Annotated in this window: 50 protein-coding genes and 1 pseudogene (1 of these 51 only partly in view); 24 read left to right on the forward strand and 27 right to left on the reverse strand. The window is 70.5% G+C overall.

Going from position 1 to position 57671, the window contains the following annotated elements:
• The first annotated feature begins 49 nt into the window (after positions 1-49).
• The 6 genes from IG98_RS0127550 (at position 50) to IG98_RS0127575 (ending at position 5255) form a co-directional block, all read left to right on the forward strand.
• Positions 50-928: a hypothetical protein gene (locus IG98_RS0127550; RefSeq protein WP_030918250.1), complete on the forward strand. Its 879-nt coding sequence runs from the start codon at positions 50-52 to the stop codon at positions 926-928.
• Between the two features lie 236 nt (positions 929-1164).
• Positions 1165-1305 (forward strand): hypothetical protein, encoded by a 141-nt coding sequence (locus IG98_RS50885; RefSeq protein WP_157594549.1) that lies wholly within the window; start codon positions 1165-1167, stop codon positions 1303-1305.
• Positions 1306-1342: 37 nt separating this feature from the next.
• Positions 1343-2527, forward strand: coding sequence for an MFS transporter (locus tag IG98_RS0127560; protein WP_030918253.1), 1185 nt, complete (start codon positions 1343-1345; stop codon positions 2525-2527).
• On the forward strand, positions 2508-3725 hold the full coding sequence (locus IG98_RS0127565) for an aminopeptidase (RefSeq protein WP_030918256.1): 1218 nt from the start codon (positions 2508-2510) through the stop codon (positions 3723-3725). The genes IG98_RS0127560 and IG98_RS0127565 overlap by 20 nt, the downstream gene beginning before the upstream one ends.
• A 91-nt stretch (positions 3726-3816) precedes the next feature.
• Positions 3817-4818, forward strand: a complete 1002-nt coding sequence (locus IG98_RS0127570; protein WP_037971442.1) for a sigma-70 family RNA polymerase sigma factor — start codon at positions 3817-3819, stop codon at positions 4816-4818.
• A gap of 62 nt (positions 4819-4880) precedes the next feature.
• Positions 4881-5255, forward strand: coding sequence for a VOC family protein (locus IG98_RS0127575; RefSeq protein WP_030918262.1), 375 nt, complete (start codon positions 4881-4883; stop codon positions 5253-5255).
• 87 nt (positions 5256-5342) lie between these two features.
• Here IG98_RS0127575 and IG98_RS0127580 read toward each other — a convergent pair whose 3' ends face one another.
• Positions 5343-5936, reverse strand: coding sequence for an NADPH-dependent FMN reductase (locus tag IG98_RS0127580; protein WP_030918265.1), 594 nt, complete (start codon positions 5934-5936; stop codon positions 5343-5345).
• A 389-nt stretch (positions 5937-6325) separates the two neighbouring features.
• Positions 6326-6832 carry a MarR family winged helix-turn-helix transcriptional regulator gene (locus tag IG98_RS0127590; protein WP_030918280.1) on the reverse strand — a complete coding sequence of 169 codons (507 nt, stop codon included), beginning with the start codon at positions 6830-6832 and terminating at the stop codon, positions 6326-6328.
• Between the two features lie 42 nt (positions 6833-6874).
• On the opposite strand from IG98_RS0127590, the gene IG98_RS0127595 reads away from it, so the two are divergent.
• Entirely contained in the window at positions 6875-7228 is a 354-nt protein-coding gene (locus tag IG98_RS0127595) for a hypothetical protein (RefSeq protein ID WP_030918283.1), read from the forward strand.
• Between the two features lie 36 nt (positions 7229-7264).
• Positions 7265-7768: pseudogene (locus tag IG98_RS49120) on the forward strand (hypothetical protein); the annotation flags it as partial.
• Here the strand turns inward: IG98_RS49120 and IG98_RS50890 are convergent.
• Both IG98_RS50890 and IG98_RS0127605 read right to left on the reverse strand, forming a co-directional pair.
• Positions 7719-8072 (reverse strand): hypothetical protein, encoded by a 354-nt coding sequence (locus tag IG98_RS50890; RefSeq protein WP_030918286.1) that lies wholly within the window; start codon positions 8070-8072, stop codon positions 7719-7721. The pseudogene IG98_RS49120 and the gene IG98_RS50890 sit on opposite strands and share 50 nt — an antisense overlap.
• 6 nt (positions 8073-8078) lie before the next feature.
• A complete protein-coding gene (locus IG98_RS0127605; RefSeq protein ID WP_030918289.1) occupies positions 8079-9083 on the reverse strand; it encodes a metallophosphoesterase family protein in 1005 nt (334 codons plus the stop codon).
• 233 nt (positions 9084-9316) lie between these two features.
• Here IG98_RS0127605 and IG98_RS0127610 point away from each other — a divergent pair, with 233 nt between their 5' ends.
• A complete protein-coding gene (locus IG98_RS0127610) occupies positions 9317-10327 on the forward strand; it encodes a lytic transglycosylase domain-containing protein (protein ID WP_051753025.1) in 1011 nt (336 codons plus the stop codon).
• Positions 10328-10458: 131 nt separating this feature from the next.
• Here the strand turns inward: IG98_RS0127610 and IG98_RS0127615 are convergent, their stop codons facing one another.
• The 4 genes from IG98_RS0127615 to IG98_RS0127630 all read right to left on the reverse strand — a co-directional run bounded on the left by IG98_RS0127615 (position 10459) and on the right by IG98_RS0127630 (position 14833).
• Entirely contained in the window at positions 10459-11268 is an 810-nt protein-coding gene (locus tag IG98_RS0127615) for a hypothetical protein (RefSeq protein ID WP_030918294.1), read from the reverse strand.
• Between the two features lie 264 nt (positions 11269-11532).
• Positions 11533-13098 (reverse strand): GMC oxidoreductase, encoded by a 1566-nt coding sequence (locus tag IG98_RS0127620; protein WP_245651742.1) that lies wholly within the window; start codon positions 13096-13098, stop codon positions 11533-11535.
• A gap of 164 nt (positions 13099-13262) precedes the next feature.
• Positions 13263-13757 (reverse strand): carboxymuconolactone decarboxylase family protein, encoded by a 495-nt coding sequence (locus IG98_RS0127625; RefSeq protein ID WP_030918301.1) that lies wholly within the window; start codon positions 13755-13757, stop codon positions 13263-13265.
• A complete protein-coding gene (locus tag IG98_RS0127630) occupies positions 13754-14833 on the reverse strand; it encodes an NAD(P)H-dependent amine dehydrogenase family protein (RefSeq protein WP_030918304.1) in 1080 nt (359 codons plus the stop codon). Before IG98_RS0127630 ends, IG98_RS0127625 begins: the two co-directional genes overlap by 4 nt.
• 487 nt (positions 14834-15320) lie before the next feature.
• Between IG98_RS0127630 and IG98_RS0127635 the strand changes: the two genes are divergently transcribed.
• Complete coding sequence (locus IG98_RS0127635) at positions 15321-18968, forward strand: CARDB domain-containing protein (RefSeq protein ID WP_030918307.1); 3648 nt, start codon at positions 15321-15323, stop codon at positions 18966-18968.
• 171 nt (positions 18969-19139) lie between these two features.
• On the opposite strand, the gene IG98_RS0127640 is transcribed toward IG98_RS0127635, so the two are convergent.
• The 6 genes from IG98_RS0127640 to IG98_RS0127665 all read right to left on the reverse strand — a co-directional run bounded on the left by IG98_RS0127640 (position 19140) and on the right by IG98_RS0127665 (position 26374).
• Positions 19140-19829, reverse strand: coding sequence for a response regulator (locus IG98_RS0127640; protein WP_030918310.1), 690 nt, complete (start codon positions 19827-19829; stop codon positions 19140-19142).
• Between the two features lie 2 nt (positions 19830-19831).
• Positions 19832-21037: a sensor histidine kinase gene (locus tag IG98_RS0127645; RefSeq protein ID WP_169750193.1), complete on the reverse strand. Its 1206-nt coding sequence runs from the start codon at positions 21035-21037 to the stop codon at positions 19832-19834.
• Between the two features lie 359 nt (positions 21038-21396).
• On the reverse strand, positions 21397-21963 hold the full coding sequence (locus tag IG98_RS0127650) for a sarcosine oxidase subunit gamma (RefSeq protein WP_030918315.1): 567 nt from the start codon (positions 21961-21963) through the stop codon (positions 21397-21399).
• Positions 21953-24847 carry a sarcosine oxidase subunit alpha family protein gene (locus IG98_RS0127655; RefSeq protein ID WP_030918319.1) on the reverse strand — a complete coding sequence of 965 codons (2895 nt, stop codon included), beginning with the start codon at positions 24845-24847 and terminating at the stop codon, positions 21953-21955. The genes IG98_RS0127650 and IG98_RS0127655 overlap by 11 nt, the downstream gene beginning before the upstream one ends.
• Positions 24844-25125 (reverse strand): sarcosine oxidase subunit delta, encoded by a 282-nt coding sequence (locus IG98_RS0127660; protein WP_030918322.1) that lies wholly within the window; start codon positions 25123-25125, stop codon positions 24844-24846. Before IG98_RS0127660 ends, IG98_RS0127655 begins: the two co-directional genes overlap by 4 nt.
• A 28-nt stretch (positions 25126-25153) precedes the next feature.
• A complete protein-coding gene (locus tag IG98_RS0127665; protein ID WP_030918325.1) occupies positions 25154-26374 on the reverse strand; it encodes a sarcosine oxidase subunit beta family protein in 1221 nt (406 codons plus the stop codon).
• A 73-nt stretch (positions 26375-26447) separates the two neighbouring features.
• On the opposite strand from IG98_RS0127665, the gene IG98_RS0127670 reads away from it, so the two are divergent.
• Positions 26448-27116: a GntR family transcriptional regulator gene (locus tag IG98_RS0127670; RefSeq protein ID WP_030918328.1), complete on the forward strand. Its 669-nt coding sequence runs from the start codon at positions 26448-26450 to the stop codon at positions 27114-27116.
• 66 nt (positions 27117-27182) lie between these two features.
• Here the strand turns inward: IG98_RS0127670 and IG98_RS0127675 are convergent, their stop codons facing one another.
• From IG98_RS0127675 to IG98_RS0127700, 6 genes are all read right to left on the reverse strand, one after another.
• The gene (locus tag IG98_RS0127675) at positions 27183-28238 is read right to left on the reverse strand and encodes a TRM11 family SAM-dependent methyltransferase (protein WP_211264114.1); all 1056 of its coding nucleotides are present in this window, start codon (positions 28236-28238) and stop codon (positions 27183-27185) included.
• A 361-nt stretch (positions 28239-28599) separates the two neighbouring features.
• On the reverse strand, positions 28600-29193 hold the full coding sequence (locus IG98_RS0127680; RefSeq protein ID WP_030918334.1) for a GNAT family N-acetyltransferase: 594 nt from the start codon (positions 29191-29193) through the stop codon (positions 28600-28602).
• Positions 29190-30662, reverse strand: a complete 1473-nt coding sequence (locus IG98_RS0127685; RefSeq protein ID WP_030918335.1) for an APC family permease — start codon at positions 30660-30662, stop codon at positions 29190-29192. Before IG98_RS0127685 ends, IG98_RS0127680 begins: the two co-directional genes overlap by 4 nt.
• Before the next feature lie 28 nt (positions 30663-30690).
• Positions 30691-31437 carry a GOLPH3/VPS74 family protein gene (locus IG98_RS0127690; protein WP_342666850.1) on the reverse strand — a complete coding sequence of 249 codons (747 nt, stop codon included), beginning with the start codon at positions 31435-31437 and terminating at the stop codon, positions 30691-30693.
• Positions 31438-31893: 456 nt separating this feature from the next.
• Entirely contained in the window at positions 31894-32667 is a 774-nt protein-coding gene (locus IG98_RS0127695) for a MerR family transcriptional regulator (protein ID WP_030918341.1), read from the reverse strand.
• Positions 32668-32948: 281 nt separating this feature from the next.
• Positions 32949-34142: an esterase-like activity of phytase family protein gene (locus tag IG98_RS0127700; RefSeq protein ID WP_037971446.1), complete on the reverse strand. Its 1194-nt coding sequence runs from the start codon at positions 34140-34142 to the stop codon at positions 32949-32951.
• A 329-nt stretch (positions 34143-34471) separates the two neighbouring features.
• Between IG98_RS0127700 and IG98_RS0127705 the strand changes: the two genes are divergently transcribed.
• The 3 genes from IG98_RS0127705 to IG98_RS0127715 all read left to right on the forward strand — a co-directional run bounded on the left by IG98_RS0127705 (position 34472) and on the right by IG98_RS0127715 (position 37126).
• Positions 34472-34723: a hypothetical protein gene (locus IG98_RS0127705; RefSeq protein WP_030918346.1), complete on the forward strand. Its 252-nt coding sequence runs from the start codon at positions 34472-34474 to the stop codon at positions 34721-34723.
• A gap of 100 nt (positions 34724-34823) precedes the next feature.
• The gene (locus IG98_RS0127710) at positions 34824-35129 is read left to right on the forward strand and encodes an SRPBCC family protein (protein WP_030918349.1); all 306 of its coding nucleotides are present in this window, start codon (positions 34824-34826) and stop codon (positions 35127-35129) included.
• A 98-nt stretch (positions 35130-35227) separates the two neighbouring features.
• On the forward strand, positions 35228-37126 hold the full coding sequence (locus IG98_RS0127715; protein WP_084195694.1) for a helix-turn-helix domain-containing protein: 1899 nt from the start codon (positions 35228-35230) through the stop codon (positions 37124-37126).
• Between the two features lie 19 nt (positions 37127-37145).
• On the opposite strand, the gene IG98_RS0127720 is transcribed toward IG98_RS0127715, so the two are convergent.
• Complete coding sequence (locus tag IG98_RS0127720) at positions 37146-39773, reverse strand: CHAT domain-containing protein (RefSeq protein WP_211264115.1); 2628 nt, start codon at positions 39771-39773, stop codon at positions 37146-37148.
• Positions 39774-39904: 131 nt separating this feature from the next.
• On the opposite strand from IG98_RS0127720, the gene IG98_RS0127725 reads away from it, so the two are divergent.
• The 4 genes from IG98_RS0127725 to IG98_RS0127740 all read left to right on the forward strand — a co-directional run bounded on the left by IG98_RS0127725 (position 39905) and on the right by IG98_RS0127740 (position 43134).
• Positions 39905-41353, forward strand: a complete 1449-nt coding sequence (locus IG98_RS0127725) for a S8/S53 family peptidase (RefSeq protein ID WP_030918354.1) — start codon at positions 39905-39907, stop codon at positions 41351-41353.
• 66 nt (positions 41354-41419) lie between these two features.
• A complete protein-coding gene (locus IG98_RS0127730) occupies positions 41420-41995 on the forward strand; it encodes an RNA polymerase sigma factor (RefSeq protein ID WP_030918357.1) in 576 nt (191 codons plus the stop codon).
• The gene (locus IG98_RS0127735; RefSeq protein ID WP_051753034.1) at positions 41992-42426 is read left to right on the forward strand and encodes a hypothetical protein; all 435 of its coding nucleotides are present in this window, start codon (positions 41992-41994) and stop codon (positions 42424-42426) included. The genes IG98_RS0127730 and IG98_RS0127735 overlap by 4 nt, the downstream gene beginning before the upstream one ends.
• A gap of 117 nt (positions 42427-42543) precedes the next feature.
• Entirely contained in the window at positions 42544-43134 is a 591-nt protein-coding gene (locus IG98_RS0127740) for a hemerythrin domain-containing protein (protein WP_030918362.1), read from the forward strand.
• A gap of 40 nt (positions 43135-43174) precedes the next feature.
• On the opposite strand, the gene IG98_RS0127745 is transcribed toward IG98_RS0127740, so the two are convergent.
• Positions 43175-44206, reverse strand: a complete 1032-nt coding sequence (locus IG98_RS0127745) for an iron-containing redox enzyme family protein (RefSeq protein WP_030918367.1) — start codon at positions 44204-44206, stop codon at positions 43175-43177.
• A gap of 609 nt (positions 44207-44815) precedes the next feature.
• On the opposite strand from IG98_RS0127745, the gene IG98_RS0127750 reads away from it, so the two are divergent.
• Positions 44816-45271 (forward strand): hypothetical protein, encoded by a 456-nt coding sequence (locus IG98_RS0127750; protein ID WP_030918369.1) that lies wholly within the window; start codon positions 44816-44818, stop codon positions 45269-45271.
• A 134-nt stretch (positions 45272-45405) separates the two neighbouring features.
• Positions 45406-45876 carry a MarR family winged helix-turn-helix transcriptional regulator gene (locus IG98_RS0127755; RefSeq protein ID WP_030918373.1) on the forward strand — a complete coding sequence of 157 codons (471 nt, stop codon included), beginning with the start codon at positions 45406-45408 and terminating at the stop codon, positions 45874-45876.
• Between the two features lie 57 nt (positions 45877-45933).
• Here the strand turns inward: IG98_RS0127755 and IG98_RS0127760 are convergent, their stop codons facing one another.
• The gene (locus IG98_RS0127760; protein WP_030918376.1) at positions 45934-46284 is read right to left on the reverse strand and encodes a DUF3140 domain-containing protein; all 351 of its coding nucleotides are present in this window, start codon (positions 46282-46284) and stop codon (positions 45934-45936) included.
• A gap of 183 nt (positions 46285-46467) precedes the next feature.
• Complete coding sequence (locus tag IG98_RS0127765; RefSeq protein WP_030918379.1) at positions 46468-47805, reverse strand: serine hydroxymethyltransferase; 1338 nt, start codon at positions 47803-47805, stop codon at positions 46468-46470.
• A gap of 629 nt (positions 47806-48434) precedes the next feature.
• On the opposite strand from IG98_RS0127765, the gene IG98_RS0127770 reads away from it, so the two are divergent.
• Positions 48435-50168 (forward strand): ABC transporter ATP-binding protein, encoded by a 1734-nt coding sequence (locus IG98_RS0127770; RefSeq protein WP_030918383.1) that lies wholly within the window; start codon positions 48435-48437, stop codon positions 50166-50168.
• On the forward strand, positions 50165-52180 hold the full coding sequence (locus IG98_RS0127775) for an ABC transporter ATP-binding protein (protein ID WP_030918385.1): 2016 nt from the start codon (positions 50165-50167) through the stop codon (positions 52178-52180). Before IG98_RS0127770 ends, IG98_RS0127775 begins: the two co-directional genes overlap by 4 nt.
• A gap of 139 nt (positions 52181-52319) precedes the next feature.
• On the opposite strand, the gene IG98_RS0127780 is transcribed toward IG98_RS0127775, so the two are convergent.
• Positions 52320-53312, reverse strand: coding sequence for an endonuclease/exonuclease/phosphatase family protein (locus IG98_RS0127780; RefSeq protein ID WP_084195696.1), 993 nt, complete (start codon positions 53310-53312; stop codon positions 52320-52322).
• Between the two features lie 87 nt (positions 53313-53399).
• Between IG98_RS0127780 and IG98_RS0127785 the strand changes: the two genes are divergently transcribed.
• A complete protein-coding gene (locus IG98_RS0127785) occupies positions 53400-54248 on the forward strand; it encodes an NAD(P)H-binding protein (RefSeq protein WP_030918391.1) in 849 nt (282 codons plus the stop codon).
• Positions 54249-54317: 69 nt separating this feature from the next.
• Positions 54318-55175 (forward strand): NAD-dependent protein deacetylase, encoded by an 858-nt coding sequence (locus IG98_RS0127790; protein ID WP_030918394.1) that lies wholly within the window; start codon positions 54318-54320, stop codon positions 55173-55175.
• 133 nt (positions 55176-55308) lie between these two features.
• Here the strand turns inward: IG98_RS0127790 and IG98_RS0127795 are convergent, their stop codons facing one another.
• Both IG98_RS0127795 and IG98_RS0127800 read right to left on the reverse strand, forming a co-directional pair.
• Entirely contained in the window at positions 55309-56019 is a 711-nt protein-coding gene (locus tag IG98_RS0127795; protein WP_030918397.1) for an HAD family hydrolase, read from the reverse strand.
• A 319-nt stretch (positions 56020-56338) separates the two neighbouring features.
• Positions 56339-57671: the final stretch of an indolepyruvate ferredoxin oxidoreductase family protein gene (locus tag IG98_RS0127800; protein WP_037971450.1), read on the reverse strand. 2153 nt of this gene lie beyond the right edge of the window; only the last 1333 of its 3486 coding nucleotides appear in the window; the start codon falls outside the window, past its right edge; its stop codon occupies positions 56339-56341.

Raw genomic sequence — 57671 nt, forward strand, 5'->3', positions numbered from 1 at the left:
GCGGGCCTACCCACGGGCCAGGATCCTGTGGATTCCCGTCAAGGACACGATGTCCCGGTCCGTCGTCGGCGCCCTGCCCGACGGGCGGCTCATCGTCCGCAGGTTCTCCCGGTACCTCCCGTACCTCGACCACGTCGACATCCTCGACCCGGTCACCGGCCGCAGCACGCTGCTGCAACGCAAGGACAGAGAGTCGTACACCGCCGCCGCCACGGCGCACGGCACGCGCGTGGTGAAGCTCCTCGGAAACGACGAGCCGGGCGGGTGGATTCTCGAGGTCACCGACATGCGCACCGGCCTGACCTGGCAGATGATGAACACCTGGGGCGTTCCCGGGGGGCACTGCGGGACCGGCTGGCGATACCCCGTCGACCTCCAGTTCCATCGGGGCGAGCTCTACTTCTCCCGGTGCGTCACCGGCTCCACCGGAGACGTGGGCGTCTACCGCATGGGCCCCGGCGACAGGACTCCCCGGCTGTGGCTGCAGGGGCTGTACGACATCGCCTGGGAGGGCGACACCTTCCTCGCGAGGTCCCCCGTCATGGTTCCGGATTCATCGGATCCGGAGGAGTTCACCGGCTCGCCGCCGGCCCGCTACGGCCCGGACGGGGCCAGGCGCGGCGTTCCCGATCCGGCCCCGTACATCGCCCGGCTGGGCAGGGACCGGGATCGCCTGGAGTACGGCGACGGCACCGTCGCCGGCCTGAGCCCGCGTGCCAGGGATGTCGACATCTCGCGGTACGGGCGTTTCGCGGCGTGGCGCGAGGGCGGGGCCGGATGGCTTCTCGACGCCCGGACCCGTACCGCGGTGCGCCTGCCGGGCCGGGAGACGGACAAGGTGAGCATCTCCAATGCCAGGTATCTCCACTGGAAGACGGCGGGCGGCTACCACGTCCTGGATCTGGCGGCCCTGAACAACCGGGGTTGAACGTCCTCGTCTCCGGTGCAGACCGGAGCCGGGCCGTGCGGCCGGGCTGCAGCGCAAGGTCGTCTCCCCCAACGACTTCACCGGTCTTGACCAGGTCGAAGACCGGCCGGTCGCCTTCGAGCGGCGTTACAAGATGGAAGTTCACCCTGGCCGAGTGCTTCGAGGAACTCGATGGGTGCCAGGACGGTGCCCGCCACCCCTTTCCCAAGACATGTTGGAAATGCCATAATCCCAACATGTCTTGGGAAAATAGTGGCGGCCTGGCACCGCCGTGCGCGCCGGTGAAGCCGCTCCGGATTCGCACCGTGTGGGAGGAGATCGTCGGGCTGGTCGAGCAGGCGGTCGCGCCGGCCCACGACGAGGCCGGGCCACGGTGAGCATGACCGTGATCCTGCTGGAACTCGACGACGTGCGATGACCCGCCTGCTGATGGCGTGCGCGGGAGCGTGCTTCCTGTCGCTCGGGCTGCTCATCCCCACGATCCCCAAGTACGTCACCGGCCCGCTGCACCAAGGGCCGGGCCTGGTCGGCGGTTGCTTGGCGATCACGGCCGGGTGCGCCGTGCTCTTTCGTCCACTGGCCGGTCGGCTGGCCGACCGGCGCGGCCGCAGGGCGGCGGCCTGCACCGGCGTCGCGCTGCTGGCGATCACCTCCTTCGCCGTGCTCGTGGCCGAGTCGCTGCCGCTGTTCCTGGCGTGCCGGGCCGTCGCGGGAGCAGGGGAGGCCCTGGCCTACGTCGGCCTGGCCGCCGCAGCCAGCGATCACGACCGTCCGGGCGCCGCGATCAACCGTTTCTCCATCGCGGTCAACGCCGGCCTGCTCGCCGGACCGGCGCTCGCCGAGGCCGGCCATTCCGTCGCCGGCCTGCGGGCCGTATGGGCGCTGTCCGGAGCCGTCGCCCTCGCGGCCTTCGTGGCCTGCCTGTTCCTGCCCGCGGGCCCGGCCGTCGCCGGCGATCCCGCAGGTCCGGCCGTCGCCGGCGATCCCGCCGGCACGAGGAAGGCCGGGTCGCTCGTGCATCGCGCGGGACTGCGTCCCGGGCTGGCGTACTGGGCGTCGGTGTGGGGATACACCGCCTTCAGCGCCTTCCTTCCGCTGCACGTCGCCGCGCTGGGCGGCAGCGGCAGCGGCCCGCACTTCCTCGTCTACGGCGGCGTGCTGTTCGCCGTGCGGCTCGGCGGCCAGCGATGGACGAACCGGATCGATCCGCGCGCGACGGCGACCGCGGCACTGCTGGTCACCGCGGCCGGGCTGGCCCTGCTCGTCGCCTGGCCGTCCGTGACCGGGGCGCTGGCCGCCGCGGCGGTGATCGGCGCCGGGCAGGCGCTGGGGCTTCCCGCGTTCCTCACGATGGCGATAACCGGTCTGCCCGCCGCGCAGCGCGGCTCGGCGGTGGCCACCACGACGGCGTTCTTCGATCTCGGGTTCATGACGGCCGCGCTCGCGCTGGGCGCCATCGTGCAGTCGTCCGGCCTGGCCTACGGCTTCGCCGTCGCGGGCTGCGTGCCGGCCCTGGCGCCGCTGCTGTTCCTCTCCCGCTCTCACAAAACCCGCAGGACATCACCCCAAGGAGACAGCCGTGACCATTCCCACCGCTGAGCTGGCCGACTACGCCGACGTCGTCTTCGACATCGCCGTACCGGTCGTCGCCGGCGACCGAGTGCTGATCAACGCCGAGATCGAGCACGCCCCGCTCGCCCGCGCCCTGGCCGAGACGGCATACGCCCGGGGTGCCCGCTATGCCGACATCTGGTATTTCGACCCCTACGCGAAGCGATCCCGGGTCCAGCACGCGGACGCGGCCACGCTGAGCGAGGTCCCGGCCTGGCTGGACGCACGCAACGAGGAGCTGGCCCGCCACTGCGGCATCCTGCTCAACATCCGCGGCGTCGCGGCACCGGATCTCCTCGCCGGACAGGACCCGGTACGGGCGGGCCTGGACCGCATGCCGGCCCTCACGTCGAGGCAGCGGCTGCAGCTCGGCAACCTCGTCCGCTGGGCGATGGTCCCCTGCCCGACCGCGGAATGGGCGCGCGCGATCTTCGGGGAGCCGGACGAGGCCCGCCTCTGGCAGCACCTGCGACCGATACTGCGCCTGGACCGGCCCGATCCCCGTGCCGCCTGGGAGCAGCGGATCGCCGAGTTGCTGAGCCGCGCGGAGGTGCTGAACGGGATGCGGCTCGACGCCGTCCGGTTCGAGGGACCGGGCACCGACCTGACCATCGGCCTGCTTCCGGGCGCGCACTGGACCGCGGCGCGTCTCGAATCCGTGCGGGGGCACCGCTTCCAGGCCAACCTCCCCACCGAGGAGGTGTTCACCACGCCTGACTACCGCCGGGTGGAGGGCACCGTCCGTTCGACGCGGCCACTCGCGCTCAACGGGAGCGTCATTCGCGACCTGGAGCTGACCTTCACCGGTGGAGTGGTCACGGAGGTGAGGGCGAGTGCCGGCGCCGACGTGGTCCGCACCCACCAGGCGACCGACGCGGGCGCGGCCCGTCTGGGCGAGCTGGCCCTGGTCGACGGCTCGTCGCCGGTCGGGCAATCGGGCCTCACCTTTCTCGAGACCCTGCTGGACGAGAACGCCACCTGCCATCTGGCCTGGGGTGCCGGCCTGCCTCCGGGCGTACCCGAGCACCTGCGCGAGCGGGACGCCGCCGGGCTTGAGGCGGCCGGGGTCAACATCTCCGGTGTGCACATCGACTTCATGGTGGGCGGCCCCGACGTCACCGTCACGGGGATCGGGCACGACGGCGGCGCGATCGAGTTGCTCCGCGACGACGAGTGGCAGGTCTGAGTCGAATCCAGGTAGGACGGCACGAGCTGCCCGGGATCGTCCCGAACGGGAGCGACTCTCTCAATGAGGTAGCGGAGCATATGGTCAGGGGATGGTGGAGACGCTGACCGGCGGAGGTTCCCGGCTGGAGCCGTTCCGGGCCGAGCTGACCGGTTACTGCTACCGGTTGCTCGGCTCCGGCTTCGAGGCCGAGGACGCGGTACAGGAAACGCTGTTGCGTGCCTGGCGGGCGTTCGACCGCTATGACGAGCAACGGGCGTCGCTGCGTACCTGGCTCTACAGCATCGCCACCAACATCTGCCTCGACATGCTGCGCAGCACACAACGCCGGGCCTTGGCCATGGATCTCAGCCGGGCCGCGGACGGCGGACCGAACATCGGTGAGCCGGTGTCGGAGCGGATCTGGATCCAGCCGGTTCCGGACGGTCTCGTGCTGCCGACGGACGGCGATCCGGAAGAGCTGGCCGTGCGACGGGAGACGATCCGGCTGGCGTTCGTCGCCGCGCTGCAGCACCTGCCGCCCCGGCAGCGGGTGGTGCTGATCCTGCGCGACGTGTTGCGGTGGAAGGCCGGGGAGGTCGCGGACCTCCTGGAAACCACCGTCGCGTCGGTGACCAGCGCGTTGCAGCGGGCAAGGTCGACGCTCAGAACGGTTGACGTCGTGCCCGGTGAGCCGTTCCGGCCGTCCGACCCGGGCCAGCGCGAACTGCTCGCCCGCTACTGCACCGCATTCGAGCGTCACGACATCACCGCGCTCGTCGCCCTGCTGCACGAGGACGCGACGATGTCGATGCCTCCCTTCGCCTGGTGGCTTCGCGGTCGCGACCGGATCGAGCGGGCGCTGCTGGACCCGAACGCGTCCTGCGCGGGCGCGCGCCTCGTCCCGGCCGCGGCGAACGGCTCCCCGGCGTTCTGGCAGACCAGACCCGGTCCCGACGGCGTCCACGTGCCCTTCGGGCTGGTCCTCCTGGACGTGTCCGAGGGCCTGATCGGCGGCATCACCACCTACCTGGACACCGACCGGCTGATCCTGCTCTTCGGCGCTCCGGCCGGCTCCTCCCGGCCACCGCGAATGATTCCCGCGCACCGATGAGTTTCGTGACGCCACGGCGTATCACCGTGGACGGCCACTCACAGCAGACCGGAGGAGCGGACATGACGACTGTCCAGCCCATCATCACCACACCCGACCTGGATCGACTGCGGACCTTCTACGAGCGCCTGCTCGGAGCGGTGGAGGCGAGCCGCTTCCCGGATGACGGCCCCACCTTCTTCGTGAACCTGAAGCTGGGTGACTCGGAACTCGGACTGGTCAACGAGGCGGCGGCCGACCTGTCCGCCCCGCAGCGGATCCTGCTGAGCGTGCAGGTCCACGATGTCGACGGCTTGCTGGAGCAGGTCGGGGCGGCCGGCGGACGGGTGCTCGGCCCGTCGACCGACATGCCCTGGGGAGAACGCGTGGCCCACATCCACGACCCTGACGGAAACATGGTCAACCTGACCCAGCACCTCCAGGAGCGCGCCGGTTGAGAGACCGCTGAAGACCGGTGCGGCGCCCCGGCCGGCGCGAGCCGCGCGACCTCATCGGCGATGAGGTCGCGCGGGTCTCGTGAACGCTCAGCTGCCGTCGTCCGGGGTCACGGGGGCGTGCAGCGGGAGCAGCGCGGTCCCGACCAGCAGCAGTTCGTCGAGCAGCTTCTTGGCGGACGCGACCACGGCGTCGGTGGCCTGGAACGTCCCGTCCTCGCCGATGTGCTGGGCGATGAACGGGATGTGGACCGCGTCCTGGACCGGGACCATCCGCAGCGTGGTGACGACCTGCTTGAGCTGCCCGGTCGCCCTGGTCCCGGCCGAGACACCGCCGTAGGAGACGAAACCGACGGCCTTGTGGCGCCACTCGCGGTTGAGGTAGTCGAGGGCGTTCTTCAACACCGCCGGGTAGCCGTTGTTGTACTCCGGGGTGACCAGCACGTACGCCTGTGCCCGGGAGACACGGGCGCTCCAGCGCCTGGTGTGCTCGTTGACGTAGTTGCCGGTCATCGGGTGGTTCGGCTCGTCGAACATCGGCAGGTCGACCTCGGCGAGGTCGACGAGCTCGACCTCGAAGCCCCCGTGGGTCCGGGCGTGGTCGGCGAACCAGGAGGCGACCGCGGCGCCGGCCCGTCCGGGACGGGTGCTGCCGGTGATGATCTGCAGCAGGGGAAGGGACATGGGGTTGCTCCCGTCTGTGGTCATGCCGCCCCGTTCAGGTGATCGAGGGCGGTGATGCTGTGGAGACCGCCGGGCGTGGAACATCGGGGGGCGACGTCGTCATCGGCGCGGTGACGGAGGACTCGCGGCGGGACCGGTTCGTGGTCACTCCCGGTCGACACGTCGTGGATCTCGCATTCGAGCCAGGCCGCGGCGCCGTTCTCGGTGACGGACCGGCCGACATCCGCGAACCGGTCGCCGTACGCGCCGCGAGCCGCCGGCGGAGCGGCCCCTGGTCCGCACCCATGATAGACAACCCCATCCGTGCGCAGGTCGCGGGCCTCGGCCATGCCATCGGGGCTCCCGGCCCCAGAGCGCGACCGGCGGCGGAGTCTCACCCCGCGGCATGCCTAGTCGGTCGAGACCGCGGAGGAGAGGCCGGCCTTCAGGGAGTCCGCCAGCAGGGTCAGGGCGTCCAGGACGCGCGGCCGGTCCTCGTCGAGCCGGGCCAGCAGGACCGCCTCGACGCGCAGCTGGCGTGGGAAGAGGGCGTCGATGACCTTCTCCCCTTCGGGAGTGATGGTGATCAGGGCGACTCGCCTGTCGTTGGGACTCGGCGTGCGGGAGATGTACCCGCGACATTCGAGTTTGGCGAGTGTCTTGCTGACGGCCGCCCGGGACAGGCCATGGTGTTCCGCGATGTGGCGGGCGATGACCGGAGTCCGCGCATAGCGCAGCGGAATCAGCAGGTCGGCCTCGTGCGCGGCGAGGGGAGCTCCCTCGTAGATCGGCTCGATGGCCTGGATCAGCAGCCCGTTGATCCTCTTCAGCAACTCGATGATCTCTCCGGGGGAGGTGTCGAGGCCGGGATGTTCCGCGGCCCACTGGGCCTGGACGGCGGCGGGCGAGGGCAGCACGACGACTCCTTTTTGTTAACCACCGTTACCCTATGAGTGACCATGAGCGCCATCGGCATGGTGTTCCCGTCCGTGATGAGCCTCGGTCAGACGGTCGGGCGCGCCGCTCCCGGTGCCGCCTCGGCCCTGATGGGCGGCCTGCAGTTCCTGTTCGGCGCCATCACGGCACCGATCGTCGGCCTGTTCGGCGAGTCGAGCTCCATGCCCATGGCGGTCATCATCCTCATCGCCCTGCTCCTGGCGGTCCTTAGCCTGGCAGGACTCGCCAGACCCTGGCTCCGCCACGGAGAGATCTCCACCTCGCACCGACCGGGTTCACCCCCCGGGGTCTCGGCGTGGTTCGTACTTCCGTCCGGATGCCGGGAGGATCGCCGAGTACGCGCGGCCTCCGGGTGATGAAACGGTGGAGCCGACCCGGTCACCGGCGGCACCGTCACCGTCGACGGCCGGGCCGTCGAGCTCGGCAGCCCCCGCCGTACCCGGCGGGCCGGGGTGGTGCTCATGCCCCAGGAACGGCACGTCGAGGGCGTCGCCACCGTACTGTCGGTCAGGGAGAACCTGGGCGTCGCCGCCACCGGCAGGACCGCGGTCGCCAGAGTGGTACGAGGCTCGGCGGAGAACGCGATCGTGGCCGAGGAGATCAGAGAACTCGGCATCAAGGTGGCCTCACCCGACTCCGCCGTCGACCACCTGTCCGGCGGCAACCAGCAGAAGGTGGTGCTCGGCCGGTCGCTGCTCTCCGCGCCCAAGTGCTGCTCTGCGACGAGCCCACCCAGGGCATCGACGTCGGCGTCCGCTCCGACATCTACCACCGGCTCCGCTCCACCGCCGACTCCGGGACACCGGTGGTGGTGCTCAGCTCCGACAACGTCGAGCTCGCCGGGCTCTACGACCGGGTGCTGGTCTTCTCCCGGGGGGAGGTCGTCCGCGAGCTGACCGGGGACCAGATCTCCGAGCACGCCATCACCGAGGCGTCCCTCACCGCCGTCACCACCTCGGCGCAGAGCGTCGAGGCCACCGCACGGGCAGGAGGCATCGGCGGGTTTCGCAGGCTGCTCTCCAGCGAGCAGGCGCCCAGCGCGTTCCTCGCCGTCGCGATCGCACGCTTGCCGAGACAGCGTTCGACCAGATCACGGCGCTTGCAGAGGCAGCGGCCGTCCGCCGGATCGCGACGCTCGCGGAGACCCGCGTCGCGATCCGGCGGACGGCCGCCTCGGCTGCCCTCGCGCCCGGGGACCACCCTGCCTCAGCCGGGTGGTCCGGGCAGGACCAGTCCCAACGAGGCCGCCAGGTCGATCGTTCCGCCGGGTGTCGAGCACCGCCTGGCCAGGCTGGTCTGGTCGAGCCGGCCGTTACGGGCCTGGAACAGGTACCGCGCGGCGGGATGCCGTCGCAGTTCGTCCGTGGTGAGCTCGTCGGCGACGCGATACGCCGCGGTCACCAAGGCGGGAAGCGACGACCGCAGATCCGCGGCCCACCTCTCGACCGTCTCCAGCCAGCCGCGTACGGCGGCGTCGGACGTCGCGGAGAATCGCACGATCGTCTCGGTCAGCTCCGGCCAGGTGAGGTCACGCCAGGGCCTGGTCTTCAGGACGGGCAACTGCCACCGGCGCTTGGCGATCGACCAGTGATCCGCGTGCGCCCGCACCGAGTGGACCGTGAATCCCGGCACGCACAGCGCGGTCAGGTTCCAGCCATGGCAGGCACCGGTGTCCAGGCCGAAGATCCTGCCGTCGCGGATCATCGGCTCACGCCCGGTCACATGATGGCCGAACACGACCGGCTTGGCGTCGGTGTAGTGGTCGTGCCAGTGGCCGTCCGGGAACAACGCGGTGAGCTCTCGCTGGCCGCCGGTCGAGCCGCAGAGGATCTCCTCCTTCTGGTCGGCCGGCGAGATTCCGGGCAGCATCGCGGCGTGGACGACCCGGACATGCTCGTTCTCGAAGTAGTAGGGCAGTGTCCGCATCCAGTGGACCGTTTCGGCGTAGTGGTCGCCCAGCTGCAGGCGCGTGATCTCCTGCGCGTAGGAGAAGATCCCGCGCACGTGCTTCCTCTCGTGGTTGCCCATGACCACGACCGAGTTCGGGCGCTCGCGGAAAAGACTGACCACCTCACCGGGCGCCGGGCCGCGGTCGACCAGATCGCCGACGCTGACCAGCAGGTCGTCCGGGCGGAGGTCGACCTTCTCCAGCAGTTCGAGCAGTTCGTCGAAGCAGCCGTGGATGTCGCCGACGATGACGGTACGTCGCACCCCGGCGAGCCTAGGCGGGCAGCTGTCCGGCACGCAAAGGATTATCCGAGGGCCGGTGTGATCACCCCGATCACAGAAAACCCCTGATCACCCACCCGCCCTCGCCACCCTTTTCACCGTGTGCGGCACCTCCCCCCAACGGCGATCGATCAGGCGCGCCCCAGATTCCGATCTCAGACCCGTGGGCGAACATGACCTCCCAGACGGATCGCCGCTCGGGTACGTTGAGGCCGATGAGAGATCAGCGCGCGGAGGTCGTACGGTCCCGGCCGAACGAGGAGACGGTGCCCGCGACGAGCCTGGGTACGGGCCGGTGGCGCGGGAGGCCGGTGGTCGCGGCGCTCGTGGGCCTGGCCGTCGTGCTCTCCGGCTGCACCGCCTCGTCGGGTGCCGCCTCGTCGGGTGCCGTCTCGTCGACTGCGCCAGGCCGGTCACCCGCACCGCCGACTCCGACGTCACAGGCCCCACAGCAGGTGCACGCCCTGCCCGACCCGGGCGCGGCGATTCCCAAGGACCCCGCGAAGCTGGCCCGTTCCCTGACCGGCACCGTCGCGGAGCTCCGAGGCGCCATCGACGACTGGATCCGCGACGGGAACCCCGGCAAGGGGCGGCCCCCCGAGCCGGTGGTGCTGCTGGCCCTGCAACAGCAGCGCGTCTACCGCCATCTGGCCCGCAACCCGGAGGTCGCCTCCCGCACCTACGCCAGGCTGTCGAAGTCCCTGGCCGCGCAGGCGAAGGACAACGTGACGGCCATCCGGAACCTGCTCTCCCTCGTCCACCCCATCAGCGGGGCGGCGAAGTTCCGCGTCCAGCCGGCCAAGCCCGCCGATGTCCTGCTCGGCCACTTCAGGCACGCCGAGCGCCGGTTCGGCGTCGACTGGGAGATCCTGGCTGCGGTGATGTTCGTCGAGACCAAGTTCGGCCGGGTACGGTCACCGAGCCACACCGGGGCCAAGGGACCCATGCAGTTCATGCCGGGCACCTGGGCCGCCTACGGGATGGGCGGCGACATCCAGGACACCCGCGACGCCCTGCTCGCCGCGGCCAACTACCTACATGCCTCGGGGGCACCGCGCGACTACCGGCGCGCGCTGTACGCCTACAACCACTCCTGGGCGTACGTCGACGCGGTGCAACTGCACGCCCGCCAGATCAAGCGGGACATCAGGAACTACTACGCGTACTACAACTGGCAGGTCTACGTGGTCACCACCAACGGCGACCGCCGCCTCACCGGCCCCTGACCCCGGGGTGCTCACCGGCGTTCTTACGAAGAGGTCCGGCCGTCAAGGTGCTCCGCGGGGAATCCCCGATGCGGGAGTCACCGCACCGGGAGGTCCTCATCGCATGGCGTCGCCACCGGGCCCGATGACCGCTACGGCAGGCCGTCCTTGTCCTCAAGCTTGGTGGTCACCTTGTTCGCGGGCGGAGCCTTGATGGAGACCCTGCTCCCCCAGCCGGTGTAGCGGGTCTCGGCGCTGATCGTCTCTTCTTCCGCGCTGGCGCTGTCGAAGATGCCGGCGACCGGGAAGGACGTGGTCAGCTGCTGCGGGAGCCGGTTGCGGTCCACGATGAGCTTGAACGTCACCACGGTCTTGTCGCTCGACCTGATCGGCAGGGTGGCGCGGAACCAGGGCGAGACCTTGGCGAGCCGGCCGAACGTGGTGGTGCCGGTGTAGGTGTTACGGGTCTGCTTGGCCCCCTTGAGCAGAGTGGCGAGGGTCGCCGGCTCGGCGACGTTCACGAGCTGGCTGAACCAACCGGCCACGTCACCGGTCATGCCGTCCGGGCTCTTGTACCAGCTCTTGCCACTCGGCATTTCGTCGCGGTAGGTGCCACCCTGGGAGTAGCTCGTGGTGCCGATCCGGATCGTCCGCCCGGGGACGAACATACCGTTGTACTGCCCGATCCTCGGGTCGACCGGCATCGCGCCCTTCGAGCTGATGTCCGAGGCGACGATCCCGGCCCTGCCGAACTGGAACGAGCCCGTACGCTTGAGGTAGGGCCTGGTCTTACCCTCCTTCTTCTGGGTGCTGAGCTCGGTGAACTTCACGCCCTTACCCGCGACCAACTGGCTCTTCAACGCCTTGACCGGGTCCGCGGGGGCGGGAGCGGCCTGGGCGGGGGCTGCGGCCACGAGCAGGGTGGCCGTGGCCACCGCGACACTCGCGATCACTCGCTTCATGTGGGTTCCTTGGTCGTCCGACAGGGAGGAGAAAAGGAAAGCCTGCCGGACCTTGATCACGAGCGCGTCTCGAAATACGCGATGACCACCAGCGGCGACAGCCGCCTCACCAGCCCTTGACCCGGGGTGCGCTTTCTGACTGACTGCGAGGTGATGCGCTCAAGCAGCCGTCCATGATGCTTGCCTGGATCTTCCCCGTACGTGCGTCTCGCGGAGAAAGGTCGGCCACACGCGCCCGTGGCCGACGACGTCATCGGGTCGTCGCTACAGGTCGGTAGCGATGATCTTTTCGATGTTCCGTTCGGCGAGGGCCGTGATGGTGACGAACGGGTTGACGCTGGTGTTCCCCGGGATCAGTGAGCCGTCGATGACGTACAGGCCCGGGTAGGCGGTGAGGCGGCCGTAGTTGTCGGTGGCCTTGTTCAGGACGGCGCCGCCGAGGGGGTGGTAGGTGAGGGTGTCGTTCCAGATCTTGTAGACGCCGAAGAGGTCGGAGCGGTAGACCGTCCCCTCCTTGGAGTTGATCTTGTCGAAGATGCTCTTGGCCATGTCGATCGACGGCTGCTTCCAGGCGAGCTGCCAGTTCAGGTCGACCTTGCCGGTGGCGGCGTTCCAGCTGAACTGGGCCCGGTTCGGGTTCTTGGTGATCGACAGGTACAGCGAGGCGTAGGTCTCGATCCCGGTGGGCAGCGGGGCGACCTCGGCGAACGCGCCACCGGCGTCCCAGTTGTCGATGCCGGAGCAGGGGATGGTCGACTGGAGACTGCCGGTCGGGTCCCACAGGTGGTTGGCCCGGCCGCACATGACGTTGCCGTTGTCGCCCCAGCCCTTGCCGATCTCGTTGTTCAGGTTGGGCAGCGCGCCGGTGGCCTTCAGCCTGACCAGCAGCTTGCTGGTGCCGACGCTGCCGGCGGCGAAGAACACCCGGTCCGCGGTCACGGTCTTGGTGGTCGTGACGCCACCGGTGGTGTTGAGCTGGTCGATGACGACGGTGTAGCCGCCACCGGCCGCCGGGGAGACCGAGGTGACCTGGTGCAGCGCCGAGACGGTGACCCTGCCGGTGGCCTTGGCCTGGGCGATGTAGGTCTTCTGCAGTGACTTCTTGCCGTGGTTGTTGCCGTAGAGGATCTCGCCGGCCAGCGCCGACTTGGTGACGGTTCCGGCCGCCTCCTGCTTCATGTAGTCCCAGTCGTACACGTCGGGCACGAAGACGAACGGGAAGCCGGAACGCTGGGCGTGCTTGCGGCCGACCCGGGCGAACTGGTAGCAGGGGGTGGTGTCGAACCAGGCCGGGTCGATGTTGCCGACCCCGAGCCCGGCGTTGGCGCGCGGGTAGTAGGTGTTGTACATCTCGTCGGCGTTCACCGACGGCAGGATCGCGGCGAAGTTCGCCCGCTTGGGAGTGACGGCCATGCCGCCGTTGACCAGTGAGCCGCCACCGACGCCGCGCCCCTGGTAGACGGTGATGCCGCCGAACTCCTCGGCGTCCAGGATGCCGGTGTAGCGGGAGATGTCCCGGTCGATCGGGACGCCGATGAAGCTGGTGACGGGCGCCTTGGTCCTGGTGCGGAGCCAGAAGGAGCGCTGGTCGGGCGAGGTCGTGTTGCAGAAGATCTTTCCGTCGGAGCCCGGGGTGTCCCAGGCCATGCCCATCTCGATCATGTGCACATCGACGCCCGCCTGGGCGAGGCGCAGGGCGGCGACGGAGCCGCCGTAGCCGGTGCCGATCACCAGGGCCGGGACATGGGCCCCGGAGGCGATCGGAGCGGCTACCCGCGCGGCTTTTGCCTGGGCTGCGGTGGCGGGAGTCGCGAGGGCCGCGACTCCCAAGATAGAACCGGTTCCAGCGATGAATCCACGGCGCGAAATGCCTGCGGAACCTGCTCTACGCGAGGTTTTGTCACTCATGTGATTTTCCTCACTCTCGGCGTATTGGAACAAGTTCTACATGTTTCCCGGATGTTAATCCACCGCGTACCGGAAAGTAACTTGTGTCAGATCGAGGGCGACCGGCCGCTGGGCAGCACGCACACGGTGTCGAGACCCAGCACGTGGTTGAGCCGGCCGAACGCCAGCCAGGAGCCGATGCTCATGCTCAGCTCCACGATCTCCAGCTGGCTGTAGTGCGCGGTCATCCGGGTCCAGAACTCGTCGTCGAGGCCGTGGTGGTCCAGGGCGTACCGCTCGGCGTACTCGGCGGCCAGCCGGGTGCGGTCGTCGAAGGCGTCGGTGGTACGCCACTCGGTCACCGCGTCGGCGAACTCCTCCTCGACCTTCTGCCCGTCCCGCTCGGTCCGCCAGTCGAGGCAGAAGACGCACCCGTTGATCTGCGCGATCCGCAGCCGGGCGGCCTCGAACTCGCGGAGTCCAAGGGTCGTGTGGGCGTACACCGCCATCGAGAACTTCGAGGCGGCGACCCCGATGCCGGGAACCATCTCCCCCCACACGTAGCCGATCGCGTCCTTGCCCTCGGGGATGTCGATATTCACGGTTCTCTCCTTACGAGTTTGCCGACCGCGGGGCGCAGCGGGACGTCGAGCGCGTCGTAGAGTCCGGGTTCCGCGTCCACCAGCCAGTCGATGGCGCTCACCAGGCGGCCGACCGCGGTGGCGTTCCCACCCGCCGACCGGTTTCCGCCCTCGTCGGTGGCCTCGACCGTGACCTCGATGCGCGGGCGGCCCTCGATGATGACCCGGTGGGCACCGACGCCGTCGGGTGGCATCGGCCAGTCCGGGGCACAGGAGGCGTGGATGCGGGTGACATGCTCGATGACGATGCGGGGTTCGCCCTCGACGATGCCCTGCACCTCGAACCGGACCGCGCCCTGGGTGCCGGCCTCGAACTCGCCCATCGCCAGAGTGCTCACCGTGGCGTCGAGCGCGCGCCGGTCCAGGGTCTCGCGGATCTCGTCGAGTTCGACGCCCAGCGCCCTGGCCATCAGCCGCACCTGCCCGCCCCAGACCATGGTCGGGACCGTCGGCGCGGTCATCGGCGGTTCGTAGTCCATCGGCTGGCCCATGCCGACCAGATAGCGGACCGAGTCCGGCTGGTCGTAGGTGGAGTAGTCGAAGATCTCCTGGCAGCGGATCGCGTCCACGACGGTGCCGAGCCCGCTGATCAGCAGGGGCAGTACGTCGTTGCCCCAGCCGGGGTCGACGCCGGAGACGAAGAGTGAGCCGCCGCCGTCCGCGATGGCGGCCAGCACCGGTTCGCGCAGCTCCGGCGGGGCGCCCCGCTGGTCGTAGAGCGCGTACAGCGAGGGGGTGACGACCACGGCTCCGGCCCGGATCGCTCGGATGATGTCGGCGAGGGCCTCGTCGGGGCGGATGTCGCCGGACGCCGCGTACACCACGGCGTGCGGACGGGTGGCCAGCACCGCGTCGATGTCGTCGGTGGCGGCGATCCCCAGCTCGTGGCCGAGGTCACCGAGGTCGCCCGCGTCGCGGCCGACCTTGTCGGGGTTGTGGACGAGCACTGCCGCGAGTTTCAGCGCCGGATGGGCCTCGACGGCTCGGATGGCCGCGCGGCCGACGTTGCCGGTGCCCCAGACAATCGTGGAGAGCATGCGCGGAGAGTAGCAAGCGCTTGGTTTGGTGTATAGTGCCGCCGCCGGCGCACCGTTCCGAGCTGCGAGTTCGGACCTGACGCGTGCGGAGGGACTCCCCTTCGCGACCACGGCGACGCTGTGGCACCGGAGGTGGCCCGGCAGGCTGACGGCGATGACGTGCTCAGGCAGGCGATCAAACGCCGATCCCCGGCGCGGCGTTCACAGGCGACAGAACCGGCCTCGGCCAACGCCACCCGCGCACTCACACCCGGTGTCGGGCCGGTTCGGCACGCCGTTTTTCGGCCGTTGACGCGGTCGTAGCACGTATGTAACCTTTGGCCAACACTACGCAAGAATCTTGCAAAGAAAAGTTCTTTTTCTCGCGGCTCTTCGCAACTTCAGGAATGCGCTGCGCCCATGCACCTGCCCCCCATCCGTGTGCGGTGAAGGCGCGCGCCTTCACGCCTCGGCCCTGTCGTGCTCGACGAGAGATGGAAGAACGCGAATGAGAAAACCGTACGGACCGTTACGGCTGGTGGCGGCCATGCTGGCAACCACGGTCGCCGCCGGTCTGCTCGTCACGGGGTCGGTCGTGCCGGCCTCCGCCGCGGGCGGACCCAACCTGTCGCCGGGCAAGGCGACCCAGGCCGGCACCTCCACCGCCGAGTACCCGGTGTCGGCCATCAACGACGGCGATCAGAACACCTACTGGGAGAGCGCGAACAACAGCTTCCCGCAGTGGGCGCGGATCGACCTCGGCACCGCCACGAGCGTCGACCGGATCGTGCTGAAGGTGCCCGCCCCGGCCACCTGGCAGACCCGAACCCAGACCCTTTCGGTCCAGGGCAGCTCCGACGGCACCGGCTACAGCACGGTGGTGGCCTCGGCGAACCACACGTTCGACCCGGCGACCGGTAACAAGGTCACGATCGACTTCAGCGCCGCGACCTACCGGTACTGGCGCGTCAACATCACCGCCAACACCGGCTGGCCCGCCGCGCAGATCTCCGAGTTCGAGATCTACGCCGCCGCCGGCGGCGGCGACACCGAGAAGCCGTCGGCCCCCGGCAACCTCGCCTTCACCCAGCCGGCCCCCGGCCAGATCAAGCTGACCTGGAACGCCTCGACCGACAACGTGGGCGTCACCGGGTACGACGTCTACGCGGGCAACCAGCTCCGGGGCAGCGTCGGCAACGTGCTGACCTACACCGACGACCAACCGGCGTCGGCGACCGTGACGTACTTCGTGCGGGCCAAGGACGCGGCGGGCAACGTCTCGGCCAACAGCAACACGGTGACCCGCAACGGCACCGGCGATCCCGGTTCGAACCTGGCCATCGGCAAGGAGACGGTCGAGTCCGGCCACGTGCACACGTTCGTCGCGGCCAACGCCAACGACAACAGCACGGCCACCTACTGGGAGGGCAACGCCGGTTACCCGAACACGCTGGCGGTCAGGCTCGGCGCCAACGCGAGCGTCAGCTCGGTCGTGCTGAAGCTGAACCCGGACGCCGCCTGGGGCACCCGTACCCAGAACATCCAGGTCCTGGGCCGGGAGCAGAACGCCACGGGCTACACCAACCTGGTGTCGGCGCAGAACTACACCTTCAACCCGGCCTCCGGTGGCAACACGGTGACGATCGACGTCAACGCCACCGTCGCCGACGTCCAGTTGAAGTTCAACGGCAACACCGGCGCGCCCGCCGGGCAGGTCGCCGAGTTCCAGGTCATCGGTGTCCCCGCGCCGAACCCCGACCTGACGGTCTCGGCTCTCAGCTGGTCCCCGAACGCGCCGATCGAGACCAACCCGATCACGCTGACCGGCACGGTGCGCAACATCGGCACCGCCGCCTCCGGCGCGACCACTGTCAACTTCTACCTCGGCGGTACGCTGGCCGGCACCGCTCCGGTCGCCGCTCTCGCGGCCGGCGCCCAGGCCACGGTGACCGCGAACATCGGCACCCGCGGCGCGGCCGGCTACTCCGTCAGCGCCAAGGTGGACGAGTCGAACACGGTCTTCGAGCAGAACGAGGGCAACAACGCCTTCACCGCGGCGTCGCAGCTGGTGGTCACCGAGGCTCCCGGCCCCGACCTGCAGGTCCTCGGCATCAGCTCCAACCCGCCGAACCCGGCGGTCGGCGCGGCGGTCACGTTCACCGTGGCGGTGAAGAACCGAGGGAACACCGCGACGGGCGCGACCACGGTCACCCGGCTGACAGTGGGCGGCACCACGCTCAACACCAACACCCCGTCGATCGCCGCCGGCGCGACGGTCAACGTGGCCGTCAGCGGCAGCTGGACCGCCACCAGCGGCGGTGCCACCATCACCGCCACCGCCGACGCGACCAACGTCGTCGCCGAGACCAACGAGACCAACAACACGTTCTCCCAGGCGATCGTGGTCGGCCGCGGGGCGGCGGTTCCGTGGGTCGAGTACGAGGCCGAGGCCGCCAGGTACCAGGGCACCCTGCTGACGGCCGATCCGCTGCGTACCTTCGGGCACACCAACTTCGCCACCGAGTCCTCCGGGCGGCAGTCGGTGCGGCTGAACGGCACGGGACAGTTCGTCGAGTTCACCTCGACCAACTCCGCCAACTCGATCGTGGTGCGCAACTCCATCCCCGACGCGCCGAACGGCGGCGGCATCGAGGCCACCATCAGCCTGTACATCAACGACGCCTTCGCCAGGAAGCTGACCCTCTCGTCGCGGCACAGCTGGCTGTACGGGAACAGCGACGGCCCGGAATCCCTGACGAACACCCCGCAGGCCGACGCCCGACGGTTGTTCGACGAGTCGCACGCGCTGCTGTCGTCGACCTACCCGGCAGGGACCAGGTTCCGGTTGCAGCGCGACGCGACCGACACGGCCTCGTTCTACATCATCGACCTGATCGACCTGGAGCAGGTGGCACCACCGGCGAGCCAGCCGGCCGGTTGCACCTCGATCACGGCGTACGGCGCGGTGCCCAACGACGGGCTCGACGACACGGCCGCCATCCAGCGGGCGGTGACGGACGACCAGAACGGGGTCATCGGCTGCGTGTGGATCCCGGAGGGACAGTGGCGGCAGGAGAAGAAGATCCTCACCGACGACCCGCTGAACCGGGGTCAGTTCAACCAGGTGGGCATCAGCGACGTCACGATCCGCGGAGCGGGGATGTGGCACTCCCAGCTGTACACCCTGACCGAGCCGCACCTGGCGACCGGCGGCATCAACCACCCGCACGAGGGCAACTTCGGCTTCGACATCGACGACAACGTCCAGATCTCCGACATCGCCATCTTCGGCTCGGGCCGCATTCGCGGCGGCGACGGCAACGCCGAGGGCGGGGTGGGGCTGAACGGGCGGTTCGGCAAGAACACCAAGATCTCCAACGTGTGGATCGAGCACGCCAACGTGGGCGTCTGGGTCGGCCGTGACTACGACAACATCCCGGAGCTGTGGGGGCCCGCCGACGGGCTGGACTTCAGCGGCATGCGCATCCGCAACACCTACGCCGACGGCATCAACTTCAGTAACGGCACGCGGAACTCGCGGGTGTTCAACTCGTCGTTCCGCACCACCGGCGACGACTCCCTGGCGGTCTGGGCCAACCGGTACGTCAAGGACCCTGCGCTGGACATCGGGCACGACAACCGGTTCGTCAACAACACCATCCAGCTGCCCTGGCGGGCGACCGGTATCGCGATCTACGGCGGCTACGGCAACAAGATCGAGAACAACCTGGTCTACGACACCATGAACTACCCGGGCATCATGCTGGCGACCGACCACGACCCGCTGCCCTTCTCCGGGCAGACCCTGATAGCCAACAACGCGCTCTACCGGTGCGGCGGCGTCTTCTGGAACGAGGACCAGGAGTTCGGAGCCATCACGCTCTTCGCGGCGAACCGGGACATAACCGGTGTCACCATCCGGGACACCGACATCCACGACTCGACCTACGACGGCATCCAGTTCAAGACGGGGGGCGGCAACATGCCGGGCGTCGCGATCACCAATGTGCGGATCGACAAGTCCAACAACGGTGCCGGCATCCTGGCGATGAGCGGTGCCCGCGGCAGCGCGACGCTGACCAACGTCACCATCACCAACTCGGCCAAGGGCAACATCGCGAAGGAACCGGGGTCGAGCTTCGTGATCACCCCCTAGGCACCTGAGAACGACCGGCCATGCGGTGTGCACCCGCATGGCCGGTCGTGCCGGTTCCAGGACGAGGTACGGCGCCGCCGCGACGGGGATGCCGACCCGGCATGACGACAACGAGGCCGAACCGTGGGCGGGGAAAGCGCGGACGCGCTACCCGTCGCGCCGGCAGCCGGGTCAGCCCGCGGGTCGGCGCGAGGTGACCAGTCCGCAGTCGTAGGCGGTGGCGACGACATGGGCTCGGCTGGACAGGCCGAGTTTGCTCATCGCGCGGTTGAGGTGAGTTTTCACGGTGGCCTGACTCAGGCACAGCTTCTGGGCGATGTCATGGTTGGACAGCGTCTGGCCGACCAGGGTGAAGATCTCCAACTCGCGGGCGGTCAGCGCGAAAAGCTGGGACGTGTCATGATCGGGCGCCTCGGGCGGGGCGAGTGTGAACGCCTCGATCAATCGCTGGGTACTGGTGGGCGACAGCAGGACGTCCCCGGCCGCGACAGTGTGAATGGCGGACAGGAGGCGCTTGGCCGGGGTCTGCTTGAGCAGGAAGCCGGAGGCTCCGGCGCGCAGCGCCTGGTAGACGTACTCATCGATGTCGAAAGTGGTCAGGATGAGTATCTGCGGGGTACGAGACGCGTCGCCGTCGGCCAGGCTGTCGGCCAGGATGCGCTTGGTCGCGGCGATGCCGTCCATGCCGGGCATGCGGATGTCCATCAAGATCACATCAGGGTGAGTGGCGGCGGCGCACTGGACGGCCTCGTGACCGTCCGAGGCCTCACCGACTACTTCAAGGTCCGGGGCGGCGCGCAGGAGGGCGGTCAGTCCGGCCCGGATGAGTTCCTGATCGTCGGCTACCAGAACCCTGATCATCGTCACCTCTCGCTGGTTGGGGTGGAGGGTTCCCGGCCGGGACGGGTGAGCAGGGGAAGGGTCGCCACGACCTGGAATCCGCCCGTAGGGCGAGGGCCGGTGGTGATCGTGCCCTGGTACAGCTTGACTCGCTCGGTCATGCCGATCAATCCCTGGCCTGGTGTGTTCTGGATCACTTCGACCGGTTGGCCGATACCGAGGCGACCGTCATCACACACCTGTAATGTCAGGATGCTCACGTCGTAGATGAAGGTCACCCGCACCCGGGTAGGAGCAGCGTGTTTGACGACATTTGTCAGGCACTCCTGGATGATCCGATAGACGCACAGATCCAGCCCCTGGGGCAGGGGCTTCTCCTTGCCGGTCACGGTCACCTCCACCGTCACCCCGGCTGTGCGCACCCGTTCGATCAGTGTTCCCAGGTCCCCCAGTCCCGGTGTCACGTCGTAGCGTGTCTCCCGCTCGTCGTCGGCCCCGATTCGCAGAATCAACAACAGCAGTCGCATCTCGTCCAGGGCCTCACGGGTGGTGTCCGCGATGGTGGCCAGTGCCGTGCCGGCGGTGGTCGGATCGGTTGACAGCACGTACTGGCCCAGTTCGGCCTGGACCGCGACCACCGACAGATGATGGGCGACCACGTCGTGCAGTTCGCGGGCGATCCGCGTTCGCTCCTGAGCCACCGCCAGCCGGGCCTTGTTCTCCTGCTCGTCACGCAACCGCTGAGTCAGTTCGGTGAGCAGCCGGTTGCTCTCGATGACCATTCGGGTGGCGCTACCGAAAGCCCAGGTGAAGCCGACGGCCATCAGCGGCCACACGACGGCCATCCAGAACTTGGTGCCGGGGAACGCCATCGAGGAGCACCACCACAGGCCGAAGGTGAGCACCGCCCCGGCCAACGACACCGCCACGGAGCGCTGGACGGCCACGGCGTACAGCACCAGCAGCGTCCCCATCTTGTTCACCTGGGAGTGGTAGCCGAGTGTCAGATGAACCAGGGACATCGCGCACGAGATCATCAGCACCGTGCACGGCATCCGCCGTCGCAGGGCCAACGGCATGTTCACCGCGATGGTGAGTGCGAGCGACAGGCCGTCCGGCGGACGCGTCCCGTACCTGATGTCGCTGAGTTCCCACATCCACATGATGACGGTCAGCGCCACCGCAATCACAGTGTCGACGAGCAGTGGACGCGCTGTGAGAAATCTCAACCAAGATGTCCTCGCATAGCTGTACATCAGCGCATGCTAGTCATATTCCCCCTGGCTGACACTCCTCTCCCTGCCATATACCGCAGGAGGTGTACAAGGCATAACACGGCAGGTGTAGAAGAAAACAAACTTTGCACAGTATGTGATGGGTATGCCACTCGGGTAGCTTTTTGAGTGAGGTTCCACCCCGTTGAAAGTTATCGCGATCCTCTTTTTGCGGAGGCAGAGAGGATTCGCGCCGACAATCCGTTCATGACCATGATCTGGACCACCTCAGACCCCGACCCCGGGGAAAGGCTCGAAAATGCTCTCGCATTCACGGGCCGGTGGGTCGGGGTCCAGGTGGGCCCAACCCGTTGTCAGGCGAACTCGGTCATCGCGTCGAGCAGCCACCGGGCGACGTAGTCGGCGAAGGAGGCGCGGGGCAGGATCAGGTACGTCGAGGGACCGGACTGCCAGAGCAGCACGGGCACCGGTCCGAGCGTGGTCGTCACCGCGTCGCCGGGACCGAACGACCGGGGATGAAGGTCGGCTGGACAGCCCTTCTCCAGCACCTGACGCGCCGTGGCCCCGCTGAGCTCAAGAATCGTCCGGTTCGCCGACACGTCGACCACCGTGCCGGGGTCACCCGCCAGGGCCTCGACGAGGTCCGCCACCAGCGGGCCGGGTTCGGCCGACGAGACCACGAGCCATTCGTCCGGCCCCAGCCACAGGGCGGTGTGCGCTCCCGCCCGAGCGGTGTCCGCGACCCGCTCCGGCAGGCCGGCCCCCAAGGCCGCCCCGATCCGGTCGAAGGCCGCGGATCCGGGTGCCACCCGGACGGAGACCATGGTCGAGAACGGCAGCTCCCGCAGTGACCCGCCCCGGGCACCGCGCATCCGGTCCTCCAGATGCGCCAGCGGGCTGCGCCGTAGTTCAGCCGTCACGCCTGTTCCCTTCGGGGTCGTACAGCACGGGCCCGGCGACCAGGACCTCGACCGGGGAGTCGCCCACCTGTGCGATGAGGGTCTCCCCGATCCGGTCCCGGCCGCCGGCGACGAGCGCGAGGGCGAACGGCCGGCCGAGCGCCTCGCTGTGGTAGCTGGAGGTGACGTGCCCGAGCATCGGGACGGGCCCCCGCTCCGGGGTGACCGGCGTGTCCGGCGCGATGATCTGCGTGCCCTCGGGCAGCCGGGTCACCCGGTCGACCGGCAGCAGGCCGATCAGGTGCCTGCGGTCGGCCCGCGCGGTGTCCGCCCTGGTGTAGGAGCGGTTGCCGATGAAGTCCTTGCGTTTCGAGACCACCCAGTCCATACCGGCGTCCTGCGGCGTGACGGTCCCGTCGGTGTCCTGCCCGACGATGGGATAACCCTTCTCCGCGCGGAGCACGTGCATCGTCTCGGTGCCGTAGGGCGTGATGTCGAGGTCCGCTCCGGCGGCGTACAGCTGCTCCCAGACGGCGAGGCCGTACCAGCCCGACACGTTGATCTCGTAGGCGAGCTCGCCGGAGAAGGAGATCCGGCAGATCCTGGCGGGTACGCCGGAGGCCAGCGTGGTCTCGCGGAAGGTCATGAACGGGAACGCCTCGGCCGAGACGTCCAGGTCCGGGGCCACCCGCGCGACCACCTGCCGCGACTTCGGGCCCACCACCGCGATCGTCGTCCACTGCTCGGTCACCGAGGTGCAGTACACGTCCAGCTCGGGCCACTCGGTCTGCAGCCACTCCTCAAGCCAGTCGAGGACACCGGCCGCACCGCCGGTGGTGGTGGTGAGCAGGAAGCGGTTCTCGTCGAGGCGCAGGTTCACGCCGTCGTCCAGGATCATGCCGTCGGGCTTGCACATGACCCCGTACCTGGCGGAGCCGACCGGCAGTCTCCGGTGGGCGTTGGTGTAGACGCGGTCCAGGAACTCGCCCGCGTCGGCGCCGCAGACCTCGATCTTGCCCAGTGTGGAGGCGTCCATCATGGCGACGCCCCGCCGGGCGGCCCGGCTCTCGCGGGCGACCGCCGCGTCGATGTCCTCACCGTCCCTCGGGAAGTACCGGGGGCGCAGCCACTGCCCGACGATCTCGAACCTGGCGCCGTGCGCGACGTGCCAGGGGTGGATCGGGGTGGTCCGTTCGGGGTCGAAGAGGTCGCCCCGCTCGCGCCCGGCGAGGGCCGCGAAGGAGACCGGGGTGTAGGGCGCACGGTAGGACGTCGTGCCGATCTCTCCGGGGGTGCCGCCAAGAGCGGCGGCGAGCACGCCGATCGCGTTGACGGCGGAGGTCCTGCCCTGGTCGTGCGCGGTGCCGATCGAGGTGTGACGCTTCACGTGTTCGATGCCGCGCAGGCCCGCACCGGTCGCCCGCCAGACGTCGGCGACGGTCTGGTCGCGCTGCAGGTCGACGAAGTGCTCGTGCCAGTCGGCCGGCTCCCCCCTCCGCCCCGGCACCAGCCAGAGCTGCCGGACCGGCCCGTACTCGCCGGTGGCCGCCCGCCCCACCGGGGCCTCGGCCTCGATCGGGAACCCGGCGGCCACGGCGGCCGCGACTCCGGCCTCGGTGCCCTCCTCAAGGCAGCCGCCGAGGTCGAAGGTGCCCCGGGCCGAACCGGCCACCCGCTGGCCGCGGACGGTCCCTTCGGGGACGAAGGCCGCGAGCACCTCGTCCCAGCGCAGCCTGCCCTGCCGCTGGCTGTGCAGGTGTACGACGGGGCTCCAGCCGCCGGAGACGGCGAGCAGGTCACACGCGATGGTCTCGACATCGGCCTCGACGTCGCCGCCGAGCAGTCCGTCCTCGTCCAGCGCGCCGACCAGGACGCCGTCGACCCGCGAGGCGCCGGTCGTCTCGACGACCGCGCTGCCCGGCACGACACGCACCCCGGTCCCGGCGACCTCGGCCGCGCGCGGCGACAGGGTGGGACGGGCGTCGATCACGGCCGCCACCTCGACTCCGGCCGCGACCAGGTCGGTCACCGTGTCGTACGCGCTGTCGTTGGTGGTGCTCACCACGGCGCGGGAGCAGGGCGCCACCGCGTACCGGTTGAGGTAGCCGCGCACGGCCGAGGCCAGGAGGACCCCGGGACGGTCGTTGCCCGCGAAGACCAGCGGACGCTCGTGCGCGCCGGTGGCGATCACGACCCGCGCCGCCCGGATGTGCCAGACCCGCCGGCGGGACATGCCCTCGGGGGCCGGGTGACCGAGATGGTCGGTGCGGTGCTGGACGGCGACGACGTAGTTGTCGTCGTAACTTCCGAAGGCGGTGGTGCGGCTGAGCACCGTCGCCTCGGGGGCGGATTCGAGTTCGGCCACGACTTCGCGTACCCAGTCCAGGGCGGGCGAGCCGTTCACCGTCTCCTCCCGGCAGGAGAGCAGCGATCCCCCCGGCTCGGACTGCTCGTCGAGGAGGATCACCCGGGCGCCCGACCTGGCGGCGGCCCAGGCCGCGGCGAGCCCCGCCGGGCCGGCACCGACGACCAGGACGTCGGTGTGCGCGAACTTCTTGTCGTAGACGGCCTCGTCACCGGTGGGGTCGAGCCGGCCCAGACCGGACAGCGTCCGCACGGCCAGCCCGTCGACGAGGGAGACCGTGGTGGCCGGGAGCATCGACTCCGAGCACCGCCCGAGAACCTCAAGCAGCGCGTTCGGCTCCTCGACGCCGGCCGCCACGATGCCGCGTGGGCGCCCTCGGTAGATCGAGGGGGCGACGTCGAGCCTGCCCGCGGCCAGCATCGCCGAGGCGACGGTGTCGCCCGGGTGGCCGGTCAGCTCCTGGCCGTCGACGGTGAGGCGGAGCACCGTGTCGCGGTCGATCCGGCCGCCGGACGGGAGCCGGTGGGGCTGGGCGCTCATCGCGATCCTTCCGGGCGGGGGTCGGTGGGCCGGTAGACGGCGAGCACCCGGTAGCTGGTGGTGTCCCGCATGACGTTGAACCAGCGGCGGCAGCCGGTGCTGTGCACCCAGCGCTCGGCGAAGGGGCCCTCGGGGTTGTCGCGGAAGAAGAGGTACTCGGCCCACTCCTGGTCGGTCAGGTCGGCCGGGACCTGCGGGTAGCGGACGTGGGCCTGCCCGCCGTAGTGGTACTCGGTCTCGTCCCGCGGCCCGCACCAGGGACAGTCCAGCAAGAGCATTCGGTGGCTCCTTCGCGAGGTCGCGGGGTCAGTGGGCCACGGCCGCGGCGCCGTGCTCGTCGATGAGGGCGCCGGTGGTGAACCGCTCCAGGGAGAACGGCGCGTTCAGCGGGTGCGGCTCCCCGGTCGCCATGGTGTGGGCCATGGTCCATCCGGCCGACGGGGTGGCCTTGAAACCGCCGGTCCCCCAGCCGCAGTTGACGTAGAGGTTCTCCACGGGCGTCCTGCCGATGATGGGCGAGGCGTCGGGGGAGACGTCGACGATGCCGCCCCAGGTACGGAGCACGTGCGCACGGGCGAAGATCGGGAACAGTTCGATCGCCGCCGCCATCTGCCTCTCGATGACGTGGAAGGAGCCGCGTCGGCCGTAGCCGTTGTAGGAGTCCACTCCGGCGCCCATGACCAGCTCGCCCTTGTGCGCCTGCGAGACGTAGACGTGTACGTGGTTCGACATGACCACGGTGGGGTGGACCGGCTCGTACAGCTCGGAGACCAGTGCCTGCAGCGGTTGCGACCGGACCGGCAGCCGGAAGCCGGCCTGCTCCGCCAGGACGCCGCTGTGACCGGCGGCGGCCAGGCCGACCACCCCGGCGTTGACGGTGCCCCGGGTGGTGCGCACGCCGACGACCCGGTCGCCGTCCTTGACGAAACCGGTGACCGCGCAGTTCTGGATGAGGTCCACGCCCAGCGCGTCCGCGGCGCGGGCGAAGGCCCAGGCCACGTGGTCGTGCTTAGCGATGCCCGCCCGGGGCTGGAGGGTCGCGCCCAGCACCGGGTAGCGGACGTCCGGGGAGATGTTGACGATCGGGCACACCTCGGCCACCTCCTCGGCGTCGAGCCACTCCGCGTCGACGCCGTTGAGCCGGTTGGCGTCGACCCGGCGGCGGGCCTCGCGGACGTCCTGGAGGGTGTGGGCGAGGTTGAGCACACCCCGCTGGCTGAACAGGAAGTCGTAGTCCAGTTCCTCGGGCAGCCGCTCCCACTGCTTCAGCGCGAACTCGTAGATCCCGGCGCTCTCGTCCCACAGGTAGTTGGAGCGGATGATCGTGGTGTTGCGGGCCATGTTCCCACCGGCCAGCCAGCCCTTCTCCAGCACCGCCACGTTGCCGATGCCGTGGTTCCTGGCCAGGTAGTAGGCGGTGGCGAGCCCGTGCCCGCCGCCGCCCACGACGATCGCGTCGTACGACGGCTTCGGCTCCGGGTTGCGCCAGAGCAGGGCGGGGTGCTCGGGGAGCGGGTTCGTGGTCACGCCGAGGCTCCGTTCGGGTCGAGGCCACCTAGTAAACTATTGATATATCAGTTAATGGGGTAACCTACGTCAGGTGCGAGCGACGGTCAACGCAGGGGGCGACGGGGCACCGCTCTCGCTCTCCGAGCAGGCATACCGCGCCATCCGCGACAAGCTCGTCATGCTCGACATCCGCCCCGGGATGCCGATCAAGGAGGACCATCTCGCCGCCTCGCTCGACATGGGCAGGACGCCCGTCCGCGAGGCGCTGAAGCGGCTGGAGGGCGAACGGCTCGTGGTCGCCTACCCGCGCCGCGGCACCTTCGCCACCGAGGTCAACATCACCGACCTCGCCCACATCTCCGAGGTCCGGCAGCAACTGGAGCCGGTGGCCGCGGCCAAGGCGGCCCTGCGCGCCACCCCGGCGGACCGGATCGCACTCGGCGAGCTCGGCGCGGAACTGGCCCCCGAGCGCATCTCCGCCCTGCCGCCGGAGAAGCTGATGCGTCTCGACCTGCGCGTGCACCGCGCCCTGTACGCCGCCACCGGAAACCCCTACCTTGAGGACACCCTGGTCCGCTACGACAACCTGGCCACCCGGATCTGGTGCCTGTTCGTCGACCGGCTTCCCGGCATGGCGGGCCACGTCGGAGAGCACGGCCCGCTGCTGCGCGCCGTCATCGACGGTGAGGAGGAGCAGGCCGCCCGGCTCGCCGCCGAACACGTCGCGGGCTTCGAACGCGAGGTCCGCGCCCTGCTCTGATTCCCCGGTCAGGGCGGTGGCGGCGGGGCCGCCACCGCCCTGACCTTCTCCTTCAACCCCCCGCGCTCATCCTCCCCGTGCTCGGCGCCGGGACGGCTGTCGTGGACGCCTCTCCCCCACCATGAGCCGGACGATGTACGACCTGGCGCCGGAGAGCCGGACCTGCTGGACGTGGACGGGGACCAGCCGGTGCCGGATGGCGGTGCCGAGGTCGTCGGTGTCGGGGATCAGCACCACCGCCGTTCCGTCGGGAGCGAGGACCCGGCGCAGCTCCGTCCACCACCGGGAGGGAGCCCCGGCGAGCAGGCCGTGCGCGGCGACCTGCGTACCCCAGGGCGGGTTGCACACGACGCGGTCGACGCTGCCGTCGGCCAACGGCAGATCGCCGGCGTCGGCCGGGCGGACGGTGACGGCCGGGGAGTCCGCCGCGTTCGTACGCGCCGCCCGCAGCGCGTCCGGGTCCAGGTCGAAGCCACAGAAGCGGGCGTCCGGCCGCAGGTGTCCGGCCTCGATGAGCAGGGTTCCGGCACCGCAGCAGGGGTCGAGCACCCGGTGATCGGACCGGATGTCGGCCATCCGGGCCATCGCCGCGGCCAGCGGAGGATGCAGGGTGCCCGGGATCGTGCACCGCTTGTAGCTACGGCGGTGCAGCGGCCGGTCGGTGATCCTCAGCGTGAGCGTCGCCCAGGTGCCGTCCAGGATCAGCCGCCACGCGCTGTGGGCCGGCGGGGGCGCGGCGCCCCCGCGCCGCGAGTGGTAGCCGGCTCCCAGTCTCCGCGCCAGGGCCCGGCCGACGGCGTCCTCGGCGTCGTACCGGTTGAAGTTCCGCCTTCCCAGGAAGGACGCCGACACCTCGACACCGGTGAGCTCGCCGGAGCCTCCACAGCCCAGCCGGTGCCGGAGCAGCGTGTCCACCTCGGTGACGGCCGCGAGCTCGGCGAGCGCGTCGACACCTGTTCTGGCCGCTCCGATGTCCGGCAGCCGGGCGGCGAGCAGGAACACGTCGTCCGCGGTGCGCAGCCGGACCACGCCGGGCTCCGGTCGAGGCGCACGGAAGTGCACCTCGCGGTGGCCCAGATGGGTGATCGGACCGAGTCCGAGCTGGAGGATCTCGGAGGCCACGATGGCCTCCAGTCCTCGGACGCACCGCGCCACCAGGCGCGCCGCCGTCACGAGACGGCGAGGGCGCTGGGACGCGGGGCGGTGAGAAAACGCGCGCGAGTGCGCATGATGATCGTTCTTCTCCCACGTCAAGGTTCGGGACGGCGCGACGCCGCCCCGCCTCGTCGACGACGGGGGTTCCTCGCCTCGCCGACGGACCCTTAACGCAGGCGGAAGAAGAAGATCATGGAACGAATGCTAGCAGCCCGATCAGCGCCGTATCCGCTCAAGAGGGGCACATCACACTCGTGCGACACCGGCCCGGACCGGCCCGCCCGCGTCTCGGGTCCGGTCGCGACACCGTGACCGGCGGGAGGCCCGGTCAGAGGTTCGGCGGGCGCCACATCGGGAACATCGGCGGGCCGTCGGGCATGAATATCGGGTCGCCGAGGTCCTGATAGCCGTGGCGCAGGTAGAGCCTGCGACTGCGGGTGCTGCTGGCCTCCAGGTACGCGGGTATGCCCGCCTCGTCGAGCCCGCGGTGGTACCCCTCCAGCAGCCGGGTCCCCGTCCTCCGTCCCTGGTACCCGGGGAGCACGGCGAGGAACGCCAGGTAGTGGTGCGGGTCGTGGGGGTGGCGCTTGTCCATCTCCTCCCCCATCTGCCCGATGCGCTCCGCGTGGGGACCGGCGAACGCCTCCACCCGGGCGTCCCGGTCGAGGATCTCGGGAAGCGGCTCTGCGCCTTTGTGGAACCATACGGCCACGGCGGACATGTCGGCCGTCGCGTGGACCTCGCCGTGGATGAGGGCGCTCTCAGTGATCATGGAGAAGAAGGGGGGCATCACCCGGCGGCGGTCGTCGTCCGGCGGGATCATCCAGGCCGAGATCTCCTGCTCGTGGAAGGAGGTGGCGATGATCGCACCGATGACCTCGGCGACCCCGGGAGCGTTCTGAACGTGAATGATCTCTGTCATTCGGCCCCTCCCACGGCCGCCTGGGCGCCCCGCCCGATGTTCGCGTACACCTTCGGCCGGTTGGCCCGCAGGGCGAGTCCCCACATGACGCCGAGCCCCACGGCGACGAAGTAGACGGCGGGCATGATCCAGCGCAGCGGGGAGTCGGGGGCCACGCCGAGCACGATGTCGAAGTTGGCCATGACGAGCACGATGACCACGATCAGCAGGACCGAGGAGACCCCCGGGGCGATCCTGGTCCGCCAGGCGTTCTCCTCGTTGGGGTTCTTGGCGAAGAAGACCAGCACGGAGATCGAGGTGGCCGCCAGCATCATGAGCAGTCCCAGGCCACCGAACGATCCGACGGTGAAGAACAGCTGGACGACCGGATCCAGGCCGAAGACCGCGTATACGACGATCGTGACCAGCCCGATGACACTCTGCGCCACCGAGCCGTTGACCGGGGCACCGGTCCGGGGGGAAGTACGACCGAAGATCTCGGGCAGCACCCTCTCCCTGCCGAGGGCGAAGACATAGCGGGAGATCGTGTTGTGGAAGGCGATCAGCGCGGCGAAGAGGCTCGTCACGAAGAGGAGGGAACCGATGGTGGCGACGGTCGCCCCCAGGTGCTGCCCGGCCAGGTTGAACAGGAGGGCCGAACTCTGCTTGCGCGTGGCCTCGACGATCTTGTCCGAGCCGATCGGCACGGTCATCGCCCAGGACGACAGCGCATAGAGGCCGGAGATGACGGCGAGTGCGACGTAGGTCGCGATCGGCACCGTGCGCCTCGGGTCCTTGGTCTCCTCGGAGAACACCACCGACGACTCGAAGCCCGCGAAGGACGCGATGCAGATCGCGACCACCGCTCCGATCCCGGGGACGAAGAGGTTCGACGGGTCGAAGACGTCGAGGCTGTAGCCCGAGGCCGCCGGGTTGATCAGGTCCGCGATGTCGAACACGACGACGACGGCTATCTCCGTCAGCAGCAGGACCGAAAGGACCTTCCCGTTCACGTCGACCCGCATGAGGCCGAGCACCCCGGTCAGCACCCAGGCGACCAGTCCGATGACCCACCAGGGCGGAGAGCTTCCGAACCAGTCGGCGATCAGCGGCTGGGCGGCCGCACCGATCATGCCGTAGAGACCCACCTGGAGCGCGTTGTAGGCCAGCAACGCGACCCACGCGGTCGCCACACCCACCGGCCTGCCGAGCCCTTTCGCGGTGTACGCGTAGAACGCCCCGGCGTTGACGACGTAACGGGCCATCGTCACGTAGCCGACGGCGAACAGGCCCAGGATGGCTCCGAGCAGGATGAAGGCGAGCGGCACGCCGGTCACGCCGGTCGCTGCGTAGGCGGCGGTCACCGAGCCACCGATGACGGTCAGCGGCGCCGCCGCCGAGATGACGAAGAACACCACCGACGGCACACCGAGGCGGTCCTGGGCGAGCGCGGCGGAAACGGCGCTGACCCTTCGTTCTGTCACGGACATTGGGATCCTTGAAATGAGGGGGGTGGGTTCACCGGCGGCTGATGACGGAGTCACCTACGGCAGCCTCGGTCTGGGCGATCAGTTCCTGGAGCGGCGCCGGGAGGGCGGTGATCGAATCGGAGAGGTATCTCGGGTTCTGCTCCCACAGAACGAGTTGGTTGCCGCCGGTTGCGACGAGCAGCCCCAGCAGGACGCCGTCCTGGACGCTGAGTGGCTCACGGCGTTGGATCGCCAGGTTGACGCGTCCGCCGGGCCACGCCGCGATGTTCACGTCGACCGGCACCTGCCTCCGCGACGGGCGTCTGCCGGGCGGGCGCAGCAGCCCGTCGGCGGTCATCCGGGCCGCCACGTCGGCGAGTGCCGTACGGGCGAGGAACTGCAACCAGGTACGGAAGCGGTGTGCGGGTTCGGCGACGACGTGGTCCAGGGCGGTCCTGGTGAGCGCGTCTTCGGGCGGCGCCGCGTCGAGAACGACGAGCCGTATCTGCCCTGCCGCCAATCCCACGGTTATCCGCCCGGCGAGCATCAGTTCTCCCAGGATGGCGGCGGCCAGCCCCAGACCGGTCAGGCGGGCATGAAGCCTCATCCGGCCGGTCGCATTGTCATGCATGACAAAGAACAGGTCGTCAGCCAATCGGGGTCCCGAAAGATCAACTTCAGCCACGAACGGCGATCGTATAGGTAAATTGCTAAATCTGCCATTACGCGAATAAAATTCTGGCGCGTAGCGGATAGCTCCAAGCAGGAATCGGAGAAAACGAAGTCGCCCGCCCACGACCGAGGTGGCAATGGCCGGAACCCCGGGCCCGAAAGCTCCCTGGAGGGTGCGGACGCCCCCTACCGGAGACCGGTGATCACCCGGGTGACCTGGTACGCAAAGAAGAAAACCCGCCTCACGCCGGCAGCGTGAAGCGGGCCTTCGAAGGTTTTTCCCCGCCGGGAGAATCCAGCCGAGCGAGCCGCGCGGAGCGGGAATCAGCGGGGCCTGGGTAATTAGTGTCTGTCTTTAATTCGGAAAGTTACACCGACCAGGGACCGGAATGGCGCGGTAACGGCTTCCGCACACCCGGTGTCGAATCACGGCCACGGGTTCAGGCGGCGCGAACGGGCTGCCGGAGTACGGTCAGCATCTTCTCCGGGTCGGTCTCCCCCGTATCGGACAGGTAGATCTCGTGGTGCAGGCCGTGCCGAACTCCACCGCCTCGGGAACCTTCCGCGGCCGATTACCGGTTCATTCCGGGTCCTCCAGTTTGATCATCAGATGGGTCACCAGTCGGTCCTGCGGCGTGGTGGCGGGGTTGGAGACGTACACCTCGCGCAGCGGGCCTTCGGGCGTGTGCCCGTGCTCGCCCACCCAGGCGAGCAGCGCGTGCGCGGTGAGCGGGATCTGGTCGTAGGGACCGACGTGCGTCACCGAGGCGTACAGACCGCCGGGCAGGACATCCGAGGACGTCCCCGGCACGTCCTCGGACGTCTCCACGGTGACGGCCACGGTGAGCTCCGGCGCGAGGTCGAGCGGGAACAGCCCGATCATCAGCCCCCTCGGATCGCCCGCCGCGGCGAGCAGCCGGGTCACGCACGCCGAGGTGACGGCACCGATCCGGTCCGGTGTCGCGACGTCCCTGACGACGGCCACCCGCCGGGCGGGCTCACGGACCACCGTCACCTCCGGCCGGGGCAGGCCGTCGGCGAGGATGCGTTCGAGCGCGGCGAAGTTGCGCTCGCGGCGCGCCAGCTCGGCCTCCATCCGGTCACGTACGCCACCGAGCGCACCCGTGTCGCCGGACAGCACCCGCCCGATCGAGGGCAGGGGTACGTCGATGGACCGGAGCAGGCCGATCAGCATCGCGGCCCGTGCCTGGTCCGGCCGGTAGTAGCGGTAGCCGGTGTCCGGATCGACGTAGTCCGGGGGCAGCAGGCCCAGCTCGTCGTAGTGACGCAGCTGCTTGACGCTGAGCCGGCAGAGCCTCGCGAACCGCCCGATCGGCAGGTGTCCCTCGTTCACACCATCAGCATGGAGGCTCCCGCAGTGGGAGGGTCCACCGGGCAAGGATCGATCGAGCGCGGAGAGGTCGGCTCAGCAGGGTCTGGCTCGGGAACCGGCCGAGCCGGGAGGCCGGGGGGTCACACCTGCCTCCGCCGCTCCCCGAACGGAGCGGCTTCTCGCCAGGCCGCTCGTGGACCGGCGCGGCCGGGACCCGTGACACAGGTCCCGGCCGCGCCGGAGTCCTTCAGCGTCCGGGTAGGTGCCGACCGCCCTGTCCGGGCGGCCTCACCTCGCGGCGGTCAGCAGCCCCTGGCGGCGAAGGCCAGGAACTGGGTGACCTCCTGCTCGCTGAAGTTGTCGTCGGAACCGATCACCAGCGTGCACTCGCCGTTGCGCAGGCGCGGTCCCCAGGCGAGGCTCTCCAGGTTCTGCACCGGTGTCCGCACCGTGCTGAGGTCGGAGACCAGACGCTTGGAAACCGGGCGGTACGGGCGGCCGGTCGACAGGCTGTCCCTGTTCAGCACGTTCGTGGCACCGCGCAGGTCGATCTCGTACAGCTTGGCCTTGTAGTTGACGCCCTCGATCCAGGAGCGTTCGAGGGCGAGGTAGCGGTTGTCGTCGATCGCCAGGATCTCCGAGACGCCGCTGTCGGACTGACCGGTCGGCGGGATCGGTGCCGCCGGCAGCGGGTCGATCGGGTAGACGTACTGCCCGCGCGGCCTGCCGTCGCGGCTCCACACGGTGATGCGGGCCGGGGCGCCCTTGGTGGCGGTCGGCGGCTCGCCGTCCTCGTACCTGGGGCCCTCGGTGACCGCCGTGATGGTGCGCTCCGTGGAGGTCAGGCCCTCGAAGCCGAAGTTGCGCCGGGGGCCGCTGTCGGTGCTGGTCATCTTCATGTTGCGGGGGGTCGTCAGCTCTCCGAGGTGGCGGCCCCGGGTGTTGGTCCAGCGGACGAACAGGTCGGAGACCGGGATCTCGGGATGCGTCGCGTCCGGCCGATCGCCCTCGTGGCCCCAGAGCAGCCGGTTGCTCCACCTGTCGTAGCGGATCGTCTCGGGATCGGCGGACCCGGCCCGGCCGTAGGCGGGATAGGGGGTCCCGTCGGGCCGCCGCAGGGTGGTGACCCCGGTGAGGTTCACCCCGGTGAAGGCTCCGGTGACCGGGTTGATGTCAAGGCGGCCGGTGTAGAAGCGGGCCGGGTTGTAGCGCCACCGGTCGTCGGAGATGAGGTACCAGGTGCCGGTACGCGGGTCACGGTCGATGCCGGAGATGCCGCCGACCGTGGTCCCCCGGAACCGCATCTTGTTCGGCAGGCGCTGCTCACCGAGGAAACGGGTGATCCGGACCCCCCTCGTGGGCATCGCGGTCTCCGACCGGGCGTCCGCCGTCGACCGTCGGGCGTCCGCCGTCGACGCCTGCGCGCCGACGGCCCCGAGGCTGACCGCCGTCGCGATCGCGGCCGTGATCGCCGCGATTCTTCGCGAATTGGCCATATGACTCTCCTCATCCCAGAAAAGATCCCGAAGGACTGGCGGGAATATGAGATCGCGGATTGCTGAAAATATCCACGAGAATCAGCACTTGAATGCTCATTGGCCGCTCAAGGACAAGGAAGAACCAGCCATTTTTCCGGTATTTTCAGTTTTGAAGTCGAGGATCATGACAATGCGCTCGAAAGCATGTGAGCGGGGCATCTCATCACTACCGGCCAGGGTGACCGGCCATCCGCCGGACGCGGGTTCGGGGGCGCGCGTACGGCGGGAGTACGCTCGAAGGGACGCCGACAACCCCGCCGGGTCTATTCCACACTGGACGGCGAACCATGGCGGACATCGAACCCACGTGCGAGCTACACCTGCGGATATCCGGTCAGCCCCACGACCTGATGTTGCGCCTGCACGGCCACCAACCCACCGAGGACGACGTGGCGAGCTGGATGCGGGCCGGTTCCGTGGTCAGGCTCCAGGTCACCGAGACGGCGGGCCGGACCCCGCACACCATGCTGGTGAATTTCGGTAGCGTGGTCTTTGCCTGGATCTGTCCTTACCAGTCCGGCCTGGGGATGAGTCCATGAAGCCGGGCCGCCGCTCCCGGGCCTGACACAGGCCCGAACAGACCCAATAATGACCGACTATTTACTCATATATCTCGATATATGAGTAAATAGACTCCTAATGGGCGGCTTCGAGGTGGACGAGGCGCCGGGGAGGGTCGTCGCGATGGAGCCGGGCCGCAGGTTCTCCCTGGAGTGGCCGGGCTTCGGCGTCTCCAGCTGGGAGCCGGAGGGCTCGGACGGCGCGACGCGGCTCACCTTCATGATGAGCGGCTTCGAGGAGGACAGCCCCCTGTACGCCGGGTGGATGGGCCGGCTCAGCGGCGTCGCCGAGCTGCGCCGCTTCCACGAGCCGAGCGACCGGCAGCCGATCTGGTTTGATTTCGAGCCCCCCGCCCTGCCCGAGGAGACCGCCGCGACCAGGTGACCGCGCGCCCTCAGGGCCGCCTACCGGCGAAAGGGCCGGTATCCCCGGTTCACTCGGCTCCGCGTGTATCACCGGCGGGCGGCGCGCCTCATATCGCTGTGAGAAACCCACGGTCTCCCTGGCCGTTCACGGCCAGAGCTGAGGAGTTTGATCTCGTACGGCGAAACCTCTCCGCCGGTCGCCGGGGGATCGTCGTGACCGGTGCGGCGGGCAGCGGCCGGAGCCGCCTGACCGCCGAGGCCGTGCCCGAGGCGATGCGTGACGCGGTGCTCGTCGTGGACGACGCCCATCTGCTCGACGACGCCTCGGCCGCGCTCGTCCACGAGCTGGCGCTCGGTGGGCGCACCCGCCTGCTCGTCACGGTCAGGGAGGGCGAGCCCGCGCCGAAGGATATCTCCAGGCTCTGGGAGGAGAACCTGCTGCCGCGCCTGGCACTGGCCCCCCTGACGGAGCACGCCTGCGCCGAGCTGCTGGCGCGGGCGGTGGGCGGCTATGTGGACGCCCTCACCGTCCGGCGCCTGTACCGGGCGAGCCGCGGCGACCTGCGGCTGCTGCGCGAGCTGGTCGTCGCCGTGCACGCCGGCGGAGACCTGAACCACGTGTCGGGCACCTGGACCTGGCGGGGCACGCCGCCGATCACCGCGCGCGTCCGGGAACTGGTGGAGGAGACGATCCGCGACCTCGACACCGAGGAGCGGGACGCGCTGGAGCTCATCGCGTCCGGCGAACCACTGGGCGCGGGCGCGGATGCGCCGGGCGCCCTCGTGGCCCCCGCCGTCCTCGAACGCCTGCGGGCGAGGGGGCTCGTCACCGTGGACGACCGGCTCGTCCACCCGCTGCACGGCCCGGTGCTGCGGGCCGCCGCGGCGGAGCCCTCCCTCTCGGGCGGGCCTTCCGGTAGGCGAAGGGCCCCGAGGGCCTCGGCGCTGGCGGCCGAGTGCGAGGAACTGGCCGCGCGCGCGTACACCGGAAGACTCGCGGAGATACCCCGGGGCGTCGGCGAGCGGATGGCCGAGGACGACACCGGCTGGGACGAGCCCGCGATGCCGGAGTTCTGCGCGCGGCGCGCCCGCGTCGCCCGGCTCCGCGGGGAGACCCGCGAGGCCATGGCCTGGAGTCGCGAGGGACTGCGCCGCTCTCCCCACCACCGCGACTGCCTGGCCGAACTCGCCCACGCCGCCGCCTACGTCGGCGACCTGGCGACGGCCTGGCAGGCCATCTCGCGCGGTCCCGCCCCCGCCGGGGATGCCTGGACGCGCCCGTGGCCGGTGAGCGGAGCACAGCCTCCGGCGCCTGCGGGGGACACCCGGTCGCCCGCGCCCGACACGGACACCTGGCGGCGGGCATCCGCCGCCGTACCGGCACGGACCTGGGCACTCGCCGCCGAGGGAGACCTCGACGGCGCCCTGCGGTCCGCGCTCGGCGTCGCCGGAGACGGCCTGTTCGGAGACGACCTGTTCGCCCTGCACGACGTGGTGCGGCTCGGCTCCCCCGAGCTGGTCGCCGATCGGCTCGGGGAACTGGCCGACCGCGCGGAGGGGGACCTCGCTCCCCTGCTGGCGCGGCACGCCCGCGCGCTGGCCCGGCGCGACGGGGACGCCCTGGACAAGGTGGCGCGGGGACTCGCCGACCTCGGCCTGATGCTCCACGCCGCGGAGGCGTCCGCGCACGCCGCCCTCGTCCACCCCGACCGGCGCGCCTCGCAGGCATCCAGGAACCGGGCCTCGGCGCTGGCGGGCGCCTGCCAGGGGGCGCGCAGCTCCGCGCTGGTCAACCTCGCGCTGCCGAGGCTGACCGCCCGCCAGCGGCAGATCGTCAGCCTTGCCGCGGCGGGCCTGACCAACCGGCAGATCGCCGAGCAGCTCACGGTGTCGATCCGCACGGTCGCCAACCACCTGTGCGACGCCTACGCGCGTCTCGGCAGCAGCGACCGCGCCGGCCTGGAAGGGCTCTTCACCGTTGGCCTGCGCGGCGACCGGACGGGCGGCCACCGATGAGACGATCCGGCGGGGCGGGTCAGGCCGCTCCGATGGCGGAGAAGGACCAGCCCGTCGCACGGTGGAGCGCGTCGCCGGGCATCGACAACCTGGCGTCGCGCAGGGCCTCGGCCATGCTCAGGCCGCGCCGCAGCCCCTCGTGCAGGGCGAGCATCAGCGGTACCACGGCCTCGTCGTCGACCGGCACCGAGCTCGCCACGATCCCGGCCGTGCCCAGCGGCAGCAGCGCCGTGGCGAGGCCCAGCAGCTCGTTCGCGCCGACCGGCTGCAGCCTGCCGGAGTCGCAGCTGGACAGGAGGATCCGGTACGGAGCGCTGCGGAGTCGTTCGAGGTCGTGCACCGTGAGCGGGCCGTCGTCCATCCCCAGGGAGGAGAACATCGGGCTGTCGGAGCGGAAGGTGCCGTGCGCGGCGATGTGCGCGAGCCTGCTGCCGTCCAGCGCCGCGAGCACGGCCGAGGTGACCGCGGTGCCGTTCTCCAGCACCGTCGCCTCGCCGTACCTGGCTGCCAGGGGCGGGATCTCGGCACCGCCCGTCGCCAGCCCCGGGCCTCTGACCAGCACGACCCGATCCCGTGACGGCGACGGCTCGATCCGCCGGGCGTGGAGCCAGGCGCTCGCCGACGGCGACACGCTCAGCACCCGCGTACCCAGCGCGGGCAGCAGCGCCCAAGGCACGCCGTGCAGCCTGCCCGGCGGTACGACGACCACCGGCCCTTCCCCGAGGTGGCGCACCGCGGGGCCGAGCAGTGTCTCCTGGAGGCGGCGCCCGCCGGCTTCGAGGACGGGCAGCCTGGCCGCGGAGCCCCCGTACGCGATCCTGCTGAGACCCGCGCGGGCGTGGTCGGCGTCGATCGCCGCGTCGGCCAGCCGTCCCGCGGCGAACCTGCGCACCCGGCCCCGGCCGCAGAGCAGGACGTGCAGGTCGCCGTCGACGGCGACGATCTCGATCAGCCACCCGTCACCGAGTTCGTCGAGCAGCAGGTCCACGTCGAAGCGGTGCCCGTCGGTGCCGCCCGCACCGCGCATCCGGAGCGTCCGGTCGCGGATCCCCTTCTCCAGCCGCCGCTGCTCGCGCTCCAGCGCGGGGGCCGGGCTGCCTTTCTGCCTCGCCGCCTCGATCCGGCTGCTGATCTCCCGGAAGGCCGTCACGTCGCGCAGCAGCTCGGGGTCGTCCGGCGGCCGGGTGGGCGGGACCGCCAGCACCGTGGCGCGCCAGCGCTCACTCCAGCCGAGGAACCGGCGGGGGCTCCCTCCTGCGAGGGTCGCCCGCTGCGCGAGCAGGGCCAGCTCCGCCCCCTGCGCGGTGGCCCGCGCTCGCAACTCCGAGGCGCCCAGTGTCATCCTGTACTCGTCCAGCAGGTCGAGACCCCGCCGGCAGGCGTCCAGCACGCCGCGGGTCCGCCCCGCGGCCGCAGCCCGCAGCGCCTGCGCCACCCAACCGTCCACCCGGGCGAAGGCGGGACCGCGTGCCCTGCCCCTGGCCGCGGCGGCCAGGTGCCGTTCGGCGTCGGCGTCGGCGCCGAGGGCGAGGGCGGTGCGACCGGCCAGCAACGACGCCTGGACCGCCTCGGGGGCGCGCAGCTCCGCCAGCCGCAGCGCGACCGCGGCGGCGTCGCGTACCGAACGGCCGGAGATCTCACCCGCCGCGAACCTGGCCTGGACCAGCACCAGCCGAGCGTGGGCCTGCCACCAGTCGCGGCGCTGACTGGAGAAGAGCCGGACGGCCGTGCCCGCGCGGACGATCGCCGCGTGCGGCTCGCCCACCGCGATCGCGGCCCGCGCGGCGATCAGGAGGAGTTCGGCGCCGCGGGTCGTCTGCCCTCCCGTACGGTTCAGCAGCTCCGTGGCGGCGTCGGCCTCCTCCAGCGCCTCGCGCGCCAGCCCGGCCGCCAGGAGCACCCCGCACCGCCGGATGTGCAGCACGAACATGGGCGTGCCGAGTGCCCGGTAACGGCTCGCGGCCTCGTCGAAGTGGTGCAGCGCCGCGGGGAGGTCACCGGACCTGAACGCCGCCAGCCCCCTGCTCTCCACCGCGTCGGCCTTGTCGTGCTCCTGGTCGGTGGTGTCCCACAGCAGCTCGGCGGCGACGAAGTCGGCCTCGGCCCGCTCCACGGCCCCCACGGCCAGGTGGACCGTGGCCCTGAGGGTGAGCGCGCGGGCGGTCCAGATCGTGTCCTGTGCCCGGCGCAGGGCGGGGATGGCCCGGCGCAGGTCGTCGAGCGACTCACGGTGCCCGCCGAGGACCCACCAGGCGTAGCCGCGCCGAAACAGCGCGCGGGCGCCGGTGAGCCCGCCGCCCCTCTCGACCGCCGCCCCCAGCGCCGCCATCCCCTGCCTGGTGCGCCCCGCGTGGATGAGGGCGGCCCCCAGGGTCGACAGCACGTCCGTCTCGCGGTCCGCGGAGCCGGACCTGACCGCCAGCACACGGGCCCGCCGGAGATGGTCGATCGCCGTCGTGAGGTCGCCGAAGTCGCGCTGCCAGATGCCGATCACCTGGTGGGCGACGGAGGCGTCATGAAAGGAAGGGGCGCCCGCCAGCACGGCCCGCGCTCCGGCCAGCGCGTCGGCGGGACGGGCGAACAGCAGGGGCAACAGGTCGAGAGCATCTCCCACGGAAGGCGGGGTCCGCGGGCTTCCCCCGGTCACGGATCGATGTTAGACGTGATGTGTTCGGAGCGTCCATGCCGCTGTGCTCGTACGCAGGGGTGTATCAACCGGGCGCCCCGCGGCTCCTAACCCATGGCGACGTGAGGAATCTCCGAGACAGGACAGTGAACATGGCACCAGACAGGTTCCAGGAACAGTTCGACCAGATCCAGGCGGCCATGGGAGAGGGGGTCGTGCTCGCGGCGGGCCCGGATGACTCGTCCAGTTTTCTCTATGAGAAGGGCTGTGTCCTCGCCAGGCGGGATGACGCCCCCGAGGTCACCCGGGCGATCCGGAGGGCGTTCCGCCGGGATCGCGGCAGTGACCGTGGCGTGGAGCTGCAGGAGGAGGAGAGCCCGAGCGGCGTGTTCAAGATCCTGGTCGGGCCTGTGGACCGTGCGGAGCGCTGGAGCGACCGGGACGTGTCGGACGCGTTGCGGGCCGTCGAGGAGCTGGAGCAGGCCAACGGCCGCCGGATGGTGTCCAGGAACCACATCGTGTCCATCGCGGTGAACTGCTGCCCCGGCGACGAGCCGGTACCCGTGGCCCGATACGGGCCGCCCAACCCGGCGGTGGTCAAGCGGGTCGCCGGCGCGACGGCCGGCCCGGTGTCCGTCCTGGTGATCGACACGGGACTGGTGGAGAACTACAGGTCGCACCCGTGGATGAGCCTCGTCGAGGGCGAGGGCAAGGAGATCGAGCTGGACTCCGAGGGGATACTCAAGCAGTACGTCGGTCACGGCACCTTCATCGCCGGGCTGATCAGCGCCGTCGCACCCAGCGCCGCCATCACGGTGAACGGGGCGCTCGTCAACGCGGGCGCCATCTCCGAGAAGTGCCTGGGTGACCTCCTGCTCGGGGAGATGCGGCCGTTGAACAGGTGGCCGGACATCATCAACCTGTCCGCGGGAACCCTGAGCACGGACTGCCAGGCGCTCATGGGGCTTGAGGACTTCATGCGGGAGCTGGTGACCAACCACCCGGAGACACTGCTGGTGGCCGCGGCGGGGAACAACGGCAGCGACAAGCGGTTCTATCCCGCGGCCTACGCCGACGACCCCGACTACGCCGGCGCCGTCGTGTCGGTGGGCGCGCTGAGGAAGGACGGCCAGGACCGGGCCTGCTTCAGCGGTCACGGGCCGTGGGTGACGGCGTACGCTCCCGGGGAGCACCTGGTGAGCGCCTTCACCGCGGTGGACGACACCCCGGTGCCCTACGACTACCAGCATTCGACCTACGACCACTGCCGGTACGGCTCCACCTACGACTGCACCTGCCAGTTCCCTCCGCACCGGGGCGAGCTCAGCGAGAAGATGGCGGCGTCGCCGAACGCGATCCGCGAACGCGTCAGGTTCGACGGGCTGGCGCAGTGGAGCGGCACCTCCTTCTCCGCGCCCCTGGTCGTCGGCATGATCGTCAATCACATGGTGCGGAACAACGTGACCGACTCCCGGCAGGCCGCCGCCGAGCTGCTGACCGCCCCCCTGTCCGGCAGGGGGGTGCAGGGCCTGACCGCCCCCACCCTCATCCCCTCCACCTGGACGCCGTCGAGCGTGCAAAGTGTCCCGGTCGCGCTCTGAAAACCGGTGCGGCCGCATCGGCCCTCCGTCGTACGATGACAGTCCCGAATGCAAGGGGACGTCACCGTGGATCGAGACTCGACCGGCACTCTCTTCCGCGCCGCGGTGGATGGGGAGACCGCGGCGTGGAAATCCCTGGTGGAGGGCCTCAGCCCGCTCGTGTGGTCCGTCGTGCGCGCCCACGGGCTGAGAGACGCGGACGCCCAGGAGGTCTACCAGACGACCTGGTTCCGGCTCGCGCAGAACCTCGCGCGGATCCGTGAGCCGGACCGGGTCGGGGCCTGGCTGGCCAGCACGGCGCGGAACGAGTGCGTCAAGGTGATCAGAACCGCTCGGCGGGTCTCGCCGAGCGACGACCCCGAGGTGTTCGACCGCGCCGCCGACGGTCGTACGCCCGAGCAGGCGGTGGTCGACGCCGAGGAGGCGTCGATGGAGCGGGAGCGGATGCGGGCCATGTGGCAGGCGTTCCAGGAACTGGGAGAGAACTGCCGGCGGCTGCTGCGCCTGCTCATGGCCTCGCCGCCGGTCAGCTACCAGGAGGTGTCGGCGACGCTCGGCATCGCCGTCGGGAGCATCGGGCCGATCAGACAGCGCTGCCTGCGGCGGCTGCGCGTCCTCCTCACGGAACGGGGCTTCCGATGAGCGACGACGCGCTTGAGGCGGAGCTGCGCCGCGCCGTCGAGTTGTTCGATCCCGTTCCCTCCGAGCTCCTGCAGGTCGCCGTCGAGGCCTACGCGCTCCGCGCGCTCGACGCCGAGCTGGCCGAGCTGGTCTTCGACTCCCTCAGCGGGCCCTCACGGGTGCGGGGTGACAGGGCGCCGCGGATGCTGACCTTCCAGGTGGCGGAGCTGACCGTCGACCTGGAGGTCACCGTGACCGCCGACGGCGGGCGTGTGGTGGGCCAGCTGATGCCGCCGGGTCCCGCGGAGGTCGAGGTCCTCGGGCACCGTCCGGTGACGCTGGCCACCGACGAGCTGGGCAGGTTCGTCTACGACGACGTCCCCGCCGGGCCTTTCAGCCTCCGCTGTCACCTCGCGGGCGCGACCGTCGTCACCGAGTGGATCACCGTCTGACCGCGGCTTCACGCGGGCGTCTGCGGGTACGCGGTCACCGGCGTGCGGCCCGCGCCGGGTCACCCCGGGTTTCGGTGCCCGGATGGGGGTAAGCGTCCTAATGACAAGGGGGGACCTATGAGTGACCGCAAGGACGTACCCGAACTGATGGGTGAGAACGACGTCGTGGACCTGCTGGTACGCCAGCACGTGATGATCAGGGATCTGTTCGACGAGGTGGAGAACGCTCCCGCGGGGCACCGGCGTGCCGAGGCGTTCCAGCGCCTGGTGCGGATGCTGGCCGTGCACGAGACCGCCGAGGAGGAGGTCGTGCATCCCTATGCGCGCCTCAAGATCGAGGGCGGGGACAGCGTGGTCGACGAGCGCCTCAGTGAGGAGCGGGAGGCCAAGCAGATGCTCTCCGACCTGGAGAAGCTGGGCGCCGACCATCCCGACTTCTCCGGACACCTGCAGGTCCTGCGGGCGGCGGTGCTGGCCCACGCCCACGCCGAGGAGCGCCACGAGTTTCCCCGGTTCCGCGCCCAGACGAGCGAGGCCGAACGCCGGGCCCTGGCCGCCGGGGTGAAGGCGGCCGAGGCGCTGGCGCCGACCCACCCGCATCCGGGCACCGAATCGGCGGTCAGGAACCTGCTGCTCGGGACACCGCTGGCGCTCGTGGACCGGACCCGCGACGTGATCCGCCAGGCCATGGGCGGGCACGGAAACTGAGGTACGGGCCTCCCCCCGCCGGTACCACCTGGTTCGGTCGTCACGGCCTCGCCGCGCCCACCTCCCGCAGTGACGGGACGCCGCGCCGCCACCGGCTCATGACGTGCTCGGCGAAGAGCCGATCCAGGGTCAGCGCGCAGGCCGCCCCGTACAGGACGTCACCGGCCCGCGAGGGGTGCTGCCGTACGAACCCGCCGCACATGTCGTGCGCGGCGGTCTGCGCGGGTACGGCGTCGGCCCGCACCTGCTCGTCGTAGAAACGGCTCGCCGCCTCGCCCGCCCCCAGCCTCCGCAGGCCCCTGGAGTAGCGGCGGTTGGGGACCGAGGAGGTCATCTCGGTGGCCGCCAGGTGACCGAGCAGCGCTCCGAGGTGGCGCCGGTGGAGCCCGAACAGCGACATCGTGTTGGAGACGGCCAGCGTGATCGCCGGGACTTGGTCGAGGTAGGCGCCGTAGGAGTCGTCCATGCCCAGCCGGCGCATGGTGGTCCGGAAAAGCGCGGAGTGCGTCCGCTCGACGCGCCCGCCGCCGTACCGGTCCATCTGGATCTCCACCAGCGCCGCCTTGGGGCGCCCGCTCAGCCGGGGGATCGCCCAGGTGTGCGGATCGGCCCCCTTCAGGTGGTGGATCGACCGGTGCGCGACGAACTCGCGGAACTGCGCGAGGTCGGCCTGCCGCTGGAGGAATCCCGGCAGGTCGGGGCCGTCGACGGCGGCGGCCACCAGATCGGTCAGGGCCTGGCTCAGGTGCTCGGGCCGCTGGGTGGGCGGACATGACACGGCCCGCGCCAGCCCCTCCTCGAACCGTGCCTCCAGGATCTCCCGCACCTCCAGCAGCGAGGGGTTCCACTCCCACCGCTCGTCCACGCCCTCGAAGCCCCGGTGGTGCAGCTCGTAGCAGACGAAGAGCGCCAGCTGCACGTCCTCGTCCACGAGGACCGGGCCCGCGAAACGGGCGGGGAACGACAGCAGCGGGAGCGACAGGAGGCCGAAGCGGTGCGGTGGGTGTACCAGCCGTTCGAAGAGCAGGGCGCTGATCGGGCCCCGCGCGGCGGGCAGCGCCGGCAGGTCCAACGGGTCCGGGCGCTCGGCGGGCTTCGAGCGCTCCGGAGACTTCGCGGGCTTCAGGGATCCCGCGGGCTTCAGGGACCTCGGGGAGCCCGGGGGCTTCGTGGCACGTGACGGTCCGGGCCCGGGAGAGCTCAGCAGTCCGGGGAGACGCGGCTGCCCAGGAGACCTCGGCGGCTCCGGAGCCACCGAGAGATCCGGGTCCGCCGGGAACCCTGAAGCCGTCAGGGGCCCGCACGCGCCCCCGGGTGAGTCGTTCACCGTGATGCCGCCGTCGTGAACGTCGGCGATGCGCCGCCCGTAGTGAGCGGACGCGTCAAACCCACGCGCCATGCGTCCCCCGTTCGATGCCCCTCGATCGGTCCGATGCCCACACCGAAGCCCTCGAAACACTCCCAAGATCACTCCTTCCTCTCGATGACCTGCAGAAACCACGAAATACATGGATATTTCGCGGGCGCACTCGCGAGAGCGGACGAGTACCGGGGCCGGAAACGGGCAGGCGACAACACCGAGACGGCACGACGCCGGGGCCATCCGGCGGAAAACCCGATGCCCCGGCGCGGGGGGACGGCGAAACGCCGGTCTCTCCGCACGGGAAGGTACGGTCAGCTCATGTCCGAGCGCAGCATGCCGCACGACCTCGCCGCCTGGGCGTGCCCCCACGGGCAGGACGCTCGCCGGGGTTGCACGACCTGCTACGAGGAGTCGACCGACGGCGACCAGGCCCAGCCCTTCTGGGAGGTCGCCGCGTGGTTCACCACCTCGCGGCCGATCCCGATAAGAACGCTCCAGGACGCGCACCACCACGACCGCCACTTCGCCCTCGACCAGCCGTCCACGCCGCTGGTCTACCTCCTGACCGGCCACGCCCGCGCGGGGGACAGCGTGCAGGCGATCGCGGGCGTCGTCGGTTTCCTGTTGCACAACCGGCACGTGGTGGCCGACTTCACCGTGACCGAGACCCGCGCCACCCGCCGCTCGCCCGGCACCCCCGGCGCGCCCAACGCGACCCGCCAGACCGACAAGTGGCTCCAGGACCCGCGCCGCCCCGACGGGCGCCTGCGGTGAAGGTGACCCTTCACCGCAGGCGGTGCGCACGTGGGGTGAGCGATCCGTCCGGCTGCCACCCCGTGGATGACAGGTACGGAGAGAGTCCCTAAGCTCGACAACACCATTGTCGAAACAGTGAGGCGGAGACGATCGTGCCGGCCGACCCTCCGGGCTTCGAACTCCCGCTCAGGCTCTTCCTCGGCTTCCGGATGCTCATCGACGAGCTCCACGTGGAGCTCGCCCGCCAGGGACACCCCGACATGCGTCCGATGCATGGATTCGTCCTGCAGGCGATCGGCCCCGAGGGCACCACCGCCGTGGAGCTCGGCCGACGGCTGGGCGTCTCCAAGCAGGCGGCGGGCAAGACCGTGGACACCCTGGAGCACCTGGGCTACGTCGAGCGGCGCTCCGACCCGGGCGACGCCCGCCGCAAGATCGTGCGGCTCACCGAGCGGGGCGTCGACAGCCTCGCCCGGTCCGCGCGCATCTTCGAGGACCTGCGCGCCGGCTGGGCGAGGACCCTCGGTGAGGACCGCCTGCGCGCCCTGGAGTCCGACCTGCGCGCCATGACCGCGGGGGACGTCTTCCGGCTCGACGTCCCCGGCTGGTTCGGCGGCTACTGACCGCCGCTCACCGGCCGGGAGGCCGAGTTGCCGGCCCGCTGGTCGGCGCGCCCGAGGTCAGCCCCGGAGCCGGGACGGCCGGAGCGGATTGTGCCCGACCTCCAGCAGCGCCCGCCGCCGGTCGTCGTCGTCATCGCCGACCCTCCCCTCGGCCAGCGTGTCCTCGACGCGGTCGACGGCCTGCCGCATCGTCTCGATGTCGTCCGCGGTCAGGTCGTCCTTCCGCTTGCCGAGGACCCCGAGCACCTGGCGTCCGAGCGGCGGCATGACCAACTCGGGGCTTCCGGCGACGCCCCCGTCCGCCGAGGCCGACGCCAGCAGGAAGGCGCGCAGCTCCTCCGACGTCATGTTCACGACCTCGTGGAACTCCTGCCACACCAGGTCGAGGATCAGATCCGATTCGGCCACCGTGCTCTCCTCTCACACCGGGCCCTGCGGCCACGCCCCGGACAAGGACCGGCCGCCGGCGGATCGGATCTCCCCTGGCGGGGACGCGCGACGGCGAGCGCACGGCCGCCCTACCCCGGCTTCCACGCCGCTAACACGGGAGCCGGGTACGGGCGGATTTCAGCACAGCGCGGCGTATGCCCCTCAGGAGGGGTTGTCCACCGTGAAACGCACGCCGGAGAAGCGGCTCCGCCACTCGGTGACCTCCGGCGCCACGGTACCCGGGTCGACGTTCTCGTCCAGGCCGCGGGCGATGAACGAGGCCAGCTCCGGCATGTCCGCCTCGGTCATCCCGAGCCTGGCGATCTCCGGCGTACCGATCCGCAGGCCGTTCACGTCCCCCTCGACCGCCTCCACCGGCAGGCCGATGCCGCTGCTGAGCAGGTTCGCCTCGCGCAGCCGCCGGGCGGCCCGCTGCCCGCCGCCGTAGCGGTGGGCCAGCACGGAGAACTGGTGGGAACGGGTGCACCCCCGGTCCGCGGCGAAGATCGGCACGCCGAGGGCGAGCAGCTCGTCGGCCAGCCGCCGCGCGGTCGCGATCATCTCCTGCGCGTAGGCGGGCCCCGCCGCCTTCCAGTCGAGCATGGTCATGGCGAGCGCGGCGGTCTTGCCCGCGTCGAAGTTGGCGGTCAGTCCCGGGTAGGCGATCGCGTCGAGCCGCTCGGCCAGTTCGGCGTCGTTGGTCACGATGAGCCCGCCCGCCGGCCCGCCCAGGCTCTTGTACGTGCTCATGGTGATCAGGTGGGCGCCCTCCGCCAGCGGCTGCGGCCACGCCTTTCCGGCGATCATGCCGCAGAGGTGGGCGGCGTCGAAGAGCACGCGGGCGCCGACCGCGTCGGCGATCTCGCGGATGTGCGCCACCGGGTGGTGGAACAGGTTGAGGCTGCCGCCGATGGTGATCAGCTTCGGCCGGACCCGCTCGGCGAGCTCGCGCAGGGCGTCGACGTCCACCGTGTAGCCGTCCGGCGTGACGGGGGCGGGAACGATGTTCAGCCCGTACAGGCCGGCCGCGCCGGGCTCGTGGTGCGTGACGTGGCCGCCGATGCTCGCCGGCGGGGCGATGATCGTGTCACCGGGCTCGCAGGTGGCCATGAAGGTGTAGAGGTTCGCCAGCGCTCCCGAGCCGACGCGTACCTCGGCGTAGCCGGCGCCGAAGACCTCGGCGGCCAGCTCGGCGGCGATGATCTCGATCTGCTCGATCGCCTCCAGACCCATCTCGTACTTCTCGCCCGGGTACCCCAGTGACGGCCGCGACCCGAGGCGGGCCGAGAGCAGCGCCTCGGCCCGGGGGTTCATGATGTTCGTGGCCGGGTTCAGGTTGACCGACTCGATGTCGTGGATGCGGTGGTTGCCGGCCACCAGCCGTTCGATCTCGTTCTGGATCGAGGAGGCGGTCTGGTCCGTCACGGCCTTCAGTACGGACTGGACGCGATCCTCGGTGACGGTGGGCACCCACGGACGGTGGGCGAGGGCACGGGGCATCAGGTGATCTCCTGGCCGACAGGCAGACGGCTGTCGTGGTGATGTCAGGTTGTCTGCCACACGACGTTAGATCGCAGATGATGCCCACCGCATCGGGTGAAAGATGGGGTTTTTCACGCTGTTTTCCTACATTTGCTGGAAAAAGATTCCGCACCTCGCCGGAAACGATCACTTCTTTCACCGGGGCCCCGTCCGTCCCTCCGGTCCCCCGAACGCCACATACGGCTGAACCGCAATAAATGGGTGAGCGCTCTGTCCACTTGCTTTGTAGGATGACCGACGTGCCAGGGCTCCCTCATCCGGCAGGTGCTCACCGGCCCGATCGAGCCCCCACGACCGGCCACGCCATGGCCGCCGCCTGTCGCGCGCGACCATCGGGAGTTCGTCGAAAGCGACCCGCTGCCGCTCTCGGAGATCGCTTCCAGGCCACCGGTCGGGCTCCGCACCTGTCCCCACCTCGGCCCGTTCCCTTGACCTCAACCGAAGTTCAGGTCGCAGGCTGAGTCCGACACTCCCCCGCTGGAGGAAATCCTCATGATCCCGGCTACCGGGACGACGGACGAGACCGGCCGACGGCCGGTCCTCCGGCACGACGCCCCTCTCCCGGCCACCCCACCTAAAGAGATCCCATGCTGACCCGCCTGCTCCGCACCTACCTGCGCCCCTACTCGGCGGTACTGACCGCCGTGGTGGTGCTGCAACTGGTCGGCACCATCGCCTCGCTCTATCTGCCCAGCCTGAACGCCGACATCATCGACCAGGGCGTGGCCACCGGCGACACCGGCTACATCCTCACCGCGGGAGGCTGGATGCTGGCCGTCTCCCTCGTGCAGATCGCCTGCTCGATCGCGGCGGTCTACTACGGCTCCCATGCGGCCATGGGCTTCGGGCGCGACGTCCGCTCGGCGATCTTCCACCAGGTCGGCGGCTTCTCCGCCAGGGAGGTCTCCCACTTCGGCGCCCCCTCCCTGATCACCCGCGGGACCAACGACGTGCAGCAGGTCCAGATGCTCGTCGTGATGACCTGCACGATGCTGGTCGCGGCCCCCATCATGGGCGTCGGCGGCATCATCATGGCGCTGCGCCAGGACCTCGGCCTGTCCTGGCTCATGCTGGTCTGCGTCCCCGCGCTGCTGGTCTCGATCGGCCTGATCATCGTCCGCATGGTCCCCCAGTTCCGCGCGATGCAGGAGCGCATCGACCGGGTGAACCAGGTGCTGCGCGAGCAGCTCACCGGCATCCGCGTGGTGCGCGCCTTCGTCCGCGAGCGTGAGGAGACCCGCCGGTTCGCCGAGGCCAACGGCGAGCTGACCGACACCGCGCTGCGGGTGGGACGGCTGACCGCGCTCATCTTCCCCACCGTGATGCTGATCCTCAACATCTCCAGTATCGCCGTGCTCTGGTTCGGCTCCGGGCGGGTGGACAGCGGCGAGATGCAGATCGGCGCCCTGACCGCGTTCCTGATGTACCTGATGCAGATCCTCATGTCGGTGATGATGGCCAGCTTCATCTCGATGATGATCCCGCGCGCCGCGGTCTGCGCCGAGCGCATCACCGAGGTGCTCGACACCGAGTCGTCGGTGACGCCGCCCAGCGACCCGGTACGACAGGTGAGCGGCCGCGCCGAACTGGAGATGCGCGACGTCGAGTTCCGCTACCCGGGCGCGGAGGCACCCGTGCTGTCCGGCATCTCCTTCCGCGTGGCGGCGGGACAGACCACCGCCGTGATCGGCAGCACCGGCTCCGGCAAGACGACACTGGTCTCGCTGGTGCCCAGGCTGTTCGACGCCACCTCGGGCACGGTCTCGGTCAACGGCGTCGACGTCCGCGACCTCGACCCCCAGGTGCTCTGGTCGCGCATCGGCCTGGTGCCGCAGAAGCCGTACCTGTTCAGCGGCACCGTCGCCAGCAACCTGCGCTACGGCAACCCGGACGCCGACGACGAGGAGCTGTGGGAGGCGCTGGAGGTGGCCCAGGCACGCGACTTCGTCGAGGCGATGCCCGAGGGCCTGGAGGCGCCCATCACCCAGGGCGGCACGAACGTGTCCGGCGGGCAGCGACAGCGGCTGTCCATCGCCAGGGCACTGGTCAGCAAGCCCGAGATCTACCTGTTCGACGACTCGTTCTCGGCCCTGGACCTGGCCACCGACGCGCGGCTGCGCGCCGCCCTGCGCCCGCACACCGCCGAGGCCGCCGTCATCATCGTCGGCCAGCGGGTCTCCACCATCGCCGACGCCGATCAGATCATCGTCCTGGACGACGGCGTGATCGTCGGCCTGGGAACCCATGACGAGCTGCTGGATTCCTGCCCGACGTACATCGAGATCGTCGAGTCCCAACTAGCCGCGGAGACCGCAGCATGAGTGACAGTCCCACGACGACCGCGCGACCGCGACCACCCGTCGGAGGCGGAGGCTTCGGCCGGGGCCCCATGGGCGGGGCCGGGATGCCCGTGGAGAAGTCGATGAACTTCGGGCCCTCCGCCCGACGGCTGGTCCGGCGGATGAACCCCGATCGCCCGAAGCTGCTGGCCGTGATCGGTCTCGCCGTGATCAGCGTGGTGTTCTCCGTCGTCGGGCCGAAGATCCTCGGGTACGCGACGGACCTGATCTTCACCGGGGTGATCGGCAAGCAGTTGCCCGCCGGGATGAGCACGCAGCAGGCGATCGAGGCGGCCCGCGCCTCCGGCAACGACAACTTCGCCAACCTGCTCGCGGGGATGGACGTCGTACCCGGTCAGGGCATCGACTTCGGCGCGCTGGGCACGGTCCTGCTCTGGGTACTGGGGCTCTACGTCGCGTCGTCGCTTTTCGCCTGGTACCAGGGTTACCTGCTCAACGACGTGGTGCAGCGCACCGTCTACCGGCTGCGGGAGGAGGTCGAGGAGAAGCTGAACCGGCTTCCGCTCAGGTTCTTCGACGGCCAGCCGCGCGGCGAGCTGCTCAGCCGGGTCACCAACGACATCGACAACGTCTCGCAGACCCTGCAGCAGACCATGAGCCAGCTGCTGAACTCGCTGCTGCTGGTGATCGGCGTGCTCGCGATGATGTTCGTGATCTCACCGCTGCTCGCGCTGATCGCCCTGGTGACCATCCCGTTGACGATGGTCGCCACCGGGATGATCGCCAAGCGCTCACAGCGGCACTTCGTCGCGCAGTGGAAGCACACCGGCAGCCTGAACGCCCACATCGAGGAGGCGTTCACCGGCCACGAGCTGGTGAAGGTGTTCGGCCGCCGCCCCGAGGTCGAGGAGGTGTTCAGGGAGCGGAACGAGGAGCTGTTCAAGGCCAGCTTCGGCGCCCAGTTCATCTCCGGGATCATCATGCCGATGATGATGTTCATCGGGAACCTCAACTACGTCGCCATCGCCGTCGTCGGTGGCCTGCGGGTCGCCACCGGGGCGATGAGCCTGGGTGACGTGCAGGCGTTCATCCAGTACTCCCGGCAGTTCACCCAGCCGCTGACCCAGGTCGCCTCGATGGCCAACCTGCTGCAGTCGGGGGTGGCCTCGGCCGAGCGGGTCTTCGAGCTGCTCGACGCCGCGGAGCAGGAGCCCGACCCGGCCGACCCGGTGGTGCCCACCGCCAGGCGGGGCCGCGTCGAGTTCGAGCACGTGTCCTTCAGCTACGACCCGGAGCAGCCCCTCATCGAGGACCTGTCCCTGGTGGCCGACCCCGGGCACACCGTCGCGATCGTCGGCCCGACCGGCGCGGGCAAGACCACCCTGGTCAACCTCGTCATGCGCTTCTACGAGCTGAACTCGGGCCGGATCACCCTCGACGGCATCGACATCACCGCGATGCGCCGCGACGACCTGCGCTCGCACATCGGCATGGTGCTCCAGGACACCTGGCTGTTCGGCGGCACCATCCGCGAGAACATCGCCTACGGCAACCCCCGGGCCACCGAGGAGCAGATCCTCGCCGCCGCGCGGGCCACCTTCGTCGACCGTTTCGTACGCACCCTGCCGGACGGCTACGACACGGTGGTCGACGAGGAGGGGAGCAACGTCAGCGCCGGCGAGAAGCAGCTGCTGACCATCGCCCGCGCCTTCCTCGCCGACCCGTCGCTGCTCATCCTCGACGAGGCCACCAGCTCGGTCGACACCCGCACCGAGGTCCTGGTGCAGCACGCCATGGCCGCGCTGCGCTCGGACCGCACCAGCTTCGTCATCGCCCACCGGCTGTCGACCATCCGCGACGCCGACCTGATCCTGGTGATGGAGGAGGGAAGCATCGTCGAGCACGGCACCCACGACGAGCTGCTCGCCGCCCGCGGCGCCTACCACCGCCTGTACTCCGCGCAGTTCAGCGGCGCGGCGATCGAGGACGACGAGACGGCCGCGGAGGAGGTGCCCACGCCGGTCTCACCGTGATCCGTCCGGCTCGGCCACGGATCGGCGCGGCTGCGACGCGGTCACCGGGAACGATCGACGCCCGGCCCCTCGAACCCGCCCGAGCCGGTCGTCACCGGTGAGCGCCGCGCTCACCGGTGACGACCGGCTCCCGCGGGGATCAGAGCCTGACGCGGGCCATGACCGGCAGGTGGTCGCTGCCGGTGGCGGGCAGGGTCCAGGTGCTGACGGGGGTCACCGCGCGGGTCATGACATGGTCGATCCTGGCGACGGGGAAGGCGACGGGCCAGCTGAAGTCGAAGCCCTCCCGCGCCGGGATCAGCCGTGAGGTGAGGGGGGCCAGGCCCCGGTCGTCGAGGGTGCCGTTGAGATCGCCCAGCAGGACGACCCGCTCCAGCCTCTCCGCGGCGAGGGCCGCACCCAGCGCGACGGCGCTCTCGTCCCTCCGGCCGGAGCCGAAGCCGTCCGGCAGCCGGACGCGGAGCGAGGGAAGATGGGCGACGTAGACGGCCACGTCGCCGTACGGGGTCCGCGCGGTGGTCCGCAACCCCCGGTTCCAGTCGCCCTCGATGTCCTTCGGCCTGATGTCCACCGGCCGGGAGTCCGTGAGGGGGTACCTGGACCAGAGCCCGACGGTGCCCACGACGGCGCGGTGGGGATGGTCCGGCGCGAGGGCGGCCCCGTAGACGGGCAGCGCCTCGGGGGTCAGCTCCTCCAGAGCGACAAGATCCGCACCGGCTGCCGCCAGGACCCGCGCGGTCCCGGCGGGATCGGGGTTGTCGTCCGCGACGTTGTGCTGGAGCACCGTCAGCCGGGACACCGTCAGGTCGGATGCCACTCCCCGCTCGGCGGGCGGCAGCCGGTCGCCGAAGAGCGCGACCCAGACCGTCATGGGAAGCAGCAGGGCCACCGCCGCGAGAGCCGACCGCCGCAGCAGCGCCAGAACCGCCAGTAGGGGAACCGCCAGGCCGACCCAGGGCAGGAACGTCTCCAGCAGGCTGCCGAGGTTGCCCACGGCGTTCGGCACGGCGTCGTGGAACACCAGCAGCCCGGCGACCAGCACGGCGAGCGACGCGAGAGCCCGCCCCCGCGTCCACGGCGTCCCGGCCTTCCCGCCCTCACCTCCGGGGGACGGTTGGTGCCCTGCGGACAACGGTCCTCCCCTCCCTGCCTCATTGACATCAACCAAAGTTGAGGTTGCAGGCTGATCACGACGTTCCCACTGACGAAGGAGATCATCATGATTCTGGTTACCGGGGCCACAGGCAAGGTCGGCGGTCAGGCCGTGACCCGGCTTCTCGGCGCGGGCGCCGCCGTGCGCGCGCTGGTCCGCGATCCCGCGTCCGCCAGGCTCCCGGAGGGCGCCGAGGTGGTGCGCGGCGACCTGGCCGACCCCGGCAGCCTGGACGCCGCCCTGGACGGGGTCGACTCGGTGTTCCTCGTCTGGCCGACCCTCGCGGCCGACCACGCGGCGCCCGCGACCATCGAGAGGATCACCAAGCACGCCCGCCGCGTCGTCTACCTCTCCGCACGCGGCACATCCGACGCCCCCGGCCAGGACCCGAACTCGATCCTCGGCTCGCACGCCCTCATCGAGGGGCTGATCGAGCGGTCCGGAGCGGAGTGGACGTTCCTGCGGCCCGGCGGATTCGCCGCCAACACCCTGATGTGGGCCGCCCAGATCCGGGGGACCGGCGTCGTCCGCTGGGTGCACGGTGCGGCCACCAGGGCACTGATCCACGAGCGCGACATCGCCGCCGCGGGGGTGAGCGTGCTCACCGGCACCGGCCACGCCGGGGCGAAGTACGTGCTGACCGGCCCCGAGGCGCTGACCCAGGTGGAGCAGGTGGCCGCCATCGGCGCGGCGATCGGCCGGCCGACGCGCTGGGAGGAGCTCGCGCCGGAGATCGCGCTGCGCGAGCTGCTCGACCAGGGCTGGCCGCCCGCCGCGGCGGAGGGAATCATCGACGCGCACGCGCTGATGGTGGCCGCCCCGGAGACGACCACCTCCGTCGTGGAGGAACTCACCGGAGCACCGGCCACCCCGTTCCACCGGTGGGCGGCCGACCACGCCGACGACTTCCGCTGACCTTGGAAGGCATCCGGAGAGGATGTGCCCGGGTCCGGCTGGGTATGCGGGGTGGGTCAGTATGGGAGGGTGAGCGAGGATACGAGGGCGCTGGCGAAGCTGGTGGCCGCGGGCGGTGTCGCGGTGCTGAGCGGGGCCGGGATATCGACGGAGTCGGGGATTCCCGACTACCGGGGGCCGCGTGGCTCCCTGGTCCGGCACACCCCGATGACCTACCAGACGTTCACCGGCGACCCGGCTGCCAGACGGCGCTACTGGGCGCGGAGCTACCTCGGGTGGCGGGCGATGACCGGGGCGAGGCCGAACAGCGGCCACCAGGCGGTCGCGCGGCTCCAGCGGCACGGCCTGGTGGCCGGCATCGTGACGCAGAACGTGGACGGCCTGCACCAGGCGGGCGGCGCCGAGGCGGTCGTCGAGCTGCACGGCAGCCTGCATCAGGTGATCTGCCTGGACTGCGGTGATTCGAGCTCGCGAGAGGAGCTGGATCACCGCCTGACGCTGGCGAACCCCCGGTTCGGTGCCCGAGCGAGTGCGATCAACCCGGACGGCGACGTCGAGCTGGCGGACGAGGAGGTCGACGGGTTCCAGCTGGTCGGCTGCCGGGCGTGTGACCGGGGGGTGCTCAAGCCCGACGTCGTCTTCTTCGGGGAGACCGTCCCGCCGGAGCGGGTCCGCGAGTGCTACGCCCTGGTGGAACGAGCACGCCTGCTGCTGGTGCTCGGATCGTCGCTGACGGTGATGTCCGGCCGCCGGTTCGTGCTGCGCGCCGCGAAGCTCGGCATCCCCGTGGCGATCGTCAACCAGGGCCCGACCCGCGGCGACGGCTACGCGACGCTCGCCGTCGACGCCCCGCTGGGCACGGTCCTTCCGGAACTGGTCAGGCTCGTCGACGCACGGACCATGACCGCCGGTCCGCCCTCAGGGTAGGGCGACCGCCTCTCGCCTGAGGCCGCGAACGCGCGGCCGTCCCGCCCCCGGCGTCCCGCGACCCCGGGGAATCCGTGCACGACACGCCCTGACCGGTCGCGCGGCCCGGCGACCGGGGACGGCCGGGACCGCCCTACAGATCCGACGCTCCCAACAGGGCCCGTACCACGGCGGCGGTGTCGGCGAGATCCTCCAGCACCAGCTCCGCGCCGGCCTCCTTCAGGGCCTGGACGTCGCTGGAACCGGTGGCGACGGCCACCACCCGCGCCCCACCCTCAAGCCCGGCTAGAACGTCGTTCGGTGTGTCCCCGACCAGCACCGTGTTCCGCGCGGTGAAGGACTCCTCGTACTTCCGCGCGGCACGTTCCTGCGCCAGGCCCACCAGCACCGCGCGGTCCTCGTGGTCCATCCCGTAGGCACCCACCTCGAAGTCCACAAAACCCTCCAGCTCGAACGCCCTGAGCTTGCCGATCGCCAGCGGCTCCATGTTCCCGGTGAGCAGCGACTGGATCACGTCGGCCCGGCCCGCCAGTACGTCGAGCACCTCGCGCACCCCCGCCAGGACCCTGCCCCGCTGTGAGATCTCCGCCTCGTAGACGACGAACGCCTCGGCGAGGGCCGCGACGAAGGAGCTCAGCAGTTCCTCCGACACCTCGACGTCGTGCATCCGGAGCGTCTCCGCCGTGATCGCCCAGTCGGTCCGCCCCGCCATGGCCGCGACCTGCCGCATGGGCTGCCCGGTCACCACCTGGAACGCCTCGGCGTAGATGTCCCTGCCGACCCCGTCGATGCTGACCAGCGTGTGATCGATATCCCACAGCACAAGTGTTCTAGGAGAGCCCATCATCCGAGCCTAGCGAACCCCTCCAAGGGCCTCTCCCGCCGGAAATCCGCTGGAAGCCTGCGCTCCGCGCCGGCTTCGGGCGGCCGCTGCCCCCGGAGGGCTTCGGCCGCCACGTAGTGGAGCGGGCGTTCGCGTTCGAGGACACCGTCCGTGCTCACACCGGTCGTGGGCTCGGCTGTCTCGTCGTCGTCGAATTGACACTATGCACACGCATTTACCAGACGGAACCTCCTGGCCTGCTGCTCGACAGAGGCCGGTGACCCCGTCGGCGCGGATGAGGTCACCGGATGCTCCACGCCGCCGACGCCGGCGGCCGTGGTCAGCGCAGGAGCCGCAACACCTCGGCGTCGAGCGGGACGGCGAGCTCGTCGCGCCGCTCGCGGTAGCGCTCGACACTGGCCAGCTTGACCCCCTCGTAGCCGCGTACCAGCTCCGCGGCCTCGGCGGCCCGCACCGCGCGGTCGTAGCCGGCCGCGTCGAGGGTCCGGGCCAGCTCGGCGACCATGTCCCGGTAGTCGGCCGCCAGCGCGCGCTCAAGCCGGCGGACGTGCGCGAACCCGAACGGGTCCAGCGGGGTGCCTCTCAGCACCCGTCCCCTGGCGAGCCCGCGCAGCACCGGCCGGAACCAGGGACCGAGCTTGAGCTTCCTGCTCATTCCCATCGACCGCAGCATCGGCGGGTGCAGGTTGTAGGTGACCTTCGCGGCCCCGGCGACCTGCCCGGCGACCGGGTCGGCGGCGGGGTCGGTGAGCAGGCGGGCCACCTCGTACTCGTCCTTGTAGGCCCAGAGCCGGTGCGCGCCACGGGCCACCGCCTCACTGAAGTCCGTCGCCTCGCCCACGGCCCGCTCAGCGGTCCACGCGGTCTCGACGAGGTCGACGTAGCGCCGGGCCAGGTCCGCGCCCGAGTGCGCCCGCAGCTCCACGGCCCGCAGGCCCGCCAGCCGGGCGGTCTCGCCCCCCATCGACCGGCCGGCCAGGAACTCGGAGCCGTCCGGGCCGTCACCGGCGGCCGACCGACCCCCGTCGCCCGAGACGGCCCGAGCGAACGCGGCCGGGTCGGCGACGCTGACCCGGCCCCAGCGGAAGGCGGCGGTGTTGAGGTCGGCCTTCACCCCGTTGAGCGCTATCGCCCGCTCGATGGCCCGCGCGGTCAGCGGCAGCGCACCGGCCTGGAACGCGGCCCCCACGACCAGCAGGTTCGCCACGTCCGTGGAGCCGAACAGCGCCTCGGCGGCACCGAGCGCGTCCAGTTCGTGCAGCCTGGACGTCGAGTTTCGCAGACGCGCGAGCATCGGCTCGGCGTCCGGGTAGGTGAGGCCGGCGTCGTAGACCATCTCTCCGGTCGGTGTCCGGCTCGTCGAGGCGATCGCGACGGTGCGCCCGGGGCTCGCCAGCGCCAGGTGCCTGGCGTCGGTGCCTACCAGCAGGTCGAACGCCAGCACGGTGTCGGCACCGGCGGCGCTGACCCGGTTGGCCGGCTCGCCGCCGTCGACCGAGATCCGCAGGTGCGACGTCACCGGGCCCGCCTTCTGCGACAGGCCGGTCTGGTCGAGGCCGGCGCTGCGCAGGCCGTCGTGCAGGGCGGCGGTGGCCAGCACCGCGTTGACCGTCACGATGCCCGTGCCGCCGATCCCGGCCAGGAACACGTCG

The organism is Streptosporangium amethystogenes (assembly GCF_000721075.1).
GTDB lineage: Bacteria > Actinomycetota > Actinomycetes > Streptosporangiales > Streptosporangiaceae > Streptosporangium > Streptosporangium amethystogenes.

Bases quoted from the DNA above. Each gene is read 5' to 3' on its own strand.
- IG98_RS0127775 (WP_030918385.1), top strand. From the start codon at position 50,165: ATGAGTGACAGTCCCACGACGACCGCGCGACCGCGACCACCCGTCGGA.
- IG98_RS0127795 (WP_030918397.1), bottom strand. From the start codon at position 56,019: ATGGGCTCTCCTAGAACACTTGTGCTGTGGGATATCGATCACACGCTG.
- IG98_RS0127615 (WP_030918294.1), bottom strand. From the start codon at position 11,268: ATGAAGCGAGTGATCGCGAGTGTCGCGGTGGCCACGGCCACCCTGCTC.
- IG98_RS0127710 (WP_030918349.1), top strand. From the start codon at position 34,824: ATGGGCGGCTTCGAGGTGGACGAGGCGCCGGGGAGGGTCGTCGCGATG.
- IG98_RS0127750 (WP_030918369.1), top strand. From the start codon at position 44,816: ATGTCCGAGCGCAGCATGCCGCACGACCTCGCCGCCTGGGCGTGCCCC.
- IG98_RS0127560 (WP_030918253.1), top strand. From the start codon at position 1,343: ATGACCCGCCTGCTGATGGCGTGCGCGGGAGCGTGCTTCCTGTCGCTC.
- IG98_RS0127655 (WP_030918319.1), bottom strand. From the start codon at position 24,847: ATGAGCGCCCAGCCCCACCGGCTCCCGTCCGGCGGCCGGATCGACCGC.
- IG98_RS0127595 (WP_030918283.1), top strand. From the start codon at position 6,875: ATGAGCGCCATCGGCATGGTGTTCCCGTCCGTGATGAGCCTCGGTCAG.
- IG98_RS0127705 (WP_030918346.1), top strand. From the start codon at position 34,472: ATGGCGGACATCGAACCCACGTGCGAGCTACACCTGCGGATATCCGGT.
- IG98_RS0127700 (WP_037971446.1), bottom strand. From the start codon at position 34,142: ATGGCCAATTCGCGAAGAATCGCGGCGATCACGGCCGCGATCGCGACG.
- IG98_RS0127575 (WP_030918262.1), top strand. From the start codon at position 4,881: ATGACGACTGTCCAGCCCATCATCACCACACCCGACCTGGATCGACTG.
- IG98_RS0127785 (WP_030918391.1), top strand. From the start codon at position 53,400: ATGATTCTGGTTACCGGGGCCACAGGCAAGGTCGGCGGTCAGGCCGTG.
- IG98_RS0127630 (WP_030918304.1), bottom strand. From the start codon at position 14,833: ATGCTCTCCACGATTGTCTGGGGCACCGGCAACGTCGGCCGCGCGGCC.
- IG98_RS0127685 (WP_030918335.1), bottom strand. From the start codon at position 30,662: ATGTCCGTGACAGAACGAAGGGTCAGCGCCGTTTCCGCCGCGCTCGCC.
- IG98_RS0127635 (WP_030918307.1), top strand. From the start codon at position 15,321: ATGAGAAAACCGTACGGACCGTTACGGCTGGTGGCGGCCATGCTGGCA.
- IG98_RS0127680 (WP_030918334.1), bottom strand. From the start codon at position 29,193: ATGACAGAGATCATTCACGTTCAGAACGCTCCCGGGGTCGCCGAGGTC.
- IG98_RS0127740 (WP_030918362.1), top strand. From the start codon at position 42,544: ATGAGTGACCGCAAGGACGTACCCGAACTGATGGGTGAGAACGACGTC.
- IG98_RS0127725 (WP_030918354.1), top strand. From the start codon at position 39,905: ATGGCACCAGACAGGTTCCAGGAACAGTTCGACCAGATCCAGGCGGCC.
- IG98_RS0127765 (WP_030918379.1), bottom strand. From the start codon at position 47,805: ATGCCCCGTGCCCTCGCCCACCGTCCGTGGGTGCCCACCGTCACCGAG.
- IG98_RS50885 (WP_157594549.1), top strand. From the start codon at position 1,165: ATGTCTTGGGAAAATAGTGGCGGCCTGGCACCGCCGTGCGCGCCGGTG.
- IG98_RS0127550 (WP_030918250.1), top strand. From the start codon at position 50: ATGTCCCGGTCCGTCGTCGGCGCCCTGCCCGACGGGCGGCTCATCGTC.
- IG98_RS0127610 (WP_051753025.1), top strand. From the start codon at position 9,317: ATGAGAGATCAGCGCGCGGAGGTCGTACGGTCCCGGCCGAACGAGGAG.
- IG98_RS0127660 (WP_030918322.1), bottom strand. From the start codon at position 25,125: ATGCTCTTGCTGGACTGTCCCTGGTGCGGGCCGCGGGACGAGACCGAG.
- IG98_RS0127770 (WP_030918383.1), top strand. From the start codon at position 48,435: ATGCTGACCCGCCTGCTCCGCACCTACCTGCGCCCCTACTCGGCGGTA.
- IG98_RS0127640 (WP_030918310.1), bottom strand. From the start codon at position 19,829: ATGATCAGGGTTCTGGTAGCCGACGATCAGGAACTCATCCGGGCCGGA.
- IG98_RS0127580 (WP_030918265.1), bottom strand. From the start codon at position 5,936: ATGTCCCTTCCCCTGCTGCAGATCATCACCGGCAGCACCCGTCCCGGA.
- IG98_RS0127570 (WP_037971442.1), top strand. From the start codon at position 3,817: ATGGTGGAGACGCTGACCGGCGGAGGTTCCCGGCTGGAGCCGTTCCGG.
- IG98_RS0127735 (WP_051753034.1), top strand. From the start codon at position 41,992: ATGAGCGACGACGCGCTTGAGGCGGAGCTGCGCCGCGCCGTCGAGTTG.